Source organism: Actinomadura xylanilytica, assembly GCF_030283145.1.
Taxonomy (GTDB): Bacteria; Actinomycetota; Actinomycetes; order Streptosporangiales; family Streptosporangiaceae; genus Spirillospora; species Spirillospora xylanilytica.
In genome coordinates this window covers 570,737-628,407 of the sequence record NZ_JASNWE010000003.1, presented here as the reverse complement: position 1 = coordinate 628,407, position 57,671 = coordinate 570,737, and the positions used below count along the sequence as shown (strand labels likewise).

The following is a 57,671-nucleotide window of genomic DNA, read 5'->3' as shown; positions in this document are numbered from 1 at the left end:
GGCGAGGGCCCGCACGGTGCCGGCGTGGCCGTGGTAGGCGGCCAGCATGAGCAGCGTGTCGCCCTTGTCGTTGGAGAGGTTCGCCGGCACCCCGGCGTCGACGTACGCGCTCAGCCGCTCGGTCTCGCCCCGGCGGGCCAGGTCGAACAGCCGCGTCGCGAACTCCTCCAGCTCAGGATCGGCCTCGGTCATGAACCGCACCCTACTGCGGGCGTCCCTCGTCAGCGGGCCAGGCGTCCCGGTCCATGGTGTCGAGGACGAGCGCGCCGATGTTCCAGGCGTCGTCGACACCGCTGTGGTGCCGTTCCTCCAGCGGCAGCCCGGCGTGCTGGAGCGCGCCGTCCATGCCGAGCCTGCGCGCTCCCAGATCGGGGTGCGCGGCGGAGTAGGCCGCCTTGGCGTTGGTGTGCCGGCTCCCGAACGGGTAGCGGACCCGGGCGGTGCCGCACTGCCGCTCGAACTGCTTGCGGTCGTAGTCGCCCCAGCTCGCCCACGCCCGCGAGTGCGCGCGATGCTCGCGCTCCAGCAGGGCGCACGCCTCGGCGAAGCCGATCCCGGTGTCGACCTCCTCCTGGGTGAGCCCGGTGAGCTCGGTGCAGAACGCGCTGACGGTGGACTGCGCGGGCCGGACGAGGATCCGGTGGCGCTCGGTCCGCTCGCGGGTCCGCAGGTCGACCACGCACAGGCCGATCTCGATGATCTCGCTGACCTGCCCCGGCCCGTACGGCTTGTGCTGCCAGCAGGTGGCCTCGATGTCGATCACGTTGAGCAGGCGCCCGTGCGTTTCCATGCCGGGACGATACCGACCTTCCGGGCCGCCCCTCAATCGGGTTTCCGGGCGCCGCCCGTTACTCCCCGCGCCGCGGCGCGTAGGAGTCCACGTACTGCTGCCCGGACAGCTCCTGGATGGCGTGCATGATCTGGTCGGTGGCCTTGCGGGCCGTGGCCTGGGTCGTCCGCTCGCCGGGCTTGGCGCGCAGCGAGAGGAAGTCCATGGGGGCGCCGATCCGGACGCTGAGCCGTCCGGGACGCGGGACCGTCCGGCCGGGCGGCTGCACCCGGTCGGTCCCCTCGATCGCGGCGGGCACCACGGGCGCACCGGTCCGCAGCGCCAGCCTCGCCACGCCGGTGCGGCCCCGGTAGAGCCGCCCGTCGGGGGAGCGCGTGCCCTCCGGGTGGATGGCGAACACCTGGCCGCGTTCCAGTACCTCCGCCGAGGCGTCCATGGCGGCGAGCGCCGCGCGCCCGCCCGAGCGGTCGACCGCGATCGCGCCGACGCCGCGGAAGAAGGCCGCCTGGACCCGGCCCCGGATCCCCGGCTGGGTGAAGTACTCGTTCTTGCCGAGGAAGAACACCTGCCGGGGCACCATCAGCGGCAGCAGGAACGAGTCGCAGACCGCCAGGTGGTTGGCCGCCAGGATCACCGGCCCGCTCCGCGGGAGGTGCTCCAGGCCCTCGATCCGCGGCCGGAACGCCACGTGCATCGCGGGGCCGAGCACGACGTGCTTCATGAGCGGGTAGATCAGGCGATCAGCGTCCATGCCGGGAGGTTATGGTCCGCGTCCGCGCGAGCACCGTCGGTGCGCGATACAAGATGGTGCCGCAGAATTTGTCGACAAGAACTCTTGACAGACTTTATCGCTCTCAACCGAGTCGTGCACCACTCGATAAGGCCACGTCGGGTCTCTCGGACGCCGCCGCGAGCAGGCCCACCAGGTCCGCCCCTGCTCCAACGCGACCCGGGCAACGTCCCGGTCGAGTTCTTCGTTGAGTAGGCCCGCCGACCGGCCGCCGCACGCACGGGAGGCCCGTGCGGGGACGCATCACGTCCCCGCACGGGCCGGCCGGACGTCAGACGCCGAACGCCGTCGCGTAGCGGATGGTGCCGGAGGGCACCGGGCGCGCGGGGTCGAAGACGAGCGCCATCATGTTCTCGTCGGGGACCTCGAACGGCGGCCGGATGCCGTGGCCCGAGGCCGGGGTGAAGCCGAAGCGCGGGTAGTACTCGGCGTGGCCGAGGACGACGACCAGGTTCTCGTCCCGTTCTCGGGCGGCCCGCAGGGCGGCGCGGATGGCGGCCGAACCCGCGCCCTGCCTCTGGTGGCCGGGCCGGACGGCGCACGGCCCCAGGGCCAGGGCGGGGACGTCTCCGACATGGCACCGGGTGAGCAGTGCGAATCCGGCGATGGTCCCGTCGGGGGCCTGAGCGACCCAGGACAGGCCGGGAAGCCACGCCGCCGGGTCGGCGCGCAGGGCCTCGACCAGGTCGGCCTCCTCGGCGGTGGGGAAGGCGGCGAGGTTGACGTCGCGGATCGCGGCGACGTCGCCGCCGGACTCGGTGCGGGTCGTCCAGACGCTGTTCATGGTGGTGTGCGATTCCGTTTCGGTGTCAGAGGAGGAAGGGGTCTGCGGTCCGTCGTTCACGATTGCTTGTCCCGGAGCCTGTAGGTCGCGCGCAGATGACTGGTGATGGCCTTCTGCCGGTTGACGCGTTCGTCGCGCAGCCGGGAATCGGTGCGCGACGCCGCCCAGTCGTTCTCGCGTTGCAGCTTGCGGAAGCTGGCCAGCCGGCGCTCGGCCAGCTCCCCCGCCCGGATGGCGTCCTGGACCGCGCAACCGGGCTCGGTGTTGTGGCCGCAGTCGCTGAAGCGGCAGTCCTCGGCGAGGTGTTCGATCTCGGCGAAGACCTGCGCCAGGCCGTCGGCGGCGTCGTGGAGGCCGATCCCGCGTAGGCCGGGGGTGTCGATGAGCACGCCGCCGCCGGGAAGGAGGAGCAGTTCGCGATGGACGGTGGTGTGGCGGCCCTTGCCGTCCTGCGCCCGGACCGCGCCGGTGGCGAGGACCTCGTCGCCGAGCAGGACGTTGCCCAGGGCGGACTTGCCCGCCCCGGAGGGCCCGAGCAGGACCGTGGTCCCGCTCAGCAGCGCGGTCAGGACGTCCATGTTCTGACCGGTGACCGCGCTGGTGGTCACGATCTCCACGCCCGGGGCCAGTTCGCCGACCTCGCTGTGGACGCCGGCGGTATCGGCCGCCAGGTCCGCTTTGGTCAGGACGACCACCGGCTGGGCGCCGCTGTCCCAGGCCAGGGCCAGCAGCCGTTCCACCCGGCCGCGGTTCAGCGGGACGGCCAGGGAGACGGCGACGACGACGGTGTCGACGTTGGCGGCGAGCACCTGCCCATGGGAGGACCGCGAGGCGGAGGACCGCACGATCGCGCCGCGGCGCGGCAGCAGCGCCACCAGTCCCGGATCGGGTGACGGGCTCAGCGCGGCCCAGTCGCCGGTGCAGGGCGCGAGCAGCGGATCGGCGTACCGCGACCGTGATATGCGGGCCCGGACCAGACCGTTCTCGGTGACCGCCTCGCACCGGCCGAGGTCCACGCGGGCGATCCGGGCCGGCGTCAGGCCGGCCCCGCGGTGCTCAGCGAAGGCGCTGTCGAGCGCTTCGGTCCATCCGTACCTGGACAGGCCGCCATCGGCCGGGAAGGAGAAATCGGTGAAGGGAGAATGCACGTGAGACACCTTGTGGGAAAGGGCCCCGACGAGACGCGGACCCCACCCCGCCTCGCGAGCCGGACGGCACGCGGCGAGGGGGAGGGAAGTGGGTCAGACCGGGGCCCGGGACGTGAGGATCACCTGGGCGCTGCACACGGCAGCGGTCTTCACCGCGGTCATCAACCTCACCTCCCTCTCAACTCGGTCCTCCGATATCAACACAGGGAGAGTACCACGTACCTGGCAGGCGAAGGCCGGTCGCCACTTCGCCGCAGCGGCCTCGTCCGCCGGCCTCAGCCTCCGGAGGACGCGACCGCCGCCGCGCGCTGCGAGCGGATCACCTTGCGGACGGCCGGGGCGGCCGGCCCCGAGCGCGCCGTCAGCTCCTCGATGCGGCGCTTGTGCCGGCGCCGGTCGCTCCCGGGCAGGACGGTCTTCAGCTCGCCCGCGGCGGCCAGCGCGACCGCCGCCGCGTCGTAGCTGTTCACGTGGGCGACCGGCCGCCCGCGCAGGGCGGACGAGGCGCCGCCCCACAGCTCCTTCACCACGCGCGTGTCGCGGACGGTCACCCGGGTCGAGGGGAACAGCCCGAGCACCCGGCGCCGCCGGACCCGGATCCAGCCGCCGCGCTCCAGCTCCGCGCGCACCGTGCCGACGATCGCGCGGTTGTCCTTGCGGACCCAGTACTGCCAGGACCGGGGCCGCGACCCCGAGATCTGCGCCAGTACCCCGTACGGGTCGTCGCCGGGCGTGCCCGGCACCGGCCTGCGCCGCTCCTCGGCCAGCCGCCCGTCGAGGTAGAGCTCGGTCAGCGCCGCGGCGCGCAGCACGTACCCGAGCCGCCCGCCGGACCCGGCCATCCGCTGCTTGTTCACGTCGTACGCCAGGAGGAACATCCTCGCCGGCAGCGAGTCGGGAATCTCGACCATGACCTAATCCTCGCTCTTCTTCCCGTCGGAGGACGGGCCCTCTCCGGGGCCGTCTCCGGTGCCGTTCCGAGGGCCGTCACCGGAGCCGTCACCCGCCGGGGGTTCCGCCGATTCCTTGGACGGCCGTCCGGGCCGCCGCATCCGTCCCGCCGTGCCGGGCATCCGCCCGGCCTCGGCCAGCGCGCCGCGCAGCAGGAACTCGATCTGGGCGTTGGTGCTGCGCAGCTCGTCCCCCGCCCAGCGGGCCAGCGCGTCGTGCACCGCAGGGTCGAGCCGCAGCAGGATCTTCTTGCGTTCGGAGGCCACGGGTCAGGGGGTCACTGGTAGAGCGTGCCGGTGTTGACCACCGGCTGGGCGTCCCGGTCGGCGCACAGCACCACCAGCAGGTTGCTGACCATGGCGGCCTTGCGCTCCTCGTCGAGGTCGACCACGTTCTGCTCGTCGAGCCGCGCGAGGGCCAGCTGCACCATGCCGACCGCCCCCTCGACGATCCGCTGCCGGGCCGCGACCACCGCGCCGGCCTGCTGGCGGCGCAGCATCGCCTGGGCGATCTCCGGCGCGTAGGCCAGCCGGGTGATCCGCGATTCGACGATGGTGACGCCGGCCGACTCCACCCGCAGCGACAGCTCCCGCGACAGCATCGCGGTGATCTCGTCGGCGTTGTCGCGCAGCGAGATCCGGTCGGCGGCGTCGTAGGGGAAGCTGCCCGCGATGTGCCGGACGGCCGCCTCGGTCTGGAAGGCGACGAACTCCACGAAGTCGTCCACCTCGAAGACCGCCCGCGCGGTGTCCTCGACCTGCCAGACCACCACGGCGGAGATCTCGATCGGGTTGCCGTCCAGGTCGTTGACCTTGGCGTGCCCGGTCTCGTGGTTGCGGATCCGGGTGGAGACCCGGCGCCGCTCGGTGATCGGGTTGACCCAGCGCAGCCCGTCGGTCCGCACCGTCCCGGCGTAGCGGCCGAGCACCTGGAGCACCCGGGCCTCGTTCGGCGCCACCGGGGTGAGCCCGGCGGCCAGCACCGCGCCGGCGATGATCAGCAGCACGCCGGCCACCAGCCCGCCCACGAGCCCGGCGCCGCCGGCGACCGCGCCGACCGCGATCGCCGCCGCGCCGAGCACGATCAGTGCCAGGGCCACGCCCAGCATCGGCCAGCCGCCGAGGTCCCGGCCGGGACGCTCGGAGATCTTCGGCCGGGGCATCCGCACGTCCACCGCGGGATTCATGTTCGGTTCGGTCATCCTGCCCTCCTCGGGTATGGCATCAATCTAGCAAAGTGATATCACTTTGCCAAGACGCCCTTCCCGAAGAGGACGGGATGACCGGACGAAGGGGACTCAGGCGTAGAGGGAGAGGGTCTCGGCGACGCACGCGGCCCGCCGCTCGCCCTCCACTTCGACCTTCACCCGCACCGTCGCCAGCTTCCCCGCGGGGGAGTTCTTCAGGTCGATCAGCTCGGCGCCGCCGCGGATCGTCGCCCCGGCCTTCACCGGGCCGGGGAAGCGGACCTTGTTGAGCCCGACGTTGACCGCCATCGTCAGCCCCTCGATCCAGAAGATCTCCTGCATGAACACCGTGACCAGCGACAGCGTCAGGTAGCCGTGCGCGATCGTCCCGCCGAACGGGCCCTCGCCGGCCGCCCGCCCAGGGTCCACGTGGATCCACTGGTGGTCGTCGGTGGCGTCGGCGAACAGGCCGATCCGGTCCTGGGTGACCTGCCGCCAAGGGGAGTGGCCAAGGTGCTCGCCCTTGGCCGCGGCGAACGCGTCGAGGTTTTCGAAAGATCTCACGGACCGATGCTCCCGGCCGCCCGTTCCGCCCGCCAAGCGCGCCGTCCTACAACTCCGCGGCCAGGACCTTGTCCCGGCCGGCGGGCCCGGCGGCGTCGCCGTCGTCCGCCGGGATGACCCTGGGCACGCCGCGCAGAGTGAGCAGGGCGCCGACCGCGACCAGGGCGGCGAAGCCGGCGCTGCACAGCAGGGCGGCGTGCAGCCCGTCCATGAACGCGATCTTGGCGGCGTCCGCGACCTGCCCCGCGAGCCGCGCGGGCAGCGCCGCGGCGGCGTGCAGGGCCGCGCCGACGGAGTCGCGGGCGGCGGTCGCGGCGGCCGGGGGCACGCCCGCGGGAAGCTCCAGGGCGTTGCGGTAGACGGCGTTCAGGATGCTGCCGAGGACGGCCATCCCGAGCGCGCCGCCGAGCTCGGTGGCGGTCTCGGAGATCGCGGACGCGGCACCGGAGCGCTCCTTGGGCACCGTGGCCAGGACGGTGTCGGCGGTGACGGTCATCGCCATCCCCATGCCGAGCCCGGACAGCAGCATCGGCCCCACCATCACCAGGTAGTGGGTGTCGACGCCGAACAGCAGGAACAGCGCGAACGCCGCCGCCGAGACGGCCATGCCGGCCGCCACCACCGGGGCCCGGCCGAGCAGGCCGATCAGCGGCGGGGCGAGCGCGGCGCCGCCGATCATCGCGCCGAGCGCGCCGGGCAGCCCCGCCAGCCCGGACATCAGCGGCGACCAGCCGATCACCAGTTGGAAGTACAGCGAGAAGATCAGCGACTGCGCGACCAGGGCGAACATCGCGAACATGTTGGTGCCGACCGACCCGCTGAACGCCGCCTTCCGGAACAGCCGGACGTCGATCAGCGGCTTGTCCAGCCGGGTCTGCCGCCGCAGGAACGCCGCCAGCCCGGCGACGCCGATCACCGCGGCGACGGCGACCCGCGGCTCCATGCCGTGCGCGGCGGCCTCCTTCACCGCGTACACCAGGCCGAGCACGCCGGCGACCGACAGCGGCACGCTGGCCAGGTCGAGCCGGCCGGGCACCGGGTTGCGCGACTCCGGCAGCACGGCCGCCCCGGCCAGCAGCACCACCAGCATGATCGGCACGTTGATCAGGAACACCGAGCCCCACCAGAAGTGGTCCAGCAGCGCGCCGCCGAGCACCGGGCCGAGCCCGACCGCCAGCCCGGCGACCCCGCTGAAGATCCCGATCGCCATCGTCCGCTCCTTGGGCTCGGTGAAGACCCGGCGGATCAGCGACAGCGCGGACGGCATCAGCGTGGCCCCGGCGACCCCGAGCAGCGCCCGCGCCGCGATCAGCAGCTCGGCGGACGGGGCGTAGGCGGTCACCGCGGAGGCCGCCGCGAACAGCCCGGCGCCGATGAGCAGCAGCCGCTTGTGGCCGATCCGGTCGCCGATCCCGCCCATGGTGATCAGCAGCCCGGCGAGGGCGAAGCCGTAGGCGTCGGCGATCCACAGGATCTGCGTCGCCGACGGCGCGAGGTCGGCGGTCAGATGCGGGATGGCCTGGTTCAGCGCGGTCAGGTCGATGTTGGGGACCAGCGCCATCAGGGCGCAGATCGCGAGGGTGGCCCATTTGCGGGCGGTGGAGACGGGTGGAGTGCTCATGCCCCGCAGCCTGGGCGCCGCCGCTGACCGTCCGCGCACCACCCGCTGACCACGGCGGTGCGCCGCGGCGGCCGGCGGCCGGTCAGGCCGTCGTGCGGGGCGAGGATTCGTCGATGACCAGAGCGAACGCGTCCTCCGCCGGGAGCGCCGCGCCGCGGCTCCGGGCCGCCTCGAAGGGGCCGTCGCCGATGAGGGCGCGGGCCGCGGCGGCGACCCGCACGGCGTCGGGGTCACCGGGCACCTGGATGCCGTGCATCGCGGTGGACGCGCCGATCAGCAGTGCGGCCCGTTCGCCGTCGCCCTCCAGCAGCGCGACGCCCGCCATGCCGACGGCCGTGGCCGCGCGGTACATGAAGACCGGGTGGTCGAACGTGAGCTTCAGCGCGGCCCGGTGCATCGCCCGCGCCCGCGCCGCGTCCCCCTCGGCCGCCGCGATCCAGCCGAGCCCGACCTGGGCCGACAGCCGTACCGCCGCCGCGATGAAGCGCTTGGACGCGAAGCCGGTCAGCGCGGACTCGTACAGCGCGCAGGCCCCGGCGAGGTCGCCGCGGTGGCGCGCGACGTTGCCGAGCCCGCAGCGGCCCGCGCCCACCTTGTCGGGCGTGCCGGCCTGCCGCGCGTTCACGATCGCCTGCTCGTAGTCGGCCTCCGCCGCCGCGAGGTCGCCGCTGTGGACGTACACCTCGCCGCGGCGGCACAGCAGGTCGGCGGTGTCCTCCAGTGCGCCGAGCTCCCCGGTCAGGCGGAGCGCCTCGTCCAGCAGCTCCAGGGACCGCTCCCGGTCGCCCCGCCAGTCGCGGATCTGGGCGAGGGAGTCGAGCGTGTTGGCCATGCCCCAGCGGTCGCCGGTCGCCCGGAACCTCGCCAGCGCCGTCGCGCACGCCGCCTCCGCGCCGTCGACGTCACCGGCGTACTGCTGCATGAACCCCTCGCTCATCGCGATGAGCGCCTGCGACCAGGGGTCCGCCCCGATATGCCGTTCGTGCAGCGTGGTGGGGTCGGTCCGGGGCGGACCGGCGGTGAGCGCCCACAGCACCAGCGTGGACGGGTATCGCAGCGTCCGGTCGATGCCCTCCAGCAGCGTGGTGGCCCGGTCGAGCCAGGCCGTCGACCGCGCCCCGGTGAATCCGCTCGACAGCGCGTTGGTGACGCACAGGATGTACTCCTCCTCCAGCCCCTCCGGCGGGTCGAGGCCGACGCGGTCCAGCAGCGTGATCGCCAGCGGCGCGCCCTCGATCCGTCCGCGCAGCCACCAGTACCAGGTGAGCGCGGCGACCAGATGCAGGGCGAACACCGGATGGGTGTGCACCGAGCGGCGCAGCGCCATGTGCAGGTTGGCGTGCTCGGCCGCGAGCCGCTCCAGCCACTCGAGCTGCGCCGCCCCGCGCAGCTCCGGGTCGGCGCGGCGGGCGAGGTCGAGGAAGTACGCGGCGTGCGCCCGTTCCAGCCGCTCGGTCTCGCCCGCCTCGGCCAACTGCTCGGCGCAGAACGCTCGGACGGTGTCGAGCATCCGGTAGCGGACGCCGTCGGTCTGCACCAGCGACTTGTCGACCAGCCCGGCCAGCAGCTCGTCGGTGTCGTACGGCGGCAGCCCGCAGACCCCCTCGGCCGACTCGCGGGTCAGCCCGCCCGCGAACACCGTCAGCCGCCGCGCGAGCGTCTGCTCGTCCTCGCCGAGCAGCCCCCAGCTCCACTCGACCACCGCGCGCAGCGTCTGGTGGCGCGGCGCCGCGGTGCGGTTGCCGCGCGACAGCAGCCGGAACCGGTCGTCCAGGCGCGCCGCGACCTCCGTCACCGGCAGCGACCGCAGCCGCGCCGCCGCGAGCTCGATGGCCAGCGGCAGCCCGTCGAGCGCGGCGCAGATCTGGAGGACCGCCGCCAGGGTGACCTCGTCCACCGCGAAACCGGGCCGCACGGCCGCGGCCCGGTCGGCGAACAGCCGGACCGCCGGGTAGGCGGACGCCTCGTCCGGGGCGGCGCCCTCGGGCGGGAGCGCCAGCGGCGGCAGCGGGCGCAGCGCCTCACCGGTGATCGCGAGCGCCTCCCGGCTGGTGGCCAGCACACGCAGCTCCGGGCACGCGCCGAGCAGCCGGTGCGTGAGCCGCGCGACCGCCTCCACGACGTGCTCGCAGTTGTCGAGGACCAGCAGCATCCGCCGCCCCGCGAGCGCGCTGGCCAGCCGCTCGGCGGTATCGCGCGGGCGCTCGTCCCGCGCCTCGGCGGACGGGCCCGGCGGCTCGGCCGGGTTCGGCAGCATCCCGCTCTCGCGCAGCCCGAGCGCGCCCAGCAGCGCCTTCGGCACCTCCGACGAGGCGCCGAGCGGGGCCAGGTCGACGAAGCAGACCTCCCCGTCCTCGCGCCCGGCCGCCTCGATCGCCAGCCGGGTCTTGCCCGCCCCGCCCGGCCCGAGCAGTGTGACCAGGCGACCCTCGGCGAGCATCCGCCCGACCCGCCGCAGCTCGTCCTCGCGCCCGACGAAGCTGGTGAGCTGCGCGGGCACGCCGAGCGGACGTGCGGGCGGCGGGGGAGACCCGGCGGCCCGCGCTCCGGTCCCGGCCTCCGGGGCGGAGGGCGCGCCGCGCAGGACGGCCAGGTGCACGCCGGCGAGCTCGGACGAGGGGTCGGCGCCGAGCTCGTCGGCGAGGGTCCGCCTCGCGTCCTCGTACACCGAGAGGGCCTCGGCCTGCCGCCCGTCCCCGTACAGCGCGCGCATCAGCAGCGCCCGCGCCCGCTCGCGCAGCGGGTGCGCCGCGACCAGGTCGCGCAGCCCCGGCACCAGCGGCCCGTGCTCGCCGAGCGCCAGCCCGGCCTCCGCGCGGTCCTCGGCCGCCGCGACGCGCAGTTCCTCCAGCCGGGCCGCCTGGGCCCCGGCGAACGGGACGTCGGCCAGATCGGCCAGCGCGGGCCCGCGCCACAACCCGAGCGCCTCGCGCAGCAGGTCCGCCGCGCGCGCAGCGTCCCGGACGCCCGCGACGGCGCCTCCCGGGCCGTTCGCCGCGGTGTCCGCGCCGGTCAGCGCCCGGCGCCCCGCCCGCGCGAGCCGTTCGAACCGGTGGACGTCCACGTCGCCCGGGTCGACGTTGAGCCGGTACCCGGCCGGGCGGCCCTCGACGAGGCCGGCGGGCCCCAGCCCGCGCCGCAGCCGCGACACCTGGGACTGGAGGGCGTTGGCGGCGCCGCTCGGCGGATCGTCCCCGTACAGCCCGTCGATCAGCCGTTCCGCCGTGACCGTCCGGCCCGCGTCCAGGAGCAGCAGCGCCAGGAGCGCGCGCACGCGAGGACCGCCCACGGCGATCGATGTCCCGTCGTCGCCGCGCGCCTCCACCGGCCCGAGGATGCCGAACTGCATAGCCCTGATTGTGGCCTATCGCCGCATGTTCCGTGCCACCCCGGTCGGCGGCACCCGGGCGGTGCCCGCGGACGGCGCCCGGGTGCCGGATCGACGGCGCCCGCGAAGATCCGCGACGCACTCGGCGGCACCGCCCGCCCGCCGCCGCGCGCACCGCGCCGTCCGGCACCGTTCTGACCTCACCATTTTCGGCCATAAAGTTCGTGTTCAAGTGAGTGTCCGGAGGTGCCCGAGCCGCATCCCCATATTTCGGCCGAGCGAAATGCCATGGGAAGCGCGACCTTTCTCGGCGGCCCCCCGGACGCCCCGTCGCGGCGCTGCTCGGGGGCCCGCGAACCGCCGCCTCCGCTGGGGAGGACAGGGGTACCGGCCGGTCTCGGACACGTTCCGCAGCCGGCCAATTCGATCGCGTGTTCGGTGGCATTCACTTCATCTGTTTCAAATGGTGATCACCCTCTTGACGCGCGCCATGGCTCACGGTTTGCTTGCCGGGTTCGGACCGTCGGCAGCGATGAGAAAGCCTGGGCCAGTTGGTGCACACGACACCCGGTGACATCGGGGCCGTCCAGACGAGGTCGGTGACGAGAACAGGGAACGTTCCCAACGCGGGGCGGCGCCCCCGCCGGACGGTCCCGCCCCCGCACCGGGATCGGCCGCGTCCGGCACCGCCGCGCTGAGACGCGTCCGAGCCGTGAACTCCCCGACCGGCGCGCGGCGCCCCCCGAGCCCACGAGAGCGGCCATGACTCCTTCCGCGTCCCCGACGCCCTCGCCCGGCGGGCGGGCACTGTGGCTGGCGACACCGCCGCTCGCCGCCTGCGTCGCGGGATTCGTCATCGCCGCGCCGCTGCTGCCCCGCGACATGGGGCCGGGGGCGTGGGCGCTGGCCTTCGCGGCGGACGCCGCCGCGCTCGCCGTGCTGGCCGCCACCGTGCTGCTGCACGTCCGGCACCGCGCGAAACTGGCGGCCATCGCGCGCTGCCACTGGCGGCTCGACCGGCAGGCGGCCGACCTCCGCGACCGCCACCACCGGGAGGTCGAACGCGAGCAGGCGTGGCAGGCGCACTCCGCCGACCTGTCCGCCCGCTGCGCCGCCGCGACCGCGATGGTCGAGCACCTGGTCAACGCCCAGCTCCCCGCCGCGCTGGCCGGCCGCCCGGTGCCGCCGCCCCCGGGCGCCGCGCCCGCCGGCGAGGACGCCCTGGACGCCCGGCTGGAGGGGCTGCGCGACACCGCGCTCGACGACGCCGCCCGAGTCCGGCACGGCCACCAGGACGAGATGGAGTCGCAGCGGCTCACCCTGGTCGCGCTGTCCCGCCGCGTCCAGTCGGCGATGCACCGCGTCCAGGCCGAGGCCGCGACCACCGCCGAACGGCACCGCGACCTGCCCGAGGTGTACGGCGGCTGCCAGGTCGTCGACCACCTCGCCGCCCAGGCCGCGCGCCTCGCCCAGGGGCTCGCGGTCGCCTGCGGGACCTGGGAGGGCCAGCAGTGGGACACCCCGATGCGGCTGGCCGAGGCGGTGCAGGCCGCGCAGGCCCGCATCGAGGACTACCAGCGGGTCGGTGTGGAGGGCGACCCCGACGTCGGCATCGTCCCGGTCGCGCTGGAGTCGGTGATCCACGTGCTGGCCGAGCTGCTGGCCAACGCCACCGAGTCCTCGCCGACGGCCACCACCGTCCAGGTCCGGGTCGCGGCCTCCGGGCAGGGCGCGGTGTTCCGGATCGACGACCACGGCGCCGGGCTGGAGGAGCCCCGGCTCTCCCAGGCCCGCGAACTGCTGAACGGCACCCGCGAGGTCGGCCTGGCCGACATGGGCGAGGTACCGCGGCTCGGGCTGCCGGTGGTCGCCCGCTACGTCCGCCGGCACGGCTTCAAGGTCACCCTGGACGAGTCCCCGTACGGCGGCCTCCAGGTGATCGTCCTCGTCCCCGAGGAGTCGGTGACGGTCGTCGAGACGCCGGGATCCACCGCCACGTCCTCCGCCGGACCTCCGGCGCCCACTCCCGAGAGGGGCCCCGTGCCCGTCCCGGCCGCGGGCGAGGTGGACGGGCTGCCGCAACGCGTCTCCCGCCGCAACCGTGACACCGGGGCCGCCGCCGAACCGTCCGCCCCGCCCGGAGTCGCCCCGCCGCCCGAGACACCCGAAGAGGCGGGCGCCCTCATGGGCGCCCTCCTGGAGGGCACCACCGCACCCGCCCCGCGCCCCCCGGCGGACGACGCCGACGGCCGCTGGCGCTCATTCCCCGACCAGGACGACTCGAACCGACAGGAGAGACTGCCGTGACGGCTGATCAGGACTGGGTGGTCGGAAGGCTGGCCCGCGTGCAGGGCGTGCGGCACGCCGTCGTGTGCTCGGTGGACGGTCTCCTGAAGGCCCGTTCGGAGCGCACCGGCCAGGAGGAGGCCGACCGCCTCGCGGCCCGCTGTAGCGGCCTGCTGTCGCTGGCCCGCGACCAGGCGGGGGAGTTCGGCTCGGGCGACAAGGTCCTCTACCAGCTCATGGTCGGCCACGAGGGCGGCTACCTGTTCGTCCGCGGCGCCGCCGCCCGCTCCTGCCTGGCCGTCATCACCGGCCCCGTGATCAACGCCGCGCTCATCGCCCAGGAGATGCAGGCCATGGTCCTCAAACTCGGCGAGGGGACCCTGGCCACCCCCGCCCGCCGCCCCGGTATGCCGTGAGCGAGCCGGAGGGACGCGGCGTCGCCTGGACTGAGGAGCCTGCGACGAGGGACCTTGAGTACCGCGACACTCCGCTGCGCCCGTACGTCCTCACCGGTGGGCGGGTGGGGCCGGCGGACGCGCGGGTCGGGGTCGACACGCTGTTGAAGGTCGTACCGACGTCCATGCCGCTGCCGCTGGGGGCGACGCCGCAGTTGCGCGGGCTGCTGCGGTTGTGCGCCGGAGGCGTGCTGTCGGTGGCCGAGGCCGCCGCGCATCTGAAGCTTCCGGTCGGGGTGCTGCGGATCCTGGTGGGCGACCTGGTCAAGTCCGGTCATCTGCGCGCGCACGCGGGCAGCTTCGACGAACCCGGGCTGGATCTGCTGAGGGAGGTGCTCGATGGCCTCCGGGACCTCAAGTGAGGGCGGCCGGGTCCCGTACCTGCCGGAGGGCGTGGCCCGGACGGCGAAGATCCTGGTGGTGGGCGACTTCGGGGTCGGCAAGACCACGTTCATCGGGTCGGCCAGCGAGATCGCGCCGCTTCGCACCGAGGAGCCCCTCACCGGCGCCGACGACCTGGAGCACCTGGCGGGCAAGACGACGACCACGGTCGCGATGGACTTCGGCCGCATCACGCTCAACCAGGGTCTGGCCCTCTACCTGTTCGGCACGCCCGGCCAGCGGCGGTTCTGGAGCATGTGGGCGGGGCTGGCCGAGGGCGCGGTGGGGGTGCTGGTGCTGGTCGACTCGCGCCGCCTGGCGGGCGGGTTCGAGGTGCTCGACCAGCTCGAGCTGCACGTGTCCGCGCCGTTCGCCGTCGCGGTCAACCACTTCCCGGACACGCCCGCGTACACTCCCGGCCGGCTCCGCGAGGCGCTCGACCTCCTCCCGCAGACGCCCGTCGTGGACTGCAACGCCCTGGACCGCGGCTCGGTGATCGACACCGTGGCCGCCCTCGCCGGCCACGCCCTCACCGCCCGCGGCGGGCAGGACGCCCCGTGACCGCGTCGTCGCTGCCGCTGTCGGCCACGACCACCTGCCCCGACACCGCGCCGGTGTTCGAGCGCCTCTGGCACGACCACGGCCCCGTCGCGCCCGTCGAGCTGGAACCGGGCGTGCGGGCGTGGCTCGTCATGGGGTACGAGGAGCTGAAGACGCTCACGGGCACGCCCGGGCTGTTCTCCCGCGACGCCCGCGACTGGCGGGCGGTCCAGGACGGGACCGTCCCGCCCGACTCGCCCCTCGGCCCGATGATGTCCTTCCGCGACAGCGTCACCGGCTACGACGGCGACGCGCACCGCCGGCTGCGCCGCCCGCTGGAGGACGCGGTCGCCTCCATCGACCACCGCCGGCTCCGCCGCACGGTCGAGGCGCTGTGCGCCGACCTGATCGCCGCGTTCGCCGGACGGGGCGCCGCCGACCTGGTGGCCGAGTACGCCGCGGCCGTCCCGCTGCTCACCATCGGCGACCTGATCGGCCTGGACCCCGCGCGGAGCCGCGAGCTGCTGGACGCCATGCGCGCCCTCTTCGGCTCCGGCGCGGACGCGCAGGACGGCAACCGCCGCTTCGAGGCCCTCCTGCGCGAACGCATCCGGTCATGCCGCGACGACCCGTCCGACGACCTGACCGGCGTCCTGCTCGCCCACCGCGACCTGCACACCGACGCCGAGGTGCTCCAGTCCATCTTCGTCCTCGCCTCCGCCGGGAACCACGCCACGATCAGCTGGATCGCGCAGACGCTCCGCCTGATGCTCACCGACCCCCGCTTCGCCGGACGCGTCCGCGGCGGGCGGCTCGGCATCGACGACGCGCTCGACGAGGTGCTGTCCATCGCGCCCCCGCTGAGCAACATGCCGGCCCGGTACGCGCTGCGCGACACCGAGCTCGGCGGCCGGACGGTCCGCCGGGGCGACGCGCTGATCCTCGGCCTGGCCGCCGTCGCGCACGACTCCCGCGCGCACGCCGGCACCACCTTCTGGCAGCGCGGCAATCGCGCCCACCTCGCCTGGAGCGCCGGCCCGCACGCCTGCCCGGCCCGTGACCCGGCCCGCATCATCGCCCGCACCGCCGTCGCGACGGCCCTGCACGCGCTGCGCAACCTGCGCCTCACCATCGACCCGGCGGACGTCGCCTTCGAACCGTCCCCCTGGACGCGCCTCCCGGTGCGCCTCCCCGTGGCCTTCGAAACGACCCTCCCTGAACCCGCGCCGCCCGTCCCCTCACGCCCACCCCGCCGCGCCCCCGCCGCCACCCCCACCCCGCCCCAAACCTTCGGCCGCCCATAACCCGTCCCCGGACGGCCCGGCCGGACTCCCGAGAAGCCCTGAACCGCCAGCCCGCCCGGTGGCAGACTGCTGCCACGCGGAACCGTAGAACATGCAGAGGGTCGGAGACACATGAGCGCATCCGCCGCCGCCGAGGGTGGTCCGTTCAACGAGGTCGGCGCCGGTTCGGCGCAGAACCTCATCCAGGCCCGCGACATCGACAAGATCGTCAACGTCTACGGCGGTGCGCTCGACCGCCGCCCTCAGCTGCACGCGCTGCCCGCCGCCGAGTCCGACTTCGAGAACCGCGAGCGAGTCTTCGAACTGCTGGACGAGCTGGCCGGGACGGAGCGCGAGCCCGGACGGCCGGCGATGGCGCTGCTGACCGGGCTGCCCGGCTCCGGCCGCCGGGCCGCGGCCAAACGGTGGGCCCACGACCGGGCCGACCGCTTTCCCGACGGCCGGTTCTTCATCGACTTCGCCGGGCCGGGCGGACGGGACGTCACCGGCCCCGCCGACCTGCTGGCCTCCCTCCTGGGGCAGCTCGGCGTCCCCGAGGACGACGTCCGGGCCTCGCCCGACCTGCACGCCCTGTGGCGGAGCGGCACCACCGGCCGCAAGATGCTCGTCGTCCTCGCCAACGTGGAGGTCCCGGGCCAGATCGAGTACGCGCTTCCCCCGTCGAACGAGGCGATGGTCCTGGTCACCACCGACCGAGACCTGTCGGACGTCGCGTCCCGGTACGGCGCCGAGCGGATCACGCTCCGCCCGCTCGGCGAGGACGCGAGCCGCGCGCTGCTCACCCGGCTCGCCGGGCCCGGACGTGTCGCCGCCGAGCCCGTCGCGGCCGGCGAGCTCCTGAACCTGTGCGGCGGCTGGCCGCAGGCGCTCCGCCACGCCGGGGGATGGCTCAGGCTCCGCCAGGGGCGGGAGATCTCCGCGGCCGTCCGCAGAATGCGGGCTCCGGGTGGGCCGGGCGAGTGGGAGGTCGAGGCCGTGAGCGACGGCACCTACGCGGCGCTGCCGGATCGTGTCCGGCGCGCCTACGCGCTGCTCGGCCTGCATCCGGCCGCCGACGACCGGCTGGGCACCGCGGCGCCGACCGCGCCCGTCACGTTCGTGCTGCCCGCCGCGGCGGCCCTGCTGGGCGTCGGCGAGGACGCGACCGCCGACGTCCTGGAGGAGCTGATCGACTGGAACCTCCTCGACGAGGAGGGCGGCCGCTACTCCTTCCACGACCGCGTCCGCCGCCACGCCCACCGGATGGCGCAGGACAGCGCCGAGCGCGAGGCGGCCGTCCTCCGCGTCGCCGAGTGGTACCTGACGGCCACGGTGGCCGCCGATCTGGCCGTCAACCCCTACCGGCCGACGTTCGGTGCCCTGTATGAGGAGTTCCGCGGGGTCGTCTCGCCGTTCGGTTCCGAGCGGGAGACCGCCGAGAAACGCGCGCTGCGCTGGTTGGAGATCGAGCACCGCAACATCTGCGCCACCGTCTACGCGGCGGCCGACCGGGGCAGGCACGACCTGGTCGTGCAGTTGTGCGAGGCGCAGTGGGCCCTGCAACTGTCGGCGCGTCCCTACGGGACGCTGCTCCCGGTCCTACGCAAGGGGCTGGACTCGGCGCGCGAGACCGGCGACCCCCGCTGGGTGTTCCGGCTGGGCACCCAACTCGGCCGCGGCTGCTTCGAGACCGGCCGTTTCCCCGAGGCGCGCGAGGTTCTCCAGCAGGCGCTGGCGGCGGCCCGCGCCACGGGGGATCCCCTGAACGAGGCGACGGCCCACGAGTTCCTCGGCCGCTCGTACCTCGACGCGGGGGCTTTCGCCGAGGCACGACCATACTTCGTAAAGGCGCGCGGCCTGGAGGAGCGCCACGGCCGGTGGCGCGGCGTGGCGATCAACCTGCACCACCTGGCCCGCACCGCCCTCGGTCTCGGCGACATCGGCGCCGCCATCGAGGCCTGCGACGAGGCCGCCGCGATCTTCGGCGGCCTCGGCCCCCGCCCCGACCGCTACAACCTGGCCCGCGTCGCCCTGACCCGGGGGCGGGCGCTGCTCAGGGGCCACCACGAACAGGAGGGGCTGGAGTCGCTCCTCCTGGCACTGGACATCATGCGCGCCGAGGGCCGCCTCTACCAGGAAGCCCAGATCCTCGAGGAGCTCGCCGAGGCGTCGCCCTCCGGGCCGTACCTGGAACAGGCGATCGCCGCGTACGACCGGCTGGGCAGCCCCCGTGCGGACGATCTGCGCCTCAGGTGACTGTCACGGGTACGGCGGTCCGTCCGATCAGAACCCGCCGGGGCATGTCCCGCCCGCGGTCCAGGCAGGCGAGCACCGCTGAGGCGAACACGGCGGGATCAGGCCAGGCCCCTTCGACCCTGAGGAGTTCGCCGCCGCGGGGAAGGACGAGGCACCGTCCGTCCGCCACGTCGGCGACCATCCGGCAGGCGGGGAGGGCCGCGAACACCCGCTCTCCGCTCACCCCGGCCAGGGGACCGGGCGCCTCGGGGCGGCGGACGATGATGTCGGCGAGCTCCCGCAGCCGCTCATCGACCTCCGAGTCGTCGACGACCAGGTGAGCGGGACGCGAAGGCCGAGCCTTCCCCGCGAACCGCTCGACGCGCACGTCCGCCCCGATGAGCTCGCAGGCCGCCAGCAGCGCAGGCCGGCCGTGTCCCCACTCCGGCGGCTCCGGCACGGCGGGCGGCACCGGGGCGGCCCGTGCGGCGGAGGCGGGCTCGGGCAGCCCCATCAGCTCGTACATCAGCCGCCGCAGGATGGACGCCGCCCCGCCCCGCTCGGCGACCGCCATCTCCGCGATCTCCGCGCACCGCGCCGCGTCGTGCCGTCCGATGGCGTCCTCCACCTGAGGACGCAGCGGCGCGTCCGCGTCGATGTGCGGTACCGAACGGGCCAGCGCGCCCATCGCCGTCTCGGGGTCGACGTCGTCGGCGTCAAAGGCGGCCAGCGCGACCGGCCTGCCGACCGCGGCGCCGTACAACGTGACCGACCCGTGGTCGCCGAGCACGCAGTCGGCCGCGACGACCGCGGCCCGCCATCCCTCCCTCGGAGGGATCAGCAGCAGTCCCGCCTTCCGGCAGTCGGCGAGCCAGGCCCGCAACTGCCAGGCGCCGTGCCCGTGCCACACATTCGGATGCACGACCGCCGCGACCCGGTACTCGTCCACCGGCAGCTCGGCGAGCAGCCTTCCGACCAGCTCCGGCCGCCGCCCGAGCAGCGACCCCGGCCCCCAGGTGGACGACACCACGACCAGCCGCTGCCCGTCCCGCAATCCCAGCCGCTCCCGATAGCGCTCACGCCACGGCAGCCCGGCCGTCATCCGGTCGAGGCACAGATCTCCGGCCACGACCGCGACGGGCACGGCAGCGGCACACGACACCTCGAGCCGCCTCAGCTGCTCCCCATGCGAAAGAACGACGGCCGCTGGAACGACCCGTCCCGCATGCATCAACTGCTCGGCCGCAAGCCCGTAAACCGTTTTTCGTTTTTCGTTTTTCGTTTTAAGGTATTTATTGTATCCAATTCCATGCGGCATGACGATTAGCGGAGCATTGATTCTATGCAGTTCTCCGCTGTGGCCGGCGCTGACGGCCAGGTCGAACCGCTCCCGCACGGCCTGCTCCCAGGGCACGACCCGTGCCCCCAGATCGTCGAGGAACGCGCCGACCCCATCGCTGAACGCGGATCCGGGAATGGCCGTGAACACCACCTGGACCCGGAAGTCGTCGGCCAGGACCGTCAGGACGTCGAGCACCCGAACCAGTGAGGTCACCGTGTGCGCGACGGCGAGCACGGTCGTGCGCCCGCTCCCGGTGGACCAGACCTCGGCCCCGGCCCCCACGGGAACCCGCAACCACTCGCCCACCCCGAGACCCCGTCCGTCCATCCGCGACATACTGACACAATCCACGCACCACTCCGCGGCTCCTGTATCGGCGCGCCACCGAGTCGGCGTCTGTGAGCCCGTGCGATGCATGCACGTCTCCAGGCCGTGAAGGGCATCGTCGCCTCCGAGACGAGTGTGCTGGACGCCGGCATGCGCGTCGATCGTCATCGCGCAGCTGCTTTCGGGGCGATCTGCTTGCTGTATCTCTCTCCGGAGATTCTTGTGAAGCCGGACTGAGGTGTCCCTGAATATCATTGTCAGAGATGTCGGGAAGGCGGTAATCTGGCCGACTGTTTGGGCCCGGGCGGCGGGTCCTGGCCTTCGGGGATCCCCATGCGCATTCTCGCTTCTGTTCTTCCGACTCCGCAGCAGCTCACGATTCTCGGTGACAGTGGTCCGGGGTACCGGGTCATCCGCGGCGCAGCCGGGAGCGGGAAGACGACGACCGCCCTGTTGAGGCTCAAGCAGCTCAAACGCAGTCGGCTGGCAAGACGGCTCCGGCTCGGTGAGGAAGCTCCCGTGCGGATGCTCGTGCTCACCTTCAACCGCACCCTTGCGGGATATGTCAAAGAGTTGACGCGTGAGCAGGAACAGGATTCCGGGCTGAAGCTGGAGGTGAGTACCTTCAGTAAATGGGCCAGGGGACTCGCGCGCGAAATTGACATTCTGGATCGCGAAGACGCGGGGCCCATCCTGCGTCGCCTGCTCGCCGGGATCGCGAGAGATGATCGTCCGATCGACTTCCTGGTCGATGAAGTGGAGTACGCCCTCTCCCGCTTCCCCAGGGAGGACCTCTCCGATTACGTCGGAGCGGCTCGTACGGGGCGCGGGCGCTCGCCCAGGGTGGACGCCCAGCTCCGCAAGCGGCTGCTGACCGAGGTGATCGAGCCCTACCACCAGGAGAAGGAGCGCCAAGGCCGCCACGATTGGAATGACCTGGCCCTCCTCGCCGGCGCCGCCCCCGGGCCGCTATACGATGTGGTGATCGTGGACGAGGCGCAGGACTTCTCCGCGAACCAGATTCGGGCGCTCCGGAGTCATCTCGCGCCCGACCATTCGACGACCTTCGTGCTCGATTCCGTTCAGCGCATCTACGCCCCCCATTTCACATGGGCCGAGGTGGGGATCTCCCTGCGCCCGCAGCAGATTCACATGCTTCATCACAACAAGCGGAACACGCGTGAGATCGCGGCCTTCGCTGGTTCGCTGGTATCGGATCTTCCGATGGAGGACGACGGGGCGTTGCCTGATTTCACCCAGTGCACCGCGACCGGCCCGCGTCCCAAGATCGTCGCGGGACGCTTCGGTGCTCAGATCGACCACATGCTCGACGACGTGCTCACGCGTGCCGACCTGGCCGAGGAGTCGATCGCCGTGCTCCATCCTCGGGGCGGGGGCTGGTTCAATCACGTCCGGGGAGAGCTGGTCCGGCGGGGTGTCGCCTTCTGTGAGTTGACCGGTACCAGCCTTTGGCCGGCGGGCCCTGAGAATGTGGCTCTATCAACGATCCATTCCGCCAAGGGACTGGAGTTCGACCATGTCCTGATCCCAGGGCTGAGCCGGCAGATCACGCCGCACGGGACCGGTGACGGCGACGGTTCGCTCGACCAGTTGAAGCGCCTGCTCGCGATGGGGATCGGGCGTGCGAGACGCTCGGTCATGCTCGGCTACAAGCCGGGTGAGGAGTCCACCCTCATTGGGCTCTTCGAGCCGGCCACCTATGACCTGGTGCAGGTATGACCACGCCTCAAGTGCGGGAGGCCCGGCCGAGAACCGCCGAGGAGTTGGCGCGACTCCCGCCCTGCCCGGAGGTGCTGGATCTCGCGCGGTCCTACGGGGTCACCGACCTGGTCCACTTCACGACGAGTCGCGGTGTGGTCGGAATTCTGGCCAGGCGGGCCGTCCTGAGTCGTGCGGGCCTCACCGAGGACGACTATCTGGAGCACGTTTACCGGCCGAACGCCAACGTGCGTAAGGACTGTGACTGGCTCGGCTACGTGAACCTCTCGGTTTCCAGGATCAATGACTGGATGTTCGGAAGCTCGGTCCGCTGGCATGTCACCGAGAGGGCCTCCTGGGTGGTGCTGTCGTTCGGGGCCGAGGTGGTGGCGCATCCGGGTGTGATCTTTACGACGACCAACAACATGTATCCTTCGGCCTTGCGGGCAGAGGGAGTCTCTGGATTCGAACGCATGTTCGCGGAAGAAGTGCTGGGGCGTTACTCTGAATCCGTCGTTCGGGGTGCGGATCTGGAGCCGCGTTTTCCCACGCACAGGCAGGCGGAGGTTCTCTATCCTGGTGCACTCGCGCTCGACCACCTGCGGCGCATCGATGTCCAGACCGAGGCGTGCCTCGACGACGTTCAGGGCATGCTGGGCGCGCTGGACCTGGACCTCGAAGTGCGGCTGGACCCGGAGGTATTCACATGAACCAGGCGAACCCGCCCGATGAGCGGGCGCCTGCGGTACCGGGGGAGTTCGACGAGCCGTTGCCGGGGTTCGAGTACCCGGGTGTCCGCGCTCCCTTGGAACGGCGGCACGACGGACCATCGGATGTGGCGGTCGCGGGCACTGGAGGGACAGCGGTCGACCGGCGGAGCCGGGCTCGGGGATCGGCTCTCTGGGCCGCTTATGGGGACGCCCTCGGGTTCATCAGCGAGCTTACGGACGAGCGCGGGCTGAGGCGTCGGACCGGTGACCGGCCCTTGAACGGTCTCATGAGCTGGTCGCGGCGCGTGGGCGGGCGCGGTGGCGTGATCACCGAGCTGCCCGCCGGCAGTTATTCGGACGACACGCAGCTACGCCTGGCGACGGGGCGCGCGGTCTCCGGCAAAGGGTTCGACGTCGAGGCGTTTGCCAAGATCGAGTTGCCGGTGTGGCCGTCCTACAGTCTCGGGGGCGGTCGCGCGACGAAGGCGGCGTGCGCCAATCTCGCCAGGCCGAGGGTGGGATGGTTCGCCAACAGCTACGACGGATGGCTCGAAGCCGGCGGCAATGGCGTCGCGATGCGCATCCAGCCCCACGTCTGGGCGGCGGCCGGACTTCAGAATCCCCTACGGCTCCTCGGTGACGTCCTGCGCAACGGCATTTGCACCCACGGAAACCCCCGTGCACTCTTCGGAGCGGCCCTGCACGCTCTTTGCCTCGCCCACGCCATGGGCTCCGGCGCGGTGCCCGCTCCGAAGGATGTGCCCATGCTGCTGGAGCGGGCCGACAGCATCGACGATGTACTCGACAACGATCCGGAACTCACGGAGATGTGGCTTCCACTCTGGGAGCGGAGCGCGAACGAGCGTTTCACCGACGCATGGCATCAGGCCGGTGCTGAGACGCGGGAAGCCTTTGACATCGTCACCCCGATCGTCCGGTCGTCCGACGACGGCCCGCAGGCCGCCTATCAGGCGATCCTTCGGGAACTTGGGTTGTACAAGGACAGCTCCCGCGGCAGCGGCACTCTCACCGTCGTCGCGAGCACGACCCTGGCGTGGTTGGAACCGCGCCCCCTGGATGCCATGCGGATCGCTGCGAACGCGATCGGCTCCGATACCGACACCATCGCCACCATGGCCGGTGCCGTGTTGGGAGCGGCGTCACCTGTGGAGCTCCCGGAGCCCGTGCTCGACCGTGCCTTGATCGTCCGCGAGTCGGACCGGCTGACCGATGTCGCGATGGGGCAGGGGGGCTTGGGACCCGACTATCCCGATCTGCTGACCTGGTCGGCGCCGCGCACGCAGGCCGATGCATTGCAGCGAACGGAAACTGGAATGGCGGTGGTCGGTCTCGGGCCGGTCCGAACGGCCCTGAAGGATCCGCAGGCCGGGCCACGAGGCGACATCGCCTGGCAATGGGTAAAGCTTGAATCGGACCAGACCCTCTTGATCAAACGGCGTAAGGCACTGCCGGCGCTTTCACCTGAATCGGAGACCCCGGTTCCACTCGTGGGACAGACGCTGCTCATGGGTTCGCCTGCGCTGAAGGGGCCCGCTCCCTCCGTTCCGGCCACGTATCCCGACCCGCCAGTACTGACGCAGCCGTTCGAGCACGCGGGTCAGCGTGTCGACGACGAGTCGAGGCCCCCGGCTCCGGATCTCGATGTCATCCTCGGCTGGCTGGAGCACAAGCAGTTCGACGACGACTCGATCGGGTATTCGGTTCGGCAGGTCGCGACCAAGGGATCCCACGATCAGCTGATCGCACTCGTCTCGGTCGTCCGCGACCGGCTGCGCCAGGCACGTTGACGGCGCGAGCCCGGAGGGACGCCGTGCCCGGCTGATCCTCCGGGCGTCCTGGGCCGGCCGGGGTGGTGCGTGCCCGTTCACCGGAGGTCGTCGATGAGGAGTTCCAGGGCGGACTCCTCCTGCACCCCCGCGTTGAGCGCTTGCATGGCGGGGGTGAGCTCAGGGTCCCAGCCGGCCGCCACCGGGGTTCCGGCGAGCGGTTGGAGCGGTGTGCCGCGGGAGCGGGCCGCGGCAACCTGCTCCTCGTAATCGGCGGCGCCCAGTCTCCAGGGCCGCGCGCCGTACCGTCCGATCATCCGGTTGGCCATCGCGATCCCCGGCCAGTCGAAGTCCCCCCGGTACGCGAGCCGGGCCCCGGCGGACACCAGACCGTCCAGCAGGGTCAGCACCACCGTCGTCGGGTTCCCGGACGCGCACACCAGTGGACGCGGGCAGCGCAGCCCGGCGGCCACCTCGACGATCCGCGGGTTCTCGCAGATGTACACCTCCAGCCCCTCCGGCAGCCGCCAGGACGCATCGCGCAGATCCCGGAGGGTCAGGTGCGTCTCAGCGCCGTCCAGCGACCGTTCACGGAGGTGACGGGCGGTCCGGTCCTCGCCCATCGGCATCAGCCCGTACGTCAGCACGGTGCTCGACACCTGGTCGGCCGTCACCCCGGCGGCCTCCCAGAGGGCGCGCCGCGCCCATGCGTCCCGAGGCGGCTCGGCATCGTGGGCACAGGCCAGTCCGCGCAGGACGATCCGCGCGAGCAGGGTTCCGTCATCGAGGCCGTGCGCGGTACCGGTGATCCGTTCGGCGAGCTCGCCGCGCCCCGTGACCGCGGGCTCACGGACCGGGCGGACGCCGGCCAGTGCCTCGACCGCCTGGACGATGAGCCGGGCGCCCTGGTCGGGATCGAGCCGCGCCAAGGCGCCGCCTCGCCTGACGTCGTCGAGCCAGGTGACCACCCAGCCGAGCCCGTCCAGCCCGCGCTCGTGAAGTGCGCGCCGCGCGGAGCCCCAGACCGTCTCCGAGGCCGCGCGGCGCTTGTCCCTGAGCGCGGGACGGTCGGTCAGCGGACCGCGCAGCTCGACGACGACCTCGATCAGCCCTCGTTCGGCCGCGCTCGAACGCAACTGCCCGTCGAGTTCGGCGAGGGCGATGCTGAGGGCCGGACCCGTGTAGGGACGGCCCATCAGCAGCGCGACCGCGTCCCGCTCCTGGTCGCTGACGTCCTTCAGTGACAACCTGCCCTTAGCCTGCATGCCGTTGCGTTCGAGGCGTTCGTGCACCCCCCGCCAGAACCGCTCCAGCGCCGGTTGGCCGAGCCAGGCGCGGGTCTGCGGTCTCAACCCGCCGGTCACACGCTGACCAGGCGTTTGCGCTGACCGTCCCAGGTGAAATGCACCGTTGCCACCCCGCGTGCGTGGGGGTCGCGCAGGCATTCGTAGATGTGCAGGCTGGGGACGGTCGGGAAGCAGCCCCACAGGCGTTCGCTGGTGATGACGAAGTCGAGGTCGAGTTCCACCAGCAACCCGAGCAGGCGCCCGTGGGTCGGCTCGTCGACCTTGGCGAACGCGTCGTCGAGCAGGATCAGGCGCGGCGCCGCCGGGGCCGAGTCGCCGAGCGAGGAGAAGTGCGCCGCGGCGGTCGCGAACAGCACCAGGTACGACACGACGCGCTGCTCGCCCTGGCTGAGCGCGGTGCGATGGCTGAGCACCCGCTCACGGTCGGGGCGGGCGGCGTCGGTCACCTTCACCTTGAACGCGAACCACGCCCGGTAGTCGAGTGCGGTACGCAGGTGAACGGCGTACCCGGCGGACGGATCGGCCAGCCGGGCCTCCTCGATCCGCCGGCGCAGCGCGTCGCGCAACTCCTCGGACTGGTCGCGGGTGCGCAGCGCGGAGGGACGGCGCAGCAGTGTCACGGCGGCCTTGACGTCGGCGTCGCCGCCATCGGCGAGGTCCCAGTGCAGCCGCGCGCCGATGCCGTGGGACGAACGGACCTGGTCGAGCGTGTCGTTCATCGCGGTGACCAGGCCGTGCGCGGCCAGCACCTGCCGGGACAGGTGATCGCCCAGCTCGCCCAGCAGGTAGCGCTCGAAGACCTCCTGCTCGCGGTCGGACAGCCGCAGCCGCGCCTCGGTGAGGGCCGCGCGGATCCGCTCGCCCACGACCGCGGCGTCGTGGGCGCCGGTGTCGTCGTGGAGCGCGAACCTCTTCACTCCGTCGGTCTCCTCGATTCCGGCGTCATAGCCGCCGGCCAGGCCGTCGCGGAGTTCCTCTCCCCGGCGCAGGATCACCGAACCGCTGATGTCGGACGAGGCCGCTCCGAGGCGCGCGCCGACATCGTCGGCGAGGGAGCGCAGCGCGGTGATGCGGGTGCGGACATCGCCGTCCTGCGCCGAGTCGTAGGCGAGCAGGGACGGTTCGAGGTCGCCGAGCGCGGCGGCGAGGGCGAGCCCGGGGAGGCCGAGGGGGCGGCGCAGCTGGCCGCCGCCGGAGACCACGATCCGCTCCTGCTCGCCGAGCGCGGTGACGGCGCCCTCGCGCTCGAACTCGGCCCGGATCTGCCGCCTCTGACTCTCTTCGGCGCGCGCCGACAGGCGGGGCAGCTCCTGTTGAGCCTCGTCGAAGCGGCGCTGTGCGTCGCGTTCGCCTTCGATGATCTGCCGTTCGGTGGCGCCGACCGTTCCCTCAAGGCGCTTCAGCTCGCGGTGTGCCTGGTTCAGCGTGGCGTGCACGGTTCGGTAGGCGGTCTCGGCGGCGGTGCGGTCGGTGTGCGACCGCTCCCAGGAGCGGGCCGTTCCCGCGTGCGTGCTCAGCCGGGCGAGGACGCGGCCGGCGTCGCGGCCGATGGTCTCGACGCGGGCGCGCAGCCCGTCCAGGTCGGCGCGGAGCCGGGCGAGGTCCTCCAGCCCGTCCGGGAGGGAGTCGGCGGTGGCCTGGGCTTGGGCGCGGGCGCGCAGCTTCACTGCCGCCGCGCGGGCCTGCTCGGCGGCGCGCCGGGCGTCCGTCAGCTCCGCGGTCAGCCTGGCCGCGGCCTCGGCGGCCTGGTCGTGCGCCGCCCACGCCTCGGTCAGGGGCCGTGCCGACGGTGCCTCGCGCAGGGCCAGCCGGAGCCGGTCGCGGCTGTGCTCGATGTCGGCGCGGGCGGCGCGGGCGCCTTCGAGAGCGTGGGCCAGTTCGTCGATGCGGGCCGTCAGCTCGTCGATGCGGTGGCGGCGGGTCGCGGCGCGCACACCGGCGCCGATGTACTCGGGACGGTCCTTGCGGTACGCCCCGTGGGCCACGCCGAGTCTCCACCGGCCGTCGCCCGCGATCCAGCTGTGCGCCTGTGGTTCGTCACCCAGCCCGATGCGGTGTAGCAGCCGATCCAGGGTCTCGTGGCTCACACCATGGCCGGGGACGGGCTGGAGCACATCGGCCAGCGTCGGGCCCGGGAGCGGGATGTCTCCGGTGTGGAGCACGACGTCCTGGGTGTCTCCGGTCAGCACCGTGCCGTCGGCGCTCACCCATGCGCCCAGCAGCCCGGCGGCTTCAAGGGCCGCCTCCAGGCCCGCCCGGCTGGAGCCGTCGACCGACTCGGCGAAGTCCAGCAGGAGGAAGAGCGGGGCGCCTGTGCCGGAGTGCCGCCCGGCCGTCGAGTAGGCCGAGCGGGGCGGCTCCGGGTCTGCCTGCTCTTCCCAGTGCCGCCGGTCTTTCTCAGCCTGCGCGAGGGCGGCGTCCAGCGTGCGTTCGCGGGCGAGCGCTTCGTCGCGTTCGCCGTCGAAGGCGTCGAGTACGGGACCGGTGCTCTCGTGCGCGAGGCGGGAGAGGGTGTCGGGGACGTCACGGCCGAGGACGCGTTCGGAGAGCGGGAGCTCGTCGTCGCCTCCATCGGGCAGGGCGACGGCCGTCAGCAATGGATCGGGTTCGGGTAGCCGTTCCGCCCAGTCGCGCACGCGTGCGGCGTAGTCGCCGGAGGCCGTGGCCAGTGCGGTGCCCTGCTGGCTCTGCCGCTCCTGTGCCTTCGCCAGTTGACCGTCGAGCTGTTCGGCCTCCTGCCGGAAGTATCCGGCCTTGTTCTCCGCCGCTTCGACTTCTCTCAGCTTTCCGGTGAGCGCGTCGGTGGCGCGCCGCCGCGCCTTGACCACCTGATCCGCTTCGCCGAGCCGTGCCCGCCAGGTCGTCAGGACGGCTCCGGCCGCCTCGTCCAGGGCCCGCGGCGCGGGCCGGACGACCTCCCTGTCCTGGCCGTCGGGGCCGGTGACCGTCTCGGTGCCCCCGGCCGCGAGGGGGACGGCCCGCGCGACGGGCGGCTCGCCGAGCAGCGCCTCGTCGAGCCCGCAGGAACGGGCGTCGCCGCGGGCGTCTCGGAGTGAGCCGCGCAGGTCCGTCAGGTCGCGCCCGATCTCCTCCGCTTCGGTGCCCAGCCGTGCTGCCGCCGTTGCCTCGCCCTGGCGCGCCAGCCCGGCCGCGCTCCATGCGACGTTCACGGTGTCGCGCATCGCCTGGACGGTGGCGCGCTTGTCGCGCAGGTCCTTCAAGGCGCCGTAGGCCGGGCCCTCACGCAGCGCCCGCAGGTCGGCGTCGGCGGCGTCCCGTGCCTCCTCGACCGCGGTGACCTTCGCGGCGGCCTCCTCCGCCTCGGCCTTGAGTCCCGCCAGCGCCCGCTCGGCGTCGCCGGCCTGCCGCCGGCGGTCCTTGAGTTCGGCCAGGCCCTCGCCGACCAGCCCGACCCGGCCGCGCAGCACTCCGCGCAGGTATCCCCGGTAGGCGGCGAGGAAGGTGGTGAGCGCGGCATCGGTCCGCTCCAGCCGCGCCAGTTCGTCCCGGACGGTGTCGAGATCGTCCAGGTTGCGGGCGACCTTGTCGATGATCTCGTCGTCCAGCGGCGGCAGGGCGTCGCTGAGCACCTTGACCAGCTCGCCCGACTCGATCCGGTCGCCGATCGTCGGCCGCCGCAGCCCGTACAGCAGATGCACCAGGTTCCGGTAGCGCGGCATGTCGGTCAGGCCGAAGAGCTCGCGAGCGACTCTGGAACGGTAGTCGGCGGCGCGCTCGTAGCAGTTCTCCTGGCCGATCAGCTCCCGCAGCCCGGACAGGGCGGGCCGCCGGGCGGGGTCGCCGAGCGGAAGCTCGCCCTCGCCGTCGCCCACGGTGAGCGGGGTGACGAAGTATGTCGCCTTCGCCTCCCCGGTGGACGTGGACGCCTTGACCGCCGCCACCAGGGTCAGCCGCTCGACCGCCGCGCCGCCCGGCCCGCCGTCGGCCGGACGGGCGAACTCCACCCACAGGTATCCGAGCCGGTTGGTGCCGGCCGTCCAGCCGTCGAGCATCAGCCACTTCAGCGTGGTCTTCCCGCCCCCGGCCGCGTCCAGCCTGCGGGTGTCACCGTCCAAGAGGAATGGCAGCAGCATCTCCAAGGCCTTCGACTTGCCGGCGCCGTTCTTGCCGCGCAGCAGCAGCCGCCCTCCTCCGAACAGGAACTCCTCGTCGTACTGCCACACCTGGTGGATTCCTGCTCGGCTGAGCCGGAACCGGTGTGGATGCATGGGCAGCGGGATCATCCGGTCGTCACCTCCGGGGCGTAGCGCGCGGCGGCGGCGAGCAGCCTCCAGCCGTCATCGGGATCGGGGCTGAGCAGGCACATGCGGTGCAGGAGATCGACGACCGCCGCGCGCAGCAGCTCGGGTGCGCCGGTGTACTGGGCGGCCCAGGACTTGTGGTGCCGCTCGGTGAGCTCTGCCAGTACGGAGTCGATCAGCCCGTCGGGGACGGCGGCTCCGCCGCCCTGCGGGGCGAGTTCGGCGACGAGGCGCTCCAAGAGCAGGAGCGCCGCCCAGGGGACGGTCCCGGTACCGGGGAACTCGACGTCGCTCAGTTCGCCCTCGGGGTCGATCAGCGCGACGCCCTCGGCGCGGATCTCGGCGTCCAGTCCCAGCGCGTCCTCGAAGATCCGCTGCTCGCGGCGCTGGTTGCGGCGCAGCCAGTCGCGCTCGTCCTCGGTCAGGTCCGCGACGTAGACGACCGGGGTCTCGACCAGCCGGCGCCGGACCGCGTGCCGGGGCCCGGAGTGGTCGGGGGCGGCGGCCAGCGCGATCAGCTCGGCGGGGGAGCCGGCCCGGCCGATCGGCCCGCTGACCAGCCGCCGCGCGATCTCGCGGTCCACCGTCAGCAGCGCCTCGGCGTCGCCGTCGCCGGAGTAGGACTCGACGGACCCCTCGTCCTCGGCCAGCACCCGCCATTCCGTCAGCTGTTTGAGCGCGGCGACCAGGGCCCGGCGCTCCACGGCCCGGCCAGGGTCGCCGGGATCGATCCCTGCCTCGGCCGCGCCCGCCCTGGTACGGGTCACCAGCTCGGAGAGCAGCAGCTGTTCGGGGGCCGTCACCAGCACCGACAGGACGAGTGCGAGGTAGGCGTAGGTGCGGGGGGTGAAGGGCGCCCCCGAGGCGCGCTCCAGCCGCCTGCCGCCGCCCGTTCCGAGGCCGGCCTTGAACAGCCGGGCGAAGCCCGGCTCGACGACCAGCCGATAGCCGAGAAGCTGCCCGAACTGCCGGGCGAGCTCGTCGGCGTGCCGGCGGATCAGCGGGAAGTCCTCCGGATGCGTCTCCACGGTGACCAGCGGGTGCCGCATCAGCAGCCGTGCGGCGGCGCGGCGTTCGGCCGCGAGCTCGGCGGAGAGATCGCCGCTCATCCCGTCTCCTCCACGGTGGACGCGCCGGCCAGGGCGCCGATCCGCAGCACCAGGCCGTCGAGGGCGAGGTCGCCGTCGGCTCCGTGGATCACGCCGCCTTCTCCGGACGTCCTCACCAGGCGCAGCCGGAGGTCGAGATCGTCGTCGGCCGCCTCCGCCTCCTCGAACCGCGGCGGCGCTCCGGCCAGGGACCGGGCCAGCAGGTCCAGCAGCAGCCGGGTGGCAGCCGCCGACAGCCGGACGCCCGCCAGGCCGGGCCCCGCGGCGCGTAGTTCCGCAGCCGCCGCATGCTGCCTCCGTGTCTCCTCCTCGGCCTCGCGCCGCAGCCTGTCGCGCTGCGCGGCATAGTCCTCGGGGCCGGACGTGCGGCCTTTCGCGGCCCGGGTGCCGCGGTTCCGCAAGGCGATCGGTACCGCGATGGCGGGCCCGTCCGACCAGCTCGACGTCGCGGGCACCTCCTGCTCGGCGTCCGGTGCGAGCCCCAGATGCCGGGCGCCGTAGAGACCGAACGCGGCGGTGAACAGGTCGTGCGCGGTCGTGTCGTCCACCTCGTCGAACCAGCGGGCCAGCCGGAGCAGGTCGCGCCGCCGGGACAGCCCGCCCGTGGAGGACGCGATCATGCGCTTGGCGTTGGCGAGCAGGGCCTGGAGGGCACGCAGTGTGGCGTCCCTGAGCTGGTCCACCTGGCTGCCCTGGCCGTCCTCGTCGAAGAACCAGGCCCGCAGCCCGGCCCAGTCGTCCAGGTCGCGGCCCCGGCTGCGCTGGACCTGGACGTCGGCCCGCGCCAGCGCGCTCAGCCCCGGGTCGGCGGCGTCGATGTCGGCGAGCAGGTCCGGCAGCCGCGGCCACAGGCCGCCGATGCTCGCCTTGATCTGCGGCGCGCAGTGCGCCACGTCGTCGGTGATCGTCTCGGCGTAGTCGAGCAGCAGTTCCTTGAAGCCGGTGAACTCCGCGGTGTCCAGGTCGTATCGGAAGATCACCTGGCCGAGGTAGGCGTAGAAGTCGCGCACCGAGTCGGCGAACTGGCCGAACTGGGCGAACAGCGTGGAGATCCGCTCCAGCGCCGCCCGCGGCTCGATCCCACCGAGGTCCGCGCTCTGCTCGTCGAGGTCGTGGAGCCCCCGCGCCACCAGCGCCAGCAACTCCCGGCTCACCTCGCGCGCCGCGTCCGCCTCCGCGAGGATCGCGTCGGCCTGCCGCTGCACCCGCTCGCCGAGCGTGGACAGCTGGTAGCGCGACCGAACCCGGTGGTACTCCCGGATGCTGCCGGCCCTCACCGGCCGCGAGCTCGGGATCAGGTTGCCCCAGTGCCGCAGTTGCTCCAGCTTCGCCGCGACCGTCTCGACCGTCAGACCGCCACCGGCCCGCTCGGCCACATCGTGCGCGGACAGATCGGCCAGCAGCGTCGAGGTGAACGCCCGCATGACCGCCAGATGAGTCGCCCTGTCGGGCACCGTCAGATACGTGTAGGCGGTCAGCCGCTCCAGTTCCCCCGGCTCGCCCAGAACACCTTCGACCAAAACCCTCCTGCCCTTCTGCGCGGCGCCATCGCCTCCTACCGCCGCCATGTCCTCAGCCGGCGGCGTTCCGGCCTCCGTCGCCCTTCCCGTTCTCGCCTCGGTCGTCCTCGGATCGGCCGAGGGCCAGGGAGAGGTCCTGCCCGTCCCAGCCGCTCTCGGTGCGCCACAGGACCGGCAGGCCGAAGGCCTCCCGGAGGACGCCGGGAGCCCATGACTCGGCCGGCTCACAGGGGAGGACGAGGAACCGGTGGTCGGCGGGTTCTCCCTCGGCGTGCTGGACCTCGTGGATTCTCAGCACGGCGTCGCGCATCCGCCGGTACCGGTCGCCGCCCTCACCGAGCACCTCGTAGAGGACTCTGCCGTCCGGGCCGTCGCAGATCACATCGGCAGTGGGGGAGTCCACCACGGGGAGCAGGCGGGCGCCGTAGAGCTCGGAGATAAGGGCATGGCGCACACGTTCATGCACGCTACACCGTCGTTCCGCGCGCACGCTGGCCTCCAGCTCTCCAACGAACGCAGCGAAGCCCGCTCCACCGTCGTCGAGTTCTGGTTCCGCAGTCGATTGATCGGACTCTGAGGTGGTCACGCACTCGCCTTCCGGTGAGATGTCGGATACAGGGAGAAGCACTCGGGGAATCGGCGCCGAGTGCACGACGGTCAGTGACCGGGTGCATCGGGTCAAAGCCACGTAGAGCAGGCTGGGACCGGCGGGCGCCAGGCCGGCGATCGCCGCGGGCTCCACGAGCACAACATGATCGAACTCCAGTCCCTTGGCCTCCGCGGCGGTGATGACGCTGACCCGGCCGTCATCCGGGACGGTTGTGAGGGCCGCGGCCGTGTCGGCGTGCCGGTCGGCCGGGACGATCACCGCGACCGAGCGTCTCTCCTCATCCGCGGTCGCCGAGGTGAGGGTGCGGACCCGTTCGGCAGCCTCCGTGACCAGGTTCGCGGGCCGGACCGGCAGGAGGGTGACCGCTTCGGCGCCGCCCGGCCTGATCGACGTGGGGGACTTGGTCTGGGCGGGGATCGAGCGCGCCAGCGGTTCGGCGAACTCCATGACCTCGCTCGGGACGCGATACCCGGTGGTCAGCTCCTCGAGATGCCAGCCGTCGTCGCCTGCGAGGGCCGAGGCCAGGGCGGACCAGTCGTGATACGGGTGACCGCCGGTCGCCTGGGTGAGGTCGCCGAGGACGGTCATGGAACCGCTCGGGCAACGCCGGGCAAGCGACCGAGCCTGCATCGGGGACAGGTCCTGGGCCTCGTCCACCACGATGTGGCGGTAACGCGGAGGGGAGTCGCCGCCGATCAGGACGCGCAGTTCCTCCAGGCAGACCCGGTCTTCGGGCGACCACGGCTCGGCCGACATGCGGGAGGCGCGTGTTCGCGCGATCGCTGCCCGCTCCTCCTCCGAGAGCAGTCCGTCGGTGGCCGCGCGCAGGATCTCCGGGTCACCGAGCAGGCCGCGCAGGACGTGCTCGGCGGTGACATCGGGCCAGATGGTCTTCACGAGCCCGACCACCCGGGGGTCCCGGGCGATGCGGCTGCGCACGTCCTCGCCAGGGCGGCGCGGCCTTTCACCGGTGTTCGCGTGCACGAGGTGATCGACCAGGCGGGCGGCGAATCCGCGGCGACGGGTCGCGTACGGGACCGTGGCGCGCGAGGAGCCGTCATCACCTTGCGCGAGTTGCTCGAGGACGGCCCTCGGCACCGATGACCTGCCCCCCTCGAAGTTGAACTCGAAGGCGCCGGCGCGCAATTTGGTGTTCATGCGGTGATGGGGCAGGGCATCCACGGCACGACGCAGCACTTCCGCCATCCGCGCGTCGGACTTGACCAGCCGGGCCGGCAGCGGATCGACTCCGCGCGGGGCGTCCCAGAGACGGTCGAGTTCCACCGCCGTCACGTCGCGAGTGCCCAGGCGCGGGAGGACCCCGCGGACGTAGTCGAGGAACCTGCGGTGCGGGCCGACGACCAGAACGTCACCGGTCTTGAAACGCTCGTTGAAGAGAAGCCAGGAGATTCGGTGCAGCCCCACGGCCGTCTTCCCGGTACCGGGACCGCCCTGGACGATCAGGACCCCCTTGCGGTCGTCGGAGACGAGCAGAAGTTGATCCCGCTGGATGGTCTCGACGATGTCGCGCATTCGCCCGTCTCGGGCCCGTTCAAGGTCCTCCAAGAGAAAATCCTTGAGGCCCTCGATCGATGGCGGGCCGGGCGCGGTGTCGGGCTCGGGCGGCAGGGGTTCGCCCGCCGCCAGGGCGCTGGCCGTGAACGCCCTCTGCGCGGACGGGGCGGCGACGATCCGGATCTCGTCCCGGAAGTCCCGGACCCGGTCGGCCTCACAACGCAGCAGACGACGCAGCGTCATCTTGCCGGGATCATCGGGCCTTCGCAGCATCCAGTCGATGGCCTGCGGCGTCTGCCAGTCGATGACGAAGGCGTCGTGGTCCTCGTCGCGGACGGTGCGGCGCCCGATATACCACGTCTTCGGCTTGCCGTCCTCCATGTCGTCGACCCGTGCGATGACGAGGGCTTCGCCGCCGAGGTCGCTCTCGAAGCGGATCTCAGGGGCGACGTCGGTGATGAAGGCGGTACCGGCATGTGCGTCGGTCAACTCTCTGCGCGTGCTTCGGAATGCGTCCCTGTTGTTCTGGAACTTACGCTCGTAGCAGGTGTAGGCATGGTCGACGGCGCGCTGTTCCTCGGCGATCGCGGCTTTACGTTCGGTCACGTTGCCTCCTTGGCATGCCCCAACCGGTCGGTGGCTGTGGTCTCCGTTCCTGAACGCAGGGGTCGCGGCCAGTGCCCGGGGTGGGGAAGCCGGGGAGGGGGCGGGGACGTTCCGGGCGGTTGGTCGAGATTCATGGTCGCGCTCTCATCTCGTTCAGGGGGATGGCTGGGAGCGCACCGTTCCCTAGTGTTCACACCAAACCACATTGAGGATGTGAACTCAATCGACCAAGAGGATCATAGTCTCATGTGAATCGAATCAACCCTGTCGATGTAGGTCGAGGGGGTTCGGTGTAGCGTGATGATCTCGCGCTGCCGTCCGGGGGCGCATGAGGTGGGAGTCCCGAGTGGCACAGGACGCGACGGTGACCGCGGCCGACATCGCCAGGCTCGCCGGCGTCGGCAGGGCCGCGGTCAGCAACTGGCGCAAGCGCCACGACGACTTCCCGCAGCCCGTCGGCGGCACCGCGGCCAGCCCGTCGTTCTCGCTCGCCGAGGTCCAGGACTGGCTGCGCGCGCAGGGCAAGACCGACGAGTCGACGGCCGATGAGCAGCTCTGGCACGAGCTGCGCAAGATCGCCGATGAGGTGGAGCTCGCCGACATGCTGGCGTTCGCCGGTGCGTTCCTGCTCTACCTGTGCCGCGACCACGCGCACTGGGACGCGCTCGCCGAGCGGTCCGACGAAGGGGTCGCGGCCGACCTGCCCGGCGCGGTCCGCGCCGCGGTCGAGGGGCTGCCCGGCGAGCAGGTGTTCCCCCCGGTCCTGCCCACGCGGCACGTCCCGGTGATCCGGGGGCTGGCGGGGCTCGCGGCCGGACGGGGTGCCCGCGCGTGCTTCGAGTTCCTCCGCGAGCGCTACCTCGACCTGCACAAGCGGCGCATGTACGACACGCCGCCCGAGGTCGTCCGGCTGGTCATGGACCTGGCGGGGAGCGGGCACGGGACGGTGCTCGACCCCGCCTGCGGGTCGGGCGGCCTCCTGCTCGGCGCGATCGAGCACGATGCCGGGCGGCTGCTCGGCCAGGACGCCGACGAGGCGGTCGCCCGGCTGACCGCCATCCGCCTCGCGCTCCGCACTCCGGACGCGGCGATCCGCGCGGGCGACCCGCTGCGCCGCGACGCCTTCGCGGGCGTCGAGGCCGACCTGGTCGTCACGACCCCGCCGTTCAACGACCGCAACTGGGGCTACGACGAGCTCACCGCCGACCCCCGCTGGGAGTACGGGCTCCCGCCGCGGACCGAGTCGGAGCTGGCCTGGGTCCAGCACGCCCTGGCGCACTGCCGGCCCGGCGCGCAGGCGATCCTGCTCATGCCGCCCGCCGCCGCCAACCGCCGCGCCGGCCGCAGGATCCGCGCCCAGCTACTGCGGCGCGGGGCGCTCCGCGCCGTCATCATGCTGCCGCTGGGGGCCGTGCCCAACATGGCGGTGCCGCTCAACCTGTGGGTCATGCGCCGCCCCGATCCCCGTGAACGGCCGCCGAGCCAGGTCCTCATGGTCGAGACGTCGGGCGACTACGCCGCGCAGGCGCTCGAGGGCTGGCGCCGTTTCGCCGCCGATCCCGAGGCCGACCTCGACGATCCCGGCCGCAGCCGCGCGGTCCGCATCATCGACCTGCTCGACGAGGAGGTCGACCTCACCCCGTCCCGCCACCTGACCCGGCAGGCCGCGGCGCCCGCGATCGAGCGGGTCGCCGAACGCCGGGCCGAGACGCTGGGGCTTCTGGAGAGCCTGCCCGCCCTGCTCCCGGAGGTCCGGGAGGGGCGAGGGGGGCGAGGGGGGCCGGACGGCCCGGACGCGCCGCTGGTTCCCGTCTCCGAGCTCGTGCGCATGGGCCTGGTCAGCGTTCACCAGGCGTCCGCGGTGCCGCCGGGCGCCGAAGAGGGGCTGGTGCCCGTGCTCACGGCTGAGGACGTCGTCAAGGGGCGATGGCCCGACGTGACCGCGCGGGTGGAGACCGGGGCCGGTGCCGTGGTCGTCCAGCCGGGCGACGTGGTCGTGCCGGGGATCATCAGGGCGCCCACCGCGAGGGTCGTGCCCGAGGGCGGTGCGCTGCTCGGACGGCACGTGTTCCTCCTGCGCCCCGATCCCGCGCGGCTCGACGCGCACTTCCTGGCCGGGGTCCTGCGCGGGTCGCTCAATCTCCGCCATTACTCGATGGTCTCGATGAGCTACCGGGTGGACGTCCGGCGCGCCGAGATCCCCATGCCGCCCGTCGAGGAGCAACGGCGTTACGGCGATGCCTACAGGCGTCTTGACGAGTTCGAAACAAAACTGCGCCGCGCCTCGGAATTGGGCGCCGATCTGGCCAGACTCCTCGGCGATGGTCTGGTTGACGCGAGCCTGTGTCCTGATACGGCCAACCGAATCCCTGACGACGGCAAGCCCGCGGCACCATGATGACGACCGCCGCGCCCGCACCCGCTGCAAGGCCTCGACCTGCGCGGACGCCACCTGTCGGGCGTGGGCGGGGGGCTCCGGCCACGAGGTCCGCCGGGCACCCCCGCGCGATGTGGTCCGGGCGATCGTCCGGTAGCCGGTTCGTGCCGTTCCGCAACGCCATATCCTGGCCCTCCGGTCAAGTGATCAGTGACAAGACCACGGTTGTCAGGCAGGTGTCGATGGATTCTCTCCAGCCTTCCGATCCGCGCGACATCGGTGGCATCGAGCTGCACGGCACGCTCGGCGAGGGCGGCATGGGGAAGGTCTATTTCGGGGTGACCCCGGACGGACGGCACGTCGCCATCAAAGTGATCCGCAAGCAGCTCGCCGGTGACCCCGAGATCCGCGAGCGGTTCGATCGCGAGGTCCTCGCGATGGGCATGGTGCAGGGGCCGCGCGTCGCGTCGCTGGTGGCCGCCGCCGGGCCGGGCGCCGAGCGGCCCTGGCTGGCGATGGAGTACGTGCGCGGCCTGACGCTGAAGGACTACCTCGCCACCCGCAAACCCCTCACGGCCGAGATGGGCGCGGTGCTGGGCGATCTGCTGGCCGAGGCGCTCGGCGCGATCCACCGGGCCGGGCTGCTGCACCGCGACCTCAAGCCCGGCAACATCCTGCTCGGACCGGACGGCCCCAAGGTCATCGACTTCGGCCTGGTCGACCTGACCGGGACCGACCAGCAGCTCACCAAGACCGGCGCGTTCCTCGGCACGCTGGCGTTCATGGCACCCGAGCACGTCCTCTCGCCCAAGGACCTGCCGCCCGCGGCGGACGTGTACTCGCTGGGCGCGACCCTGGTCCAGGCACTGACCGGGCACCTGCCCTACGACCGGCCGCACCAGGCTGCGATGATCATGGCGATCAGGGACCCGGACGAGGTGCCCGACCTGAGTGGAGTGCCCTTCGCCCTGGAACCGGTCATCGGTGCGATGCTCGCCCACGACCCGGCGCTGCGGCCGACCCCCGCCGAGGCGTCCGGGGAGTTCCGGCAGGTGCTTGCCGGCGCGGGTCTGGGCCTGCGCGACGCCCGCGTGCACTTCACCGAGCTCACCTATGTCGAGCAGCCGTCCGACCCGCCCAGCGACATCGATCCGCCCCGGCGGCGGGCGCGGCAGGGGCAGGGCGAGCGCCAGGCCCCGCGCCCGGCAGTCTCGATGCTCGCCGACCGGCTCGCCCACGCCTACGCGCCGGGCGGCCGGCTCTGACGCCGTGACGCCGCGCCGCCGTCCACCTGCACCGCCGTCCCACCCGACCCGCTGAGAACGAAGGAGTCCCAGGAGTGACGCTCACCGAGGCGGCCCCTACCCCCTACGCGCCGGGCGCGCGCATCGAGGTCCGCGACGCCGAGTGGATGGTGCGCACCTGCACCCCCATCCGCCGCGACAGCTTCAAGATCAGTGCGGTGGGCGTCTCGGAGTTCGTGCGGGACGAGGACGCGGTGTTCTTCACCGAGATCGACACGGTCGTCCAGCTCCGTCCCGAGGACACCGAACTGGTCGCCGACACCAGTTCGGCGTTCGCGCGCAGCCGGCTGTACCTGGAATCGGTGCTGCGCCGCACCCCGCTGCCGCAGTCCGAGCGGCGGCTTGCGCTGACCGACCGGTTCCTGCTCGACCCGCTCATTTACCAGCAGCGTCCGGCCGAGCTGGCGCTCAAGGGGCTGCGCCCGCGCATCCTGCTCGCCGACGTCGTCGGGCTCGGCAAGACCCTGGAGATCGGGCTGGTCCTGGCCGAGCTGATCCGCCGGGGCCGCGGCGAGCGGATCCTGGTCGTCACGCCGCAGCAGGTGCTGGAGCAGTTCCAGCACGAACTGTGGACGCGGTTCGCGATCCCGCTCGTCCGGCTCGACTCGGTCGGCATCGAGCGGATCCAGCGTGACATCCCGGCCGGACGGAACCCGTTCCTGTACTTCAAGCGCGTCATCGTGTCCGTCGACACCCTGAAGAACCAGGGCAAGTACGGCCAGCACCTGGAGAACATGTACTGGGACGCCGTCGTCATCGACGAGTCCCACAACCTCATCAACGAGGGCAACCTCCGCAACAAGCTGGCCCGGCTGCTCGCCGCGCACACCGACGCGCTGCTGCTCGCCAGCGCCACCCCGCACAACGGCGACGCCACGTCGTTCGCCGAGCTGATCGCGCTCCTCGACCCTGCCGCGATCGCCGACCCCAAGCAGTACTCGGCCGGCGACATCGACCACCTCTACCTCCGCCGCACGAAGATCAGCGAAGAGGTGCGCGACCAGATCGGCGGCAAGTGGCCGGGCCGGGGTCCGTCGGTGCCGCTCCCCGCCGCAGCGACCGCGAAGGAAGAGGCGATCTTCGCCGAGCTGGCCGACGTCTGGCTGCCCCGCCCGGACCGTCCCGGCGGATCGGTGGTCGACCGCGACCGCCGCCTGTTCCCCTACACGCTCGCCAAGGCGTTCCTGTCCTCGCACGTCGCGCTCGGCACCACCGTCGGCAAGCGGCTGAAGAACGCCACCGAGCAGGCCGAGATCGACGCCCTGAAGGACCTGGCCGCCCTCGTCGGGGAGATGGGCGACACCGACTCCGCCAAACGCACGGCGCTGATCGACGAGCTCAAGAAGATCGGGGTGAAGAAGAACGGCACCACCCGCGCGGTGGTGTTCTCCGAGAGCGTCCCGACCCTCGAATGGCTTGCGGCGACCGTCCCGGCGGCCCTCGGCCTCGGCGACGGCCAGGTCAAGACGATGCACGGCGGCTACTCCGACGTCCAGCAGCAGGAGATCGTCGAGGACTTCTCGCTCGCCGACAGCAAGGTGCGGCTGCTGTTCACCGGCGACGTCGCCTCCGAGGGCGTCAACCTGCACCGGCAGTGCCACCACTTGATCCACTACGACCTGCCGTGGAGCCTCATCCGCATCGAGCAGCGCAACGGCCGCATCGACCGCTACGGGCAGGAGCACGAGCCGCAGTTCCGGGCGCTCGTGCTCACCTCGGAGGTCGAGGGCGCCCTGGACGACACCACCGTCGCGCTGAAGCTGCTCCACCGCGAGGAGCAGGCGCACCGCAGCCTCGGCACGGCCGAGGCGGTCACCCGCGAGTTCACCGCCAAGAAGGAGGAGGACCGGCTCATCAAGGACCTCCTCGCCGGCAAGTCCGTCGAGGAGTCCCTCGACGAGGCCCCGCCCGTCGACTTCCTCGCCGACCTGCTCGGCGGCGTCGAAGGGGAGGCCCGCACCGAACCGGAACGGGCCGAGGTGCCCAGGCTGTTCGGCTCGACCGAGGAGTTCGTCCGTGAGGCCCTCCACACGGTCTGCGCCGACCTTCGCATCGACGACGACGGCCAGATGCTCGCCTTCGAGCCGCCCAAGGACCTGCTGCACCGGCTGAACGCGCTCCCGGCCTCCTACCTGAAGAAGCACAAGATCGCCGAACGGATGAAGGTCACCTTCGACCGCCCGCTCGCCCAGCGCAAGCTGGACGAGGCCCGCAGGACCAAGACGCTCTGGCCCGACATCGGCTACCTGTCGGACCTGCACCCGATGGTCGAGTGGCTGGTCGACAAGGTCCAGGTGCAGCTCGTCCGGAGGCAGGCCCCGGTCATCGCCGCGAAGGTCGCCGAGCCCACCTTCCTCGTCCAGGGGATCTACTCCAACGCCCTCGGCCAGCCGACCGTCGTCGAGTGGATGGCCGTCAGCGGCCTGCCCGGCGCCCCGGTCGTCGGCGACATGACCGAGGTGCTCGCCGAGGCCGGGGTCGGCCCCGGGATGATCAACACGAACCGTCCCGCCGACCTCGCCGGCCTGACGCCGCTCATCGAGCCCGCCGTCCAGGCCGCCCGCCGCCACCTGGACGAGCGGCGCGACCGGTACGACGACGTCGTCGCCAAGCCGCTCCGCGACTACGACGGGCAGCTCGAACTGTGGGAACGGGCCAGCCTGGAGAACATCACCGGCAGCCCGCAGGGCGGACGCAGACGCGGCGCCGTGCACGACACCGTCGCAGAGCAGAAGCGGCTGCTCCAGAGCATGGAGACCACAGGGGAACCGCTGCTGCGCATTCTGGCCGTGCTTGAGGGGGACGCATGACCTACGACTCGATCGTCAACCGCGGCGACTACTTCTCGGCCCACTACCTGGCCGAGATCCTGCCCAAGGACCTGAAGAAGAGCGACGGCCTGCTCTCCCGCTGGACCGAGGCGGAGAAGGACGAGAAGCCGACGCCCCGCAGCGGCCTGCGCGGCCTCAAACGCGACTACTTCAAGGAGCGCCCGTACTTCGCCGACGCCCTGGAGACCATCCGCGAGACCGGCCGGGCCCGCAATCTCGCCGAGTGGGAGAAGAACCTCCACGAGCTGCACGGCCAGGTGCTGCGCGCGCTCACATTCGACGCCGCGCCGCGCACGCTGACCGTCGAGCGTTCGGGCAAGCAGTACGAGGTCGCCGTCGCGCACGCCGAACCGGCCGAGCGCCCCAGTGTCATCGCGATCGAATGCGGCTGGGCGCCCGACGTCGACGCCGCCCTCGACCGCAACCAGGCCGGAAGGCTCCTCACTCCGGTCGACACCGACAACCTCACCCAGATCAGGACCGGCGACAAGCTCGCGTCCTGGCTGTTCGCGACCGACGAACCGCCCCGCTACATCCTGATCCTGTGCGGCGGCGTCGTCATCCTCGCCGACCGCCTCACCTGGGGCGAGGGACGCTACCTCGCCGTCAGCCTGGACGTCGCTCTCGGCCGCAGCACCGCGAACTCCGCCGAGATCGAGGTCATCGCCGCCCTGTTCGGCGCCGGCTCGCTCCTGCCCCCCGAAGAGGGCGGCACCGAACCCCTCGCCGAACTCCTCAACGGCTCCCGCCAGCACGCCGTGGGCGTGTCGAAGGAGCTGCGCGAGGGCCTCCGCGACTCCGTCGAGATCATCGCCAACGAGGTGCTCGCCCGCATGCGCGAGCAGGGCGTCCGCCCCGAAGAGATCATGGAGCCCGGCGCGTTCGCCAAGGAGCTCGGCCGCGAATCGCTGCGCTACCTCTACCGGATCCTGTTCCTGCTGTACGCCGAGGCCCGTCCCGAGCTGGGCATCCTGCCCACCGACGACGAGGCCTACGTCAAGGGCTACAGCATGGCCCGACTCGGCGACCTGATCGTCCGCGACCTGATCTCGGAGGAGTCGCGCCGCAGCGTCCACCTGTACGAGTCGCTCGACCTGCTGTTCCGCATGGTGAACAAGGGCCACAACCCGCGCGGCGACAACGCGCCGCTCCGCTCCGAGGGCGAGGGCCTGCGCTTCGAGCCGTTGAAGGCCGACCTGTTCGACCCGTCCCGCACTCGCCTCATCGGCGATGCCACGCTCGAGCCGGACGAGTACGACGAGGACCTGCCCCGGATCGACACCCGCCTCCGCAACGAGACCCTGCACAAGGTGCTCCGCCTGCTCATGCTCTCCAAGGGCAAGCGGCGCGAGCGCGGCGGGTTCATCTCGTACGCGCAGCTCGGTATCAACCAGCTCGGCGCGGTGTACGAGGGCCTGATGTCCTACACCGGGTTCATCGCCAAGGAAGAGCTGTACGAGGTCGCCAAGAACGGCGACCCCAAGGACGGCTCCTGGATGATCCCCTCGTCCAAGGTGGACGACTACGAGGACTCGGTCTTCGTCCTCCGCATCGACGAGAACGGCTTCAAGACCGACGACCGCGTCAGGTACCGCCCCGGCTCGTTCGTCTACCGCCTCGCCGGCCGCGACCGCCAGACCAGCGCCTCGTATTACACGCCCGAGTCGCTGACCCAGGTCACGGTGCAGCTCGCCCTGCGCGAACGACTCGACCAGGACGGCTCGACCACTCAGGCACGCGAGATCCTCGACTGGACGATCTGCGAACCCGCCCTGGGCTCCGGCGCGTTCCTCAACGAGGCCATCAACCAGGTGGCCGCGGAGTACCTCAAGCGCCGCCAGGTCGAGCTGAGCCACGCCCTTGAACCCGAGCTCTACGCCGAGGAACTCCAGAAGGTCAAGGCGTACATCGCCCTGCACAACTCCTACGGAGTGGACCTCAACGAGACCGCCGTCGAACTGGCCGAGGTCTCCCTCTGGCTGAACGTCATGTACCCGGGCCTCCAGGCCCCCTGGTTCGGCCTGCACCTACGGCGCGGCAACTCCCTCATCGGTGCGGGCCGCCGCCTGTACGGGCCGGAGCACCTCAAGCAGAGGGCCTGGCTCAAGAGCGCGCCCGAGGACGTTCCCTTCCGCGACGGCCCGATCCCCGAGGGACGCATTCACCACTTCCTTCTGCCCGCCCAGGGCTGGGGCGCGGTAGCGGGGGAGAAGGAAGCCAAGGCACTCGCCCCCGACGACGCGAAGCGTCTGGGGGATTGGCGCAAGAAGCTCCTCAAGGACCCGTCCACCAAGAAGAGGCAAGGACAGAAGCTCACCCAGGTCCAACGCCTCCAAGGACTCTCCCGCCGCGCCGAGTACCTGTGGGGCCTGGTCATCGAGCGCCTGAAGATCTCCGAAACGGAGATCAGCCGGAGCATTCGTGTGTGGGGCGCCAACGACCTGCGCCAGCCGGACGAGACCATCCCCCGGGAAAAGGTCCTCAACGATCTGACTTTCGCGGGCACGCCCTACTGGCGACTCAAGACGATGATGGACGCCTGGTGCGCCCTCTGGTTCTGGCCGCTAGACAAGGCCGAGCTGCTGGACGGCTCTGCCGAGATCTACGAGCACTTGAAAGACAGAGTGCTCGACACCCTCCCCGGCACCTCAAACCCGGTAGAGGCACCTGATCCGGAGCCGGCCGGTTTCCCTCAGACGTGGGCGGCAGAATCCCTCTTCGGCGAGGAGTCCGTCCAGATCCCGATCGCACCACCAAAGCCCCGCCCGAAGTCGGGCCGAAAGGCACAGCGGGTGGAGCGACGCTCAGTGGTCCCGCTCGCCGACCTCGACGACTGGCTCGACTTCGCCGAGTCCCTGCTCGGCACGTCCGACATCCCGGAGGACTCCCTCGGCGCCCACTTCGCATCCCTGTCCGAGCTGGACGACCATGAGGAGCAGCTCCCGGTCTGGATGGGCATGGACAACGAACTCAAGCTCGGCGAACGCTACCCCTGGCTGAACGTGGTGGAGGACATCGCAGAGCAGCAGGGCTTCTTCCACTGGGAACTACAGTTCGCCCAGGTTTTCCAGCGAGGCGGCTTCGACCTCCAGGTCGGAAATCCTCCGTGGGTTCGTCCTGAATGGAGCGAAACCGTGGTGGTGGCCGAACTTGACCCATGGTTCATGCTTGCGGACTCCCTGCCGCAGCAGCGGGATCTCCGGCGACAGATTGTCTTTTCTTCTGAAAAGATGGTGAAGTTTGTTACTGATGAGCTGACTGAAAACGCTGGAATAGATGCACATCTTGGATCGACTACTTTTTATTCGATATTGAATGGAACTCAGTCAGATCTTTATCGATGTTTCATGCTGCGCGCCTGGGCGTCAGCAGGGAGGGCTGGCGTGGTTGGCCTTATTCATCCAGATTCCCATTTTACGGGTGCCCGTGAAGGGGAATTTAGGGCTGAATGCTATCGTCGCCTGCGCCTGCATGGACACTTTCAAAATAGGCGCAAAATATTCCCGGAAGTTGATAGTAATAAGCAATTTGGGATCCATGTATACGGAAGTATTCAACCTATATCCTTTCTGCATTTGAGTTGGCTTTTTGATCCTTCAACACTGAGTGGGTCTCTTGTTCACGATGGATCAGGTGTGGCGCCGGGAGTCAAGTTCGAAGGTGACTGGGATATTCGCCCACACGGCAAGCGCTTGCTGAGAATTAACTCGTCCACTCTGCTTGAGTGGCAACGACTGACGGGTGATGTGAATATTCCAGTAGAGCAAGTTAGGCTGTTGTATCCTGTTAGTACCGCCGAGCGAAAGGCAATCAATGTCCTGCTGCAGATTCAAGAGCGGTTGCACGACGTGGACCATAAGATATTCTCTGGCTACCACGAAACTGGCGCCAAGGCGGCCAAGCTAATAAGGGAAGAATTGACAGAACCCATCAGTTGGGATGATGTAACACTAAAGGGCCCACAGTTCGGTGTGGCAACGCCTTTTGCCAAAAGGCCGCCGATCCCGAAAAGGGGTGGGAGGCCAATGGATCTCGTGTCTTTGGGGTCAAATTCAGTACCTCGTTCTGAGTATATACGAACATCGAGCATCTCTGATTTTCGGCGAGCTCAGGAAACTTGGAACGGAAGGCGGTATTCGGAGTATTATAGAGTGTGCTGGCGCGAATGGGTGCCAGCTTCAACTGAAAGAAGTCTTTTCGTTTGCATAATTCCTCCTGGGCCGACTCACATTCATGCGGTCCGCAGTATGGCGACATCAAGCGACCGTGACCTCGCTTTGATTGCCGGATTCTGGGCTGCCTTGCCTGTTGATTACTTCCTGCGCGTGAGTGGGAAAAATCATTTGGATGTAGCGGATGCAGGGTCGATGCCTATTCCGCGGTCAAATCATCCATTGTCGAGTGATTTGGCTCTAATCTCGATGAGACTAAACTCTGTGACGAGCATATATGCTGATCTTTGGGGTCGAGTTTACGAGAATAAATGGCCAAATATTGAATGGGCTTGTTCTTGGCCCAAACTTGCACCTCTTGGAAATGTGTTGCAATCCTGGACTCCGGATACGCCTCTCAGAAATGAGAGGGAGCGCCGCGCTGGCCTCGTCGAAATTGATTCATTGGTGGCTGTGATGATGGGTCTTACTACTGAAGAGCTCATTGCTGTATATCAAGCGCGATTTCCCCAGTTGTTGACATATGAGAATAGTATGTACTTTGATTCACGTGGGCGTCGAATTGCGGCCGATTTTGACGCCTACGGCGCTGGGCAAATAAAAGATGACTATACTCAACTTATTAAGCATCTGAAGGACAAAAAGAACGAACCCCCCCCCAAAGGATATTTGGCACCCTTCTACAAGGCTGATCGTGAGGCTGAGTACCGGCAGGCGCATGCGGTGTTCTCGGAGCGGCTGGAGCGGGCGAAGGCTGAGGGGTGGACGCCGGACGGCGGAGGCTCGTCTTCGTGACCCGAGGTCGTGCCGCCCCGAGCTCCTCGGGGTGTCGTTGGGAGTGGCGGTGGATGACGATCGGGCCGCATCTCACGCGCACGGCAGCGAGCGGGGTTGATTTGGTGTCGTTCGCCGGCCACTTGGGCGGCAGTGACGGGCCGCTGGGCACAAAGAGCCCCTTGGGGAAGGGGCTCACACGTGCTGGTCGGGGTTGGGGGAGTCCGCTTAGCGGTCGTGCCGGCCGCGCTTCACTGCGACCGTGAACGCTGCCCACGTGTCCGGGGCGAACGTGAGGTGACCGGCGTCCGGGTTCTTGCTGTCTCGTACGCCGATGCTCGTTGTGAGGTCGGCGACCTCGACACACTCGCCGCCGTTGTTGCTCCGACGGCTCTTGCGCCACACAGCGCGGGACAGGTCAGCGTTTGCAACGTCCGCGTGCCTCGTCCGGTCCATCGTCCTGCCTCATAGTTGGTCTGCTGCTCGGGTCAGCAGGGCTCGGGATTCGTCCGGGTCGAGAGCTTTCGCGACCAGGTGCTCATGTATGAGCTTATAGCGCTGTACCTGATGTTCCTCCTCAAGATAGAGGCTGCCGGTCTGGTTCTCCAGGTACCCCACATCTGGGTCGAATGCCTCCGGGAACCCCAGGATGGTGAACGATCCGTCCATGGCGGGGTGTGCGCCCGCGCGAAACGGGAGCACTTGAATGCTGATGTGAGGCAGGTCGGTCATGTCCGCGACGTGGTGCAGTTGCTCGCGCATCGTCTCGGTGCTGCCGACGACACGGCGGATCACGGCCTCGTTGAGGATGGCCCACAGTTCTATCGGACTGTCGTCCGCCAGCCGCTCCTGTCGTGCCGTCCGTACGGCGATCTTGCGAGCGATCTCTTCTTCGTTGCCAGCGGCAGGCGCCGCCCCCAGAAACGCGCGGTGGTAGCTCTCCGTCTGAAGCAGTCCGGGGATCAGCTCGGCCGCATAGGTGCGGATGGATGCCGCACCGCTCTCCAGGCCGACGAAGAACTGGAACCAGTCCGGCACTGCCTTGCCGTAGGAGTGCCACCACCCGCGCTGTCTCGTCTCGCGGGCGAGCGTGAGGAGAACCTCGCGCTTCGCGTCGTCCACCTCGTAGATGTCGAGCAGGACCCGCAGGTCGGTGGGACGGACTTTGCGATCTCCGGTCTCCCATCGACTGATCGTCGACGTGCCGAAGTCCCCTTCGGCCCGCTCGGCCACTTGATCGATGGTCAGTCCGCACTGCTCCCGTAGTCGCCTCAACTCGTATCGGAGTCGACGTGCACGGACGGTGGGCCCGGGACGGCTGGACATAACTCTCCTTTCGGGAACTTGCCAATGGGGACTTGCCAAACAGTGTGCCCCAGTCGCAAGGTTGGCGGAGGTCAGCATGCCAGCATCACGGACGGTGTGCAGGCGGACACGAACATGCGCGAGTGATCTCGGCGCGACCAGACCACGGTGGGTGATCAAGGGTGACCTTCGAAGCTCCGGCGACGAACGACCGCACGCACACGAACGCATACTTCGATCCACTGGCGAGGCCGCTGCACGCGAGTCTCGATGGCCTGCAGATCACCTGCGACGACCCGCACGTACGCGGCCACATCGCCTGGCGGGCGGCGTGGTGAACGTGAATGCCACACCCGGCGTCCCCGCGATGCGCGACGACGGCGGCGTGATCTTCGGCGTGCTGAACATCGCGCCGGACCGTGATGAGGTCCCGCGTGCGCGTAGGTGGATCGCCGACGTGGTCGCTTCGACGATCACGCACCCTCTGTCCACAGCGGCCGATGCCCTCGACGACCTGCTGTTGTGCGCGTCGGAGGTGATCACCAACGCGCTTCTGCATGGGGACGGAGCGATCACGATCGTGCTGGTCCGCCGATCCCGAGTGTTGCGCGTCGAGGTCATCGACGCGGGAACCCTGTCGTCCGCTGGGTTGTTCCACGTCCGCGATGACGTTTCCCCGGACGCCACCTCCGGGCGGGGGCTCATGATCATCGATGCGCTCGCCGATTCATGGGGTACGCGGGCGGACGATGCCGGTCTGACGGTGTGGTTCGAGGTCGGGTTCTGATGTCGGCGCACACACGGCCGGGAGCGACCGTGATCACCTGCGACGGGGATCGGTGCGGCGCTGAGTTCGTCCGTCGAGATGACGACGGCGGTCCCTGGTCGTTCTTCGCGCTCCGGCTGCTCGCCCGCGCCATGCATCGGTGGGACACGGCCCCCGATTACATCGCGCGTGACGCTGACAGTGAGGATTTCTGCCCGCGTCATGGCCGTCGCCCCAAGACCGGCACCTCTGTTGACGGGGCGGGTGGGCCGTCCCCGTTCGACTGCCCAGGCATCGCCCGCCCGTAGGGCAGCCCTGCCCTGTCCTCGGGCGGGCGCATTCGTCCCGCCGCACGTGACGCTCAGGATCGCCCTCAGCATGGTGCAGACCCTTGTTCCCGGCGCAGTGCTCTACCTCCCGGGTGAACGGGAGATGTGCCAGGAGTTCTGGCCGGGGACATGCGCACTATCCGGCCCGAAGATGCCGCGCACCTGGAGGCCGATCGTGAAAGTCGTCAGCCCCTGAATTTTTTCGGATCCACCTGCATGAACGCTCCGTGTTCTTTTGTGTTCAAGACGCCGCCAACGTAGGCCCGCTGATAGCCAGAGAAGGGTGCGGAGTTGTCTTGGGGAAAGGGTAGTTGGGCGGAGACCTTGAAGGGATGACCTCCGTTCGTCATCGTCATTGTCTCGGTCCTCTTGCCATTGAAGACCGTCAACTGAATGCGGAATTCGCAGTACTTCCTTCGGGTTATCCCCAGTATTTGGAGCGTCTGCTGCTCCTTATACTTGAGCGAGATGGTCTTGGAGTCGAAGTAGTTCCCGCCGAACCCGCCGCCCCCACCGGACCAGGTACGCGCCGAGGAGTCCGGTGCTTCCAGGTCGAAGGCGAGACGGATGGTGTCGTCCGCCCCACCGGTTGGCTTGTTGATGATCGTGCCGGTGAGCGGCGGGCCACAGTGCTTGATCGCCTTCATGCCCAATATCCGAACCGGGTCTGTGCGGTTGCCGACCAAGACCACCTGGGCGATGACCGTGTCGACGTCGACGCCGCCGTTCGATCGGGCCCAGCCGCTGGCGTCCATGTTCGCGCTCATCACCCGGAGCTGGTCTGGTGGCACGGTGACGGGATCCCGGAAGACATATGAGTCCCCCTTGAGATCTTCGTCGCGCTGCAAGGCGACCGCGCCGATCGTGATGGGCGAACCCTTGGGAGCCTGCAAGACCTTCTGGCCGCCGGTCGATACGAGTGTCACAACGAGAGCCGTGACGCCCGCGGTGAGGATGCTGCCCAGCCAGACGGCCGGGCGGTATATCCGCCGCATCCTGGACGGTGGACGCGCCGGCGGATGCCGCCGTGATGGGCGACTGCGGCCCGAGGGAGTTCTGCCGACCATGGTGGCCCCTTGCTCGACGGTCAGAGGTTGACTGCGCCGATCTTTCTTTACCCGCTGAAATGATCATTGGCAGTGCCTTTGATTGGCCACACGCGGACACCCTGGCGCTCGGAGGTCTCCACTCCAGCGCCTCGCCGGACAGGCCCGCGGCCACACCCCACAACGCCGCCTGTCACACCACCATGCGCCGGCCCTGGCCGCGTGCGCCGGTGTCGTCGGCTCGAGGCCGCTGCTGCCGGCAGCGTCCCGGACGGCGGCGACCGTCTCCTTGTCCCCGGAAGGGACGTGTCGCGGCTCTCGAACCTCGATTCCGGTGGGTGGCCGCGCTGCACCGGCCGTTCGTGGACGGGGAGCCGGGCACCGGTTGACCGATGACGGTCAGAGCGTTCCGAACAGATCTTCGCGATGCCCTGACCGCCTATACGGTGGCGGGATGACGCGAAGGGTGTGTGGATGAGGCCGACGCTTGCCGCCGAGGAGGTCCGGCAGAACATCACGCAGTACCTCACCACGACGTTCGCGCTGGCCGACGACGATGTGCGCGATGGGCTGGAGAAGTTCCTCAACCATCGCGAGCAGGGCATCTTCCGCGGCCCCTACCTCCGCATCCGGACGCCGTTCCGGAAGGCCGAGGACGGGTGGCGCGACCTGCTGGAGTGGGCCCCGCCCACCTTCCGTTCGCCGTACCGGCACCAGGTGCGGGCCTTCGAGCGCCTCAGCACGTTCAACGGCGACGCCGAGCCGACGCTGATCACCACGGGCACGGGGTCGGGCAAGACCGAGTCGTTCCTGATCCCGGTGCTCGACCACTGCCGCAGGCAGCGTAGGCAGGGCAGGACCGGCGTCAAGGCGATCCTCCTGTACCCGATGAACGCCCTGGCCACCGACCAGGCGAAGCGGATCAACGACTACCTCCAGAAGCCCGGCCTGGAGGAGGTGAGCGCGGGGCTCTACATCGGCGACACCCCCGATACCGGGTACCCGCGCGTGGCGACGAACCGGAAGGAGATCCGGCGGCTGCGGCCGGACATCCTGATCACCAACTACAAGATGCTCGACCTCCTCCTCCAGCGCTCCGGCGACCTCCCCCTCTGGAACGGCGCCGACGTCGCGCACGTGGTGGTGGACGAGTTCCACACCTACGACGGCGCGCAGGGCACCGACGTGGCGATGCTCCTCCGCCGGCTCGCGGCGGCGACCGGGCACAGCGAGCCCGGACGTCCGCTCGGCCGGATCTGCCCGGTCGCGACCAGCGCGACGCTGGGGGAGGGCGGTGACGGCGCCGCCATCCGCAGGGTCGCCGAGACCGTCTTCGGGACGCCGTTCCCGGCCGAGTCGGTGATCGGCGAGGACCGGCTGTCTCCCGAGGAGTTCATCGGGGACGAGGACATCGACTACACGCTGCCCCTGCCCCACCCGCAGGAGCTGTCGAGCATCCCCGACCCGCACGGCGACGCCGGCGCCATGGCCCAGATCATGGAGGCGGTCGTCGGGCGCGGCAACCTCACCAGGCAGGAACTCGGCCGGGAGCTCCGCCGGCACATCCTCACCAGCGCCGTCCTGAAGGTCCTCGGCGGCGAACCGCACACCTTCGAGGAGATCCTCGAACTCCTGCCGCTCAGGGGCGCCTACAGCTGGGGCAAGGTCGTCCGGCTCACGCCCGCCCACGCCGCGGCGGCGCTGGCGCGGTTCGTGGCGCTGCTGTCGGAGGCCCGCGACCCCGACACCGCCTCGAACCCGGACCCGGACGCGGACGAGCGTCCGCTGCTGCACGTCGAGACGCACCTGTGGGTGCGGTCGGTGTCCCGGCTGCTGCGCGTGGTCGGACCCCGGCCCGGCTTCGGCTGGTCGGGGGAGGCGCCGCCGCCGCTGGACGCCGAGACGACGCTGGCGGGCGCGGGCCGGGAGATGCTGCCCGCGATGTACTGCCGGCACTGCGGACGGTCCGGCTGGGCCGCGATCTCCCCGGAGCAGGACCCGCAGGACCTCGTCACCGATCCGATCCGGATCTACCGGGCGGGCATCGCCGACAAGCGGCTCGTGCGCCCCCTGATCACCGCTACGGAGAGCGAGGTCGAGGCGCAGGCCGCCGGGAAGCCCGGCCCGAACGTCGCGGTGCTGACCGACAACGGGCACCGCGTCCGCCCGCTGGACCCGTCGGTGGACCTGGCCCGCTCGAAGAAGAGCGACTTCCGCGACGTCTTCGTCCTCACCGACCTCAGCCACACCAAGGACGGCTACCGGCACGCCAAGAACGACCGGTGCCCCGCCTGCAACATGGACCAGGGGACGCGCTTCCTCGGCTCCGGGCTGGCGGCGCTGGCCTCGGTGTCGGTCACCGAGCTGTTCACCGGCGGGCAGCTCGCCGGGAAGCAGCGCAAGACCCTGCTGTTCAACGACTCGGTGCAGGACGCCGCGCACCGGGCCGGGTTCGTCGCCAACCGGTCGTACGGCTTCTCGCTGCGGCTGCTGCTTGCGTCCCAGCTCGACGACTCCGACGGGCCCAGGCCGCTGCACGAGCTGATCTCCGACACCGTGAAGGAGGCCAGCGACCCGGTCTACCTTCCCTCGGTGGTGCCGCCCGACCTGCACGACCGCGAGGACGTCGACGCGCTGCTCGCCGGTGAGAGCGAGGGCTCGGCCAAGACCTGGAACCTGATCGGGGAGCGGCTGGCGTTCGCCGCCGTCATGGAGTTCGGGCTGCGGTCCCGTCAGGGGCGCACCCTGGAGCTGACCCGCACGGTCGCGGCCGAGGTCGCCGTCGAGGACATCCACCATGTCGCGGCCCTCGCCCGCGACCTGCACCTCAGCGGACCCGCCGCGCTCACCGCGCTGCCCGACCACGAGCGGTACGTCGCGTACGTGCGGGGCCTGCTGGAACGCATGCGGATGCGCGGCGCGGTCAAGCACCACTGGCTCGACCCGTGGATCGGCGGGGCCGGGACCAAGCGCTACATGACCATCTGGGGCAGGCGCCCCGACGGGCTGCCCGCGTTCCCGAGGGGACTGCCCGCTCCGCGCTTCGTCCTCGGGGCGCGCAAGACCGGCAGCGAGTTCGACGCCATCACCGGGCGGCAGGGCTGGTTCCAGGACTGGACGGCCCGCTGCCTCGGGCTCGACTCCGACCACGCCACGCACTACCTCGGACGGCTGCTGGAGCTGCTCACCGACGAGGACGTGATCGCGCGCCGCACCGCGGCTGACGGCGCCACCGCCGTGTACGGGCTGCTGCCCGGCCACATCCAGGTGCGGAGGCTCGGCGACCGGATCGTCGAGGAGTCCGGGGTCCGCTGCCCCGTCTGCAACTGGAAGCAGACCGTCCACCCGGCACGGATACAGGAATGGGCGCAGGCTCCTTGCCCACGCTACCGGTGCACCGGACACCTTGAGGCGTGCGTCGACGACCGCTACGAGCGCGACTACTACCGGCGCCTCTACCGCAGCGGCGAACCGTTCAGCGTCATCACCGCCGAGCACACCGGCGCGCTCACCCGGCAGCAGCGCGAGACCGTCGAGCGGCAGTTCCGCGGCCACCGCTACAGCGATCCGAACGTGCTGGCCTGCACCCCCACCCTGGAACTCGGCATCGACATCGGTGAGCTGTCCGCCGTGGTCCTCGCCTCGCTGCCCCGTTCGCCCGCCAACTACGTGCAGCGGGTGGGGCGCGCCGGACGCAAGACGGGCAACGCGTTCGTGCTGACCCTCATCGGCCGCAAGCCCCGTGACCGCTACTACCTGGCCGACCCCACCGACATGATCGCGGGCGACATCGTCCCGCCGGGCTGCTACCTGTCCGCGGTGGAGATCCTGCAACGCCAGTACTTCGCGCACCTGGTCGACCTCGCCGCCCGCGAGCGCTTCCACGGCGTGCCGGCGATGCCCGGGACCGCGTCGGCGCTGTTCGGCGAGTCCGGCTGGCTGGCGGCGTTCACAGGCGCCGCGCTCGCGGGAGGCGCCGAACGCGCGCAGGTCTTCCTCGCGCTGTTCGCCCTCGGCGAGGCCGAGACCGGTGTCACCGAAGAGGCCGCCGAGCGGCTCCGCGCGTTCGCCGCCGCCGGGATCGAGGAGGCCGTCGCGCGGGCCCGGAGGATCTGGGACGACCGCCTCGCCGACCTGCACGCGCGGATCGAAGTGATCGACGCGGCGATCGCCGCGATGATCGATTCCGACCAGCAGCAGCGCGGGCGCCGCAGCGAGCTGCGCGCCGAGCGCCGGGCCGTGCAGACCCGCATCGGGGAGATCGGCCGCGAATCCGCCCACAACGCTCTGATCGAGCTCGGTCTGCTGCCGAACTACTCGCTCATCGACTCCGCCACCGCCCTGGAGGCCACCCTCACCTGGGAGGAACGCGCCGACGACGAGCCCGGCGCCGCTCCCGATGTGCCGCAGGCGGTCGGACGGGGTGACCGGCCGCGCGCCGACCGGCGCCGTCACAGCGAGATCCGCGAGTACAAGCGGTCGGCGTCGATCGCCCTCACCGAGCTCGCCCCGGGAAACCACTTCTACATCCGCGGCTACCGGCACGAGATCACCGGGCTCGACATCGGGGCGCGGGGCCGGCACAGCTTCTCCAAATGGCGCGTGTGCCAGGACTGCGGATACGTCCGCACCACCACGGCGGAGGAGGACCACAGCCCCTGCCCGCGCTGCGGCAACGAGAGGATCGGCGACCGCAGCGGCCTGCACACCGTCCTGATCCCGACCCGCGTCACCGCCCACGACCTGCGCGACGACGCCCGCATCCGGGACGACCACGACGACCGGCAGCGCGCCTACTACGAGACCGCCGTCGCCGTCGACATTCCCCGCGAGGAGATCGCCGCCGGCGCGTGGCGGCACGCCACCCGCACCTTCGGCGTCGACTTCACCCGCCGCGCGGTCGTCCGCCGCTTCAACCTCGGGCTGCTGCGGATGGACCGGCCGCCCGGCGACCCGTTCGCCGGCGACCTGCGGCGCCTCAACCCGTTCCACGTCTGCACGTCCTGCGGCGGCGCCGCGACCGGCGGGCCGCCCCCCTCCGCTCAGCAGCTCGGCGGAGAGACGACGTCCGGATACGACGCCTCGCACAGCCACCACCGGCCGTGGTGCCCGCAGCGGCGCGGCGGCGACGTCGAGCACGAGCCGCTGATCACCGCGCACGAGCTGCACACCGAGGCGCTGCGGATCCTGGTCCCGGTCGCCACCACGATGATTCCCGAACGGACCGTCACCTTCCAGGCGGCGCTCATGGCGGGCGTGGCCGCCAAGTACGGCGGCGACCCCGCGCACCTGCGCACCGTCACCGCGACCATGCCCGACCACCTGCACCACAGCGGGCACCGGCGGCGCTTCCTGGTGCTGCACGACACCCTCCCCGGCGGCACCGGCTATCTGCACCGCATGTCCACCGAGGAGGGGTTCCGCGAGGTCCTGGAGAAGGCCCGCGACCTCGTGGCCAACTGTCCGTGCGGCAACGAGGAGGGCAAGGCGGCCTGCCACCGCTGCCTGCTGTCGCACGTCCCGGGCGACGAGTTCGACCTGGCCGACCGCGGTCTGGCCGTCGAGATGCTCGACGAGCTCCTGGACGACTGGTCGACCGCCCCGGTCGCCAGCACCGACGACATCTCCCTCGTCAACCAGGTCGAGAGCGAGCTGGAGGCGCGCTTCCTCCAGGCCCTCATCGCCTGGGCGGGCAAACCCGGGACCGGACGCGCCTTCGGCTCCGGCCCCCGCCTCAACGACCGCCGCACCGCCGACCTGCGCATCGCCGCCCGCGACGAGGTCGTGCACTGGCAGGTCATCCTGCAGAACACCATCAAGGGCACTCGGCCCGACGTGTACTTCAAGCGGCTCGACGGGGCCCCGCTGGAGGTCGCCGTCTACCTGGACGGCTACAACTACCACGCCGCCCCGCGCGCCAACCGCCTCGCCGGCGACGCCGCCAAACGCGCCCGGCTCCGCGCCCACGGCCGTGTCGTTTTCCAACTCACCTGGGACGACGTCGCGCACTGGGAGAGCGGCAAGTTTCCCGAATCGCCCGCCTGGACCCCGTACCAGGCCAACGCGCAACGCAAGGCCAAGGCCCACCTCCGGCAGGGCGACCCCGACGAGCTGGCCGCGCTGATCTGGGCCAACCCGATCCAGACCCTGCTGGCCTTCCTGTCCGACCCCGACTGCGACCGCTGGCAGCACCGCGCCGAAGCCGCCGTCGCGGGGCTGGTCATGCCCGGCGCCGCCGTCCGGCAGGCGGGGCCCGACCGCGTCGGCGACGTGCTCACGGCCGCGCTGCGCGGCGACCCCCTGCCCACCCCGCCGACGGGCGGACTGGCGCTCATCCGCGCTGAGGACGCGAGCGGCTGCCCCGTCACAGTCGTCGTGGACGGCCGCACCAAGACGTGGAGCGGCTTCACCGTCATCGACGACCGCGCCGCCACCATCGACGCCGACGAGAACGCGCACCGCCGCCGCTGGCACGGCTGGCTCTACTGGGGCAACCTGCTCCAGTTCCTCTCCTACGGCGAGGGCGACGGCGGCCAGCTCGCCCACACCGACCTGGACGACTTCGACCCGTCCGCGCTCGCCATCACCGGCGGCGTCGGGCTGCTCACCTCGCTTAGCGGGCTGCCCCTGGACGAGGAGGACCTTCCCCCGGGAGGCGAGGCGTCCCAGCCGGGTCAGGGCTCCGCCACGCGGCACGACACCGAGCCCCCGACCCCGGAGCCCGAGCCTGAACCGCATCCGCAGGCAGCGGCGCCCGCCGGACCGTCCACCCGGACCCGGGCGGACGACGCACCGGCGGCGGACGCCGCCTGGGGGCAGGTGCTCGACCTGCTCGATCCCGACGAGCCGGGCCTGGCGGAGCTCGCCCGCGGCGTGATGGCCCGCGGCGTGCCCGCCCCCGAGGTCGGCTACGAGCTCGGCGAGGGCGCCTGGCAGGCCGAGCTGGCATGGCCGCAGGTCAAGGTCGCGGTCGTGCTGGCCGGCAACGACCAGGAGGCGACCGACCGCTACCGCGCCTACGCCACGGCGGGCTGGGACACCCGCTCGGCGAACCGGTGGAGCATCACGGAACTGGCCGAGTGCATCGAGACGGGGACGACATGAGCATGCAGGGCGTGGCCACGTTGCGGATGCTGTACAAGGCGGAGAAGGAGGCCAAGAAGCTGCCCCGCGCCGTGAAGGGCGCGATCTACGACTTCCAGCACAAGTTCCGCAAGGACCCCCATGCGCCCGGCCTGCGGTTCAAGCAGCTCCAGGGCCACCAGCGGCTCTACTCCGCCCGCATCAACGCCGAGTATCGCGCGCTGCTCCTGCACGCCGGCGACCGCGACTACGTCCTGGTCGCCGTCAAGCACCGCAAGGACGTCTACGACAACCTCGACCGGTACCAGTACACGATCAACGAGGTCACCGGGGCCATCGAGTTCGTCGACCTGGTCAGCGTCGAGGAGAACGTCTCGGCGCCCCGGCCGCCCGCCCCGGTCCCGCTGCGGCCCCCCGCGCCCGAACCCGCCGTACCAGCACCGTTCTTCGCCGCGTTCACCCGCGAGCAGCTCCTCGACCTCGGCGTCGCCGCCCCGCTGCTCCCGCTGATCAGGAAGATCGGCACGG

The 57,671-nt window shown here is 71.2% G+C and carries 39 protein-coding genes (2 of these 39 running past the window's edge); 19 read left to right on the top strand and 20 right to left on the bottom strand.

Annotated elements, in window-relative coordinates:
- From QP090_RS20615 to QP090_RS20565, 11 genes are all read right to left on the bottom strand, one after another.
- Positions 1 to 192 carry the 5' portion of an ankyrin repeat domain-containing protein gene (locus QP090_RS20615; protein WP_285940745.1) on the bottom strand. The gene continues 222 nt to the left of window position 1, outside the view, so only the first 192 of its 414 coding nucleotides appear in the window; it begins with the start codon at positions 190 to 192; its stop codon lies beyond the left edge, outside the window.
- A 10-nt stretch (positions 193 to 202) separates the two neighbouring features.
- Positions 203 to 790, bottom strand: a complete 588-nt coding sequence (locus QP090_RS20610; RefSeq protein WP_285940744.1) for a 3'-5' exonuclease — start codon at positions 788 to 790, stop codon at positions 203 to 205.
- 58 nt (positions 791 to 848) lie between these two features.
- On the bottom strand, positions 849 to 1,541 hold the full coding sequence (locus QP090_RS20605) for a lysophospholipid acyltransferase family protein (RefSeq protein WP_285940743.1): 693 nt from the start codon (positions 1,539 to 1,541) through the stop codon (positions 849 to 851).
- Between the two features lie 310 nt (positions 1,542 to 1,851).
- Positions 1,852 to 2,364, bottom strand: coding sequence for a GNAT family N-acetyltransferase (locus QP090_RS20600; RefSeq protein ID WP_285940742.1), 513 nt, complete (start codon positions 2,362 to 2,364; stop codon positions 1,852 to 1,854).
- A 56-nt stretch (positions 2,365 to 2,420) separates the two neighbouring features.
- On the bottom strand, positions 2,421 to 3,512 hold the full coding sequence (gene rsgA, locus QP090_RS20595; RefSeq protein WP_285940741.1) for a ribosome small subunit-dependent GTPase A: 1,092 nt from the start codon (positions 3,510 to 3,512) through the stop codon (positions 2,421 to 2,423).
- A gap of 275 nt (positions 3,513 to 3,787) precedes the next feature.
- Complete coding sequence (locus QP090_RS20590) at positions 3,788 to 4,423, bottom strand: GOLPH3/VPS74 family protein (protein WP_285940740.1); 636 nt, start codon at positions 4,421 to 4,423, stop codon at positions 3,788 to 3,790.
- Between the two features lie 3 nt (positions 4,424 to 4,426).
- Entirely contained in the window at positions 4,427 to 4,729 is a 303-nt protein-coding gene (locus QP090_RS20585) for a type II toxin-antitoxin system antitoxin (RefSeq protein WP_285940739.1), read from the bottom strand.
- An 11-nt stretch (positions 4,730 to 4,740) separates the two neighbouring features.
- Positions 4,741 to 5,664: an SPFH domain-containing protein gene (locus QP090_RS20580; protein ID WP_285940738.1), complete on the bottom strand. Its 924-nt coding sequence runs from the start codon at positions 5,662 to 5,664 to the stop codon at positions 4,741 to 4,743.
- Between the two features lie 96 nt (positions 5,665 to 5,760).
- A complete protein-coding gene (locus QP090_RS20575) occupies positions 5,761 to 6,213 on the bottom strand; it encodes a MaoC family dehydratase (protein ID WP_285940737.1) in 453 nt (150 codons plus the stop codon).
- A 46-nt stretch (positions 6,214 to 6,259) separates the two neighbouring features.
- The gene (locus tag QP090_RS20570) at positions 6,260 to 7,834 is read right to left on the bottom strand and encodes an MFS transporter (RefSeq protein ID WP_285940736.1); all 1,575 of its coding nucleotides are present in this window, start codon (positions 7,832 to 7,834) and stop codon (positions 6,260 to 6,262) included.
- Between the two features lie 82 nt (positions 7,835 to 7,916).
- Positions 7,917 to 11,183, bottom strand: a complete 3,267-nt coding sequence (locus QP090_RS20565; protein WP_285940735.1) for an AfsR/SARP family transcriptional regulator — start codon at positions 11,181 to 11,183, stop codon at positions 7,917 to 7,919.
- A 741-nt stretch (positions 11,184 to 11,924) separates the two neighbouring features.
- Between QP090_RS20565 and QP090_RS20560 the strand changes: the two genes are divergently transcribed.
- The 6 genes from QP090_RS20560 (at position 11,925) to QP090_RS20535 (ending at position 18,363) form a co-directional block, all read left to right on the top strand.
- Positions 11,925 to 13,469: a sensor histidine kinase gene (locus QP090_RS20560; protein WP_285940734.1), complete on the top strand. Its 1,545-nt coding sequence runs from the start codon at positions 11,925 to 11,927 to the stop codon at positions 13,467 to 13,469.
- Positions 13,466 to 13,864 carry a roadblock/LC7 domain-containing protein gene (locus QP090_RS20555; protein WP_285940733.1) on the top strand — a complete coding sequence of 133 codons (399 nt, stop codon included), beginning with the start codon at positions 13,466 to 13,468 and terminating at the stop codon, positions 13,862 to 13,864. The genes QP090_RS20560 and QP090_RS20555 overlap by 4 nt, the downstream gene beginning before the upstream one ends.
- A complete protein-coding gene (locus QP090_RS20550; RefSeq protein ID WP_285940732.1) occupies positions 13,861 to 14,265 on the top strand; it encodes a DUF742 domain-containing protein in 405 nt (134 codons plus the stop codon). The genes QP090_RS20555 and QP090_RS20550 overlap by 4 nt, the downstream gene beginning before the upstream one ends.
- Positions 14,243 to 14,845 carry a GTP-binding protein gene (locus tag QP090_RS20545; protein WP_285940731.1) on the top strand — a complete coding sequence of 201 codons (603 nt, stop codon included), beginning with the start codon at positions 14,243 to 14,245 and terminating at the stop codon, positions 14,843 to 14,845. The genes QP090_RS20550 and QP090_RS20545 overlap by 23 nt, the downstream gene beginning before the upstream one ends.
- Entirely contained in the window at positions 14,842 to 16,128 is a 1,287-nt protein-coding gene (locus tag QP090_RS20540; protein WP_285940730.1) for a cytochrome P450 family protein, read from the top strand. Before QP090_RS20545 ends, QP090_RS20540 begins: the two co-directional genes overlap by 4 nt.
- 111 nt (positions 16,129 to 16,239) lie before the next feature.
- Positions 16,240 to 18,363, top strand: a complete 2,124-nt coding sequence (locus tag QP090_RS20535) for a tetratricopeptide repeat protein (protein ID WP_285940729.1) — start codon at positions 16,240 to 16,242, stop codon at positions 18,361 to 18,363.
- On the opposite strand, the gene QP090_RS20530 is transcribed toward QP090_RS20535, so the two are convergent.
- Entirely contained in the window at positions 18,356 to 19,471 is a 1,116-nt protein-coding gene (locus tag QP090_RS20530) for a hypothetical protein (RefSeq protein WP_285940728.1), read from the bottom strand. The two genes, QP090_RS20535 and QP090_RS20530, sit on opposite strands and share 8 nt — an antisense overlap.
- 213 nt (positions 19,472 to 19,684) lie before the next feature.
- Between QP090_RS20530 and QP090_RS20525 the strand changes: the two genes are divergently transcribed.
- The 5 genes from QP090_RS20525 to QP090_RS20505 all read left to right on the top strand — a co-directional run bounded on the left by QP090_RS20525 (position 19,685) and on the right by QP090_RS20505 (position 24,248).
- Positions 19,685 to 19,891, top strand: a complete 207-nt coding sequence (locus tag QP090_RS20525; RefSeq protein ID WP_285940727.1) for a hypothetical protein — start codon at positions 19,685 to 19,687, stop codon at positions 19,889 to 19,891.
- A gap of 225 nt (positions 19,892 to 20,116) precedes the next feature.
- The gene (locus QP090_RS20520) at positions 20,117 to 20,248 is read left to right on the top strand and encodes a hypothetical protein (RefSeq protein WP_285940726.1); all 132 of its coding nucleotides are present in this window, start codon (positions 20,117 to 20,119) and stop codon (positions 20,246 to 20,248) included.
- A gap of 96 nt (positions 20,249 to 20,344) precedes the next feature.
- Positions 20,345 to 21,751 carry a 3'-5' exonuclease gene (locus QP090_RS20515; protein ID WP_285940725.1) on the top strand — a complete coding sequence of 469 codons (1,407 nt, stop codon included), beginning with the start codon at positions 20,345 to 20,347 and terminating at the stop codon, positions 21,749 to 21,751.
- A complete protein-coding gene (locus tag QP090_RS20510) occupies positions 21,748 to 22,440 on the top strand; it encodes a DarT ssDNA thymidine ADP-ribosyltransferase family protein (protein ID WP_285940724.1) in 693 nt (230 codons plus the stop codon). The genes QP090_RS20515 and QP090_RS20510 overlap by 4 nt, the downstream gene beginning before the upstream one ends.
- Positions 22,437 to 24,248 (top strand): ADP-ribosylglycohydrolase family protein, encoded by a 1,812-nt coding sequence (locus QP090_RS20505; RefSeq protein ID WP_285940723.1) that lies wholly within the window; start codon positions 22,437 to 22,439, stop codon positions 24,246 to 24,248. Before QP090_RS20510 ends, QP090_RS20505 begins: the two co-directional genes overlap by 4 nt.
- Positions 24,249 to 24,325: 77 nt before the next feature.
- Here the strand turns inward: QP090_RS20505 and QP090_RS20500 are convergent, their stop codons facing one another.
- The 5 genes from QP090_RS20500 to QP090_RS20480 are packed head-to-tail and all read right to left on the bottom strand — an operon-like array spanning position 24,326 to position 35,156.
- Entirely contained in the window at positions 24,326 to 25,579 is a 1,254-nt protein-coding gene (locus QP090_RS20500) for a TIGR02679 family protein (RefSeq protein WP_285940722.1), read from the bottom strand.
- Between the two features lie 8 nt (positions 25,580 to 25,587).
- The gene (locus QP090_RS20495) at positions 25,588 to 29,778 is read right to left on the bottom strand and encodes a TIGR02680 family protein (protein ID WP_285940721.1); all 4,191 of its coding nucleotides are present in this window, start codon (positions 29,776 to 29,778) and stop codon (positions 25,588 to 25,590) included.
- On the bottom strand, positions 29,775 to 30,905 hold the full coding sequence (locus QP090_RS20490; RefSeq protein ID WP_285940720.1) for a TIGR02678 family protein: 1,131 nt from the start codon (positions 30,903 to 30,905) through the stop codon (positions 29,775 to 29,777). Before QP090_RS20490 ends, QP090_RS20495 begins: the two co-directional genes overlap by 4 nt.
- Positions 30,902 to 32,425 (bottom strand): TIGR02677 family protein, encoded by a 1,524-nt coding sequence (locus QP090_RS20485; protein WP_285940719.1) that lies wholly within the window; start codon positions 32,423 to 32,425, stop codon positions 30,902 to 30,904. The genes QP090_RS20490 and QP090_RS20485 overlap by 4 nt, the downstream gene beginning before the upstream one ends.
- Before the next feature lie 52 nt (positions 32,426 to 32,477).
- The gene (locus QP090_RS20480; protein ID WP_285940718.1) at positions 32,478 to 35,156 is read right to left on the bottom strand and encodes a HelD family protein; all 2,679 of its coding nucleotides are present in this window, start codon (positions 35,154 to 35,156) and stop codon (positions 32,478 to 32,480) included.
- A gap of 346 nt (positions 35,157 to 35,502) precedes the next feature.
- Here QP090_RS20480 and QP090_RS20475 point away from each other — a divergent pair, with 346 nt between their 5' ends.
- The 4 genes from QP090_RS20475 (at position 35,503) to QP090_RS20460 (ending at position 46,635) form a co-directional block, all read left to right on the top strand.
- The gene (locus QP090_RS20475) at positions 35,503 to 37,554 is read left to right on the top strand and encodes an N-6 DNA methylase (protein ID WP_285940717.1); all 2,052 of its coding nucleotides are present in this window, start codon (positions 35,503 to 35,505) and stop codon (positions 37,552 to 37,554) included.
- A gap of 221 nt (positions 37,555 to 37,775) precedes the next feature.
- Positions 37,776 to 38,798 (top strand): serine/threonine-protein kinase, encoded by a 1,023-nt coding sequence (locus tag QP090_RS20470; RefSeq protein WP_285940716.1) that lies wholly within the window; start codon positions 37,776 to 37,778, stop codon positions 38,796 to 38,798.
- Positions 38,799 to 38,872: 74 nt separating this feature from the next.
- Positions 38,873 to 41,647 (top strand): DEAD/DEAH box helicase, encoded by a 2,775-nt coding sequence (locus QP090_RS20465; protein ID WP_285940715.1) that lies wholly within the window; start codon positions 38,873 to 38,875, stop codon positions 41,645 to 41,647.
- The gene (locus tag QP090_RS20460; protein ID WP_285940714.1) at positions 41,644 to 46,635 is read left to right on the top strand and encodes an Eco57I restriction-modification methylase domain-containing protein; all 4,992 of its coding nucleotides are present in this window, start codon (positions 41,644 to 41,646) and stop codon (positions 46,633 to 46,635) included. Before QP090_RS20465 ends, QP090_RS20460 begins: the two co-directional genes overlap by 4 nt.
- Positions 46,636 to 46,842: 207 nt before the next feature.
- Here QP090_RS20460 and QP090_RS20455 read toward each other — a convergent pair whose 3' ends face one another.
- Positions 46,843 to 47,070 carry a DUF397 domain-containing protein gene (locus QP090_RS20455; RefSeq protein WP_285940713.1) on the bottom strand — a complete coding sequence of 76 codons (228 nt, stop codon included), beginning with the start codon at positions 47,068 to 47,070 and terminating at the stop codon, positions 46,843 to 46,845.
- Between the two features lie 9 nt (positions 47,071 to 47,079).
- Positions 47,080 to 47,940, bottom strand: a complete 861-nt coding sequence (locus tag QP090_RS20450) for a helix-turn-helix domain-containing protein (RefSeq protein ID WP_285940712.1) — start codon at positions 47,938 to 47,940, stop codon at positions 47,080 to 47,082.
- Positions 47,941 to 48,101: 161 nt separating this feature from the next.
- Here QP090_RS20450 and QP090_RS20445 point away from each other — a divergent pair, with 161 nt between their 5' ends.
- Both QP090_RS20445 and QP090_RS20440 read left to right on the top strand, forming a co-directional pair.
- Positions 48,102 to 48,257 (top strand): hypothetical protein, encoded by a 156-nt coding sequence (locus QP090_RS20445; RefSeq protein WP_285940711.1) that lies wholly within the window; start codon positions 48,102 to 48,104, stop codon positions 48,255 to 48,257.
- A 29-nt stretch (positions 48,258 to 48,286) separates the two neighbouring features.
- The gene (locus tag QP090_RS20440) at positions 48,287 to 48,706 is read left to right on the top strand and encodes an ATP-binding protein (RefSeq protein WP_285940710.1); all 420 of its coding nucleotides are present in this window, start codon (positions 48,287 to 48,289) and stop codon (positions 48,704 to 48,706) included.
- A 493-nt stretch (positions 48,707 to 49,199) separates the two neighbouring features.
- Here QP090_RS20440 and QP090_RS20435 read toward each other — a convergent pair whose 3' ends face one another.
- On the bottom strand, positions 49,200 to 50,009 hold the full coding sequence (locus QP090_RS20435) for a hypothetical protein (RefSeq protein WP_285940709.1): 810 nt from the start codon (positions 50,007 to 50,009) through the stop codon (positions 49,200 to 49,202).
- A 525-nt stretch (positions 50,010 to 50,534) separates the two neighbouring features.
- Between QP090_RS20435 and QP090_RS20430 the strand changes: the two genes are divergently transcribed.
- Together QP090_RS20430 and QP090_RS20425 are read left to right on the top strand one after the other, a co-directional pair.
- Entirely contained in the window at positions 50,535 to 57,164 is a 6,630-nt protein-coding gene (locus QP090_RS20430) for a DEAD/DEAH box helicase (protein WP_285940708.1), read from the top strand.
- Positions 57,161 to 57,671: the 5' portion of a UvrD-helicase domain-containing protein gene (locus QP090_RS20425; RefSeq protein ID WP_285940707.1), read on the top strand. 1,712 nt of this gene lie beyond the right edge of the window; 511 of the gene's 2,223 nt are visible here — the first part of the coding sequence; its start codon is at positions 57,161 to 57,163; its stop codon lies off the right edge, out of view. The genes QP090_RS20430 and QP090_RS20425 overlap by 4 nt, the downstream gene beginning before the upstream one ends.

What these genes read in the sequence shown, in the direction of transcription:
- QP090_RS20610 (WP_285940744.1), bottom strand. Translation starts at nt 790, where the DNA reads ATGGAAACGCACGGGCGCCTGCTCAACGTGATCGACATCGAGGCCACC.
- QP090_RS20605 (WP_285940743.1), bottom strand. Translation starts at nt 1,541, where the DNA reads ATGGACGCTGATCGCCTGATCTACCCGCTCATGAAGCACGTCGTGCTC.
- QP090_RS20600 (WP_285940742.1), bottom strand. Translation starts at nt 2,364, where the DNA reads ATGAACAGCGTCTGGACGACCCGCACCGAGTCCGGCGGCGACGTCGCC.
- QP090_RS20590 (WP_285940740.1), bottom strand. Translation starts at nt 4,423, where the DNA reads ATGGTCGAGATTCCCGACTCGCTGCCGGCGAGGATGTTCCTCCTGGCG.
- QP090_RS20580 (WP_285940738.1), bottom strand. Translation starts at nt 5,664, where the DNA reads ATGACCGAACCGAACATGAATCCCGCGGTGGACGTGCGGATGCCCCGG.
- QP090_RS20570 (WP_285940736.1), bottom strand. Translation starts at nt 7,834, where the DNA reads ATGAGCACTCCACCCGTCTCCACCGCCCGCAAATGGGCCACCCTCGCG.
- QP090_RS20565 (WP_285940735.1), bottom strand. Translation starts at nt 11,183, where the DNA reads ATGCAGTTCGGCATCCTCGGGCCGGTGGAGGCGCGCGGCGACGACGGG.
- QP090_RS20560 (WP_285940734.1), top strand. Translation starts at nt 11,925, where the DNA reads ATGACTCCTTCCGCGTCCCCGACGCCCTCGCCCGGCGGGCGGGCACTG.
- QP090_RS20545 (WP_285940731.1), top strand. Translation starts at nt 14,243, where the DNA reads ATGGCCTCCGGGACCTCAAGTGAGGGCGGCCGGGTCCCGTACCTGCCG.
- QP090_RS20535 (WP_285940729.1), top strand. Translation starts at nt 16,240, where the DNA reads ATGAGCGCATCCGCCGCCGCCGAGGGTGGTCCGTTCAACGAGGTCGGC.
- QP090_RS20525 (WP_285940727.1), top strand. Translation starts at nt 19,685, where the DNA reads ATGCAGTTCTCCGCTGTGGCCGGCGCTGACGGCCAGGTCGAACCGCTC.
- QP090_RS20515 (WP_285940725.1), top strand. Translation starts at nt 20,345, where the DNA reads ATGCGCATTCTCGCTTCTGTTCTTCCGACTCCGCAGCAGCTCACGATT.
- QP090_RS20510 (WP_285940724.1), top strand. Translation starts at nt 21,748, where the DNA reads ATGACCACGCCTCAAGTGCGGGAGGCCCGGCCGAGAACCGCCGAGGAG.
- QP090_RS20505 (WP_285940723.1), top strand. Translation starts at nt 22,437, where the DNA reads ATGAACCAGGCGAACCCGCCCGATGAGCGGGCGCCTGCGGTACCGGGG.
- QP090_RS20495 (WP_285940721.1), bottom strand. Translation starts at nt 29,778, where the DNA reads ATGATCCCGCTGCCCATGCATCCACACCGGTTCCGGCTCAGCCGAGCA.
- QP090_RS20490 (WP_285940720.1), bottom strand. Translation starts at nt 30,905, where the DNA reads ATGAGCGGCGATCTCTCCGCCGAGCTCGCGGCCGAACGCCGCGCCGCC.
- QP090_RS20470 (WP_285940716.1), top strand. Translation starts at nt 37,776, where the DNA reads ATGGATTCTCTCCAGCCTTCCGATCCGCGCGACATCGGTGGCATCGAG.
- QP090_RS20460 (WP_285940714.1), top strand. Translation starts at nt 41,644, where the DNA reads ATGACCTACGACTCGATCGTCAACCGCGGCGACTACTTCTCGGCCCAC.
- QP090_RS20455 (WP_285940713.1), bottom strand. Translation starts at nt 47,070, where the DNA reads ATGGACCGGACGAGGCACGCGGACGTTGCAAACGCTGACCTGTCCCGC.
- QP090_RS20450 (WP_285940712.1), bottom strand. Translation starts at nt 47,940, where the DNA reads ATGTCCAGCCGTCCCGGGCCCACCGTCCGTGCACGTCGACTCCGATAC.
- QP090_RS20440 (WP_285940710.1), top strand. Translation starts at nt 48,287, where the DNA reads ATGCGCGACGACGGCGGCGTGATCTTCGGCGTGCTGAACATCGCGCCG.
- QP090_RS20435 (WP_285940709.1), bottom strand. Translation starts at nt 50,009, where the DNA reads ATGCGGCGGATATACCGCCCGGCCGTCTGGCTGGGCAGCATCCTCACC.
- QP090_RS20430 (WP_285940708.1), top strand. Translation starts at nt 50,535, where the DNA reads ATGAGGCCGACGCTTGCCGCCGAGGAGGTCCGGCAGAACATCACGCAG.